The sequence below is a fragment of the Actinoplanes campanulatus genome (assembly GCF_014647795.1).
Classification (GTDB): Bacteria; Actinomycetota; Actinomycetes; order Mycobacteriales; family Micromonosporaceae; genus Actinoplanes; species Actinoplanes campanulatus.
The window spans coordinates 286,315-343,985 of the sequence record NZ_BMPW01000007.1 but is presented as its reverse complement, the minus strand read 5'-3'; the positions used below and the strand labels follow the sequence as shown (position 1 = coordinate 343,985).

50 protein-coding genes, 2 tRNA genes and 1 pseudogene (1 of these 53 running past the window's edge) are annotated in these 57,671 nt (G+C 70.3%); 24 read left to right on the top strand and 29 right to left on the bottom strand.

Going from position 1 to position 57,671, the window contains the following annotated elements:
* The 4 genes from IEZ13_RS16230 to IEZ13_RS16215 form a co-directional block, all read left to right on the top strand.
* Positions 1-766: the 3' portion of an ankyrin repeat domain-containing protein gene (locus tag IEZ13_RS16230; protein WP_183221736.1), read on the top strand. The gene continues 374 nt to the left of window position 1, outside the view; only the last 766 of its 1,140 coding nucleotides appear in the window; the start codon falls outside the window, past its left edge; the stop codon is at positions 764-766.
* A gap of 14 nt (positions 767-780) precedes the next feature.
* Positions 781-855, top strand: a tRNA-Cys gene (locus IEZ13_RS16225).
* A gap of 95 nt (positions 856-950) precedes the next feature.
* The gene (locus IEZ13_RS16220; RefSeq protein ID WP_183221738.1) at positions 951-1,880 is read left to right on the top strand and encodes an LLM class flavin-dependent oxidoreductase; all 930 of its coding nucleotides are present in this window, start codon (positions 951-953) and stop codon (positions 1,878-1,880) included.
* An 80-nt stretch (positions 1,881-1,960) separates the two neighbouring features.
* Positions 1,961-2,875, top strand: coding sequence for a DMT family transporter (locus tag IEZ13_RS16215; RefSeq protein WP_183221740.1), 915 nt, complete (start codon positions 1,961-1,963; stop codon positions 2,873-2,875).
* Between the two features lie 95 nt (positions 2,876-2,970).
* On the opposite strand, the gene IEZ13_RS16210 is transcribed toward IEZ13_RS16215, so the two are convergent.
* Positions 2,971-3,645: an enoyl-CoA hydratase-related protein gene (locus IEZ13_RS16210; protein ID WP_183221743.1), complete on the bottom strand. Its 675-nt coding sequence runs from the start codon at positions 3,643-3,645 to the stop codon at positions 2,971-2,973.
* Positions 3,646-3,763: 118 nt separating this feature from the next.
* Here IEZ13_RS16210 and cmk point away from each other — a divergent pair, with 118 nt between their 5' ends.
* The 3 genes from cmk to IEZ13_RS16195 all read left to right on the top strand — a co-directional run bounded on the left by cmk (position 3,764) and on the right by IEZ13_RS16195 (position 6,002).
* Positions 3,764-4,444, top strand: a complete 681-nt coding sequence (cmk, locus tag IEZ13_RS16205) for a (d)CMP kinase (protein ID WP_183221745.1) — start codon at positions 3,764-3,766, stop codon at positions 4,442-4,444.
* Complete coding sequence (gene der, locus IEZ13_RS16200) at positions 4,441-5,877, top strand: ribosome biogenesis GTPase Der (protein ID WP_183221747.1); 1,437 nt, start codon at positions 4,441-4,443, stop codon at positions 5,875-5,877. The genes cmk and der overlap by 4 nt, the downstream gene beginning before the upstream one ends.
* Positions 5,878-5,928: 51 nt before the next feature.
* A tRNA-Pro gene (locus IEZ13_RS16195) sits at positions 5,929-6,002 on the top strand.
* A 920-nt stretch (positions 6,003-6,922) separates the two neighbouring features.
* On the opposite strand, the gene IEZ13_RS16190 is transcribed toward IEZ13_RS16195, so the two are convergent.
* From IEZ13_RS16190 to IEZ13_RS16180, 3 genes are all read right to left on the bottom strand, one after another.
* Positions 6,923-7,315 (bottom strand): hypothetical protein, encoded by a 393-nt coding sequence (locus IEZ13_RS16190; protein WP_183221749.1) that lies wholly within the window; start codon positions 7,313-7,315, stop codon positions 6,923-6,925.
* Positions 7,312-7,629: a hypothetical protein gene (locus IEZ13_RS16185; RefSeq protein WP_183221751.1), complete on the bottom strand. Its 318-nt coding sequence runs from the start codon at positions 7,627-7,629 to the stop codon at positions 7,312-7,314. The genes IEZ13_RS16190 and IEZ13_RS16185 overlap by 4 nt, the downstream gene beginning before the upstream one ends.
* A 404-nt stretch (positions 7,630-8,033) precedes the next feature.
* Positions 8,034-8,564 (bottom strand): RNA polymerase sigma factor, encoded by a 531-nt coding sequence (locus tag IEZ13_RS16180; protein WP_183221753.1) that lies wholly within the window; start codon positions 8,562-8,564, stop codon positions 8,034-8,036.
* A 171-nt stretch (positions 8,565-8,735) separates the two neighbouring features.
* Here IEZ13_RS16180 and IEZ13_RS16175 point away from each other — a divergent pair, with 171 nt between their 5' ends.
* On the top strand, positions 8,736-10,082 hold the full coding sequence (locus tag IEZ13_RS16175) for a hypothetical protein (RefSeq protein WP_183221755.1): 1,347 nt from the start codon (positions 8,736-8,738) through the stop codon (positions 10,080-10,082).
* Positions 10,083-10,756: 674 nt separating this feature from the next.
* Here IEZ13_RS16175 and IEZ13_RS16170 read toward each other — a convergent pair.
* The 8 genes from IEZ13_RS16170 to IEZ13_RS16135 all read right to left on the bottom strand — a co-directional run bounded on the left by IEZ13_RS16170 (position 10,757) and on the right by IEZ13_RS16135 (position 17,678).
* Positions 10,757-11,875, bottom strand: a complete 1,119-nt coding sequence (locus IEZ13_RS16170; RefSeq protein WP_229794730.1) for a glycosyltransferase — start codon at positions 11,873-11,875, stop codon at positions 10,757-10,759.
* The gene (locus IEZ13_RS16165) at positions 11,872-13,014 is read right to left on the bottom strand and encodes a glycosyltransferase (RefSeq protein ID WP_183221757.1); all 1,143 of its coding nucleotides are present in this window, start codon (positions 13,012-13,014) and stop codon (positions 11,872-11,874) included. The genes IEZ13_RS16170 and IEZ13_RS16165 overlap by 4 nt, the downstream gene beginning before the upstream one ends.
* Positions 13,015-13,116: 102 nt before the next feature.
* Positions 13,117-14,130, bottom strand: coding sequence for a glycosyltransferase family 4 protein (locus IEZ13_RS16160; protein WP_183221759.1), 1,014 nt, complete (start codon positions 14,128-14,130; stop codon positions 13,117-13,119).
* Positions 14,127-14,300 carry a hypothetical protein gene (locus IEZ13_RS16155; RefSeq protein WP_183221761.1) on the bottom strand — a complete coding sequence of 58 codons (174 nt, stop codon included), beginning with the start codon at positions 14,298-14,300 and terminating at the stop codon, positions 14,127-14,129. The genes IEZ13_RS16160 and IEZ13_RS16155 overlap by 4 nt, the downstream gene beginning before the upstream one ends.
* Before the next feature lie 63 nt (positions 14,301-14,363).
* Positions 14,364-14,690, bottom strand: coding sequence for a hypothetical protein (locus IEZ13_RS16150; protein WP_183221762.1), 327 nt, complete (start codon positions 14,688-14,690; stop codon positions 14,364-14,366).
* 234 nt (positions 14,691-14,924) lie between these two features.
* Positions 14,925-15,395 (bottom strand): sensor histidine kinase, encoded by a 471-nt coding sequence (locus tag IEZ13_RS16145; RefSeq protein WP_183221763.1) that lies wholly within the window; start codon positions 15,393-15,395, stop codon positions 14,925-14,927.
* 134 nt (positions 15,396-15,529) lie between these two features.
* On the bottom strand, positions 15,530-16,549 hold the full coding sequence (locus IEZ13_RS47890; protein ID WP_372441942.1) for a GAF domain-containing protein: 1,020 nt from the start codon (positions 16,547-16,549) through the stop codon (positions 15,530-15,532).
* Between the two features lie 127 nt (positions 16,550-16,676).
* A complete protein-coding gene (locus tag IEZ13_RS16135; protein ID WP_183221765.1) occupies positions 16,677-17,678 on the bottom strand; it encodes an Acg family FMN-binding oxidoreductase in 1,002 nt (333 codons plus the stop codon).
* Between the two features lie 579 nt (positions 17,679-18,257).
* Here IEZ13_RS16135 and IEZ13_RS16130 point away from each other — a divergent pair.
* On the top strand, positions 18,258-19,340 hold the full coding sequence (locus IEZ13_RS16130; RefSeq protein WP_183221766.1) for a fatty acid desaturase family protein: 1,083 nt from the start codon (positions 18,258-18,260) through the stop codon (positions 19,338-19,340).
* 76 nt (positions 19,341-19,416) lie between these two features.
* Here the strand turns inward: IEZ13_RS16130 and IEZ13_RS16125 are convergent, their stop codons facing one another.
* The 5 genes from IEZ13_RS16125 to IEZ13_RS16105 all read right to left on the bottom strand — a co-directional run bounded on the left by IEZ13_RS16125 (position 19,417) and on the right by IEZ13_RS16105 (position 22,960).
* Positions 19,417-19,854: a hemerythrin domain-containing protein gene (locus IEZ13_RS16125; RefSeq protein ID WP_183221767.1), complete on the bottom strand. Its 438-nt coding sequence runs from the start codon at positions 19,852-19,854 to the stop codon at positions 19,417-19,419.
* Between the two features lie 212 nt (positions 19,855-20,066).
* On the bottom strand, positions 20,067-20,792 hold the full coding sequence (locus IEZ13_RS16120; RefSeq protein ID WP_183221768.1) for a GAF and ANTAR domain-containing protein: 726 nt from the start codon (positions 20,790-20,792) through the stop codon (positions 20,067-20,069).
* Positions 20,793-20,832: 40 nt separating this feature from the next.
* Entirely contained in the window at positions 20,833-21,537 is a 705-nt protein-coding gene (locus IEZ13_RS16115) for a GAF domain-containing protein (RefSeq protein WP_268240107.1), read from the bottom strand.
* A 10-nt stretch (positions 21,538-21,547) separates the two neighbouring features.
* A complete protein-coding gene (locus IEZ13_RS16110; protein ID WP_183221770.1) occupies positions 21,548-22,273 on the bottom strand; it encodes a nitroreductase in 726 nt (241 codons plus the stop codon).
* Positions 22,274-22,513: 240 nt separating this feature from the next.
* Positions 22,514-22,960: a DUF5994 family protein gene (locus tag IEZ13_RS16105; RefSeq protein ID WP_183221771.1), complete on the bottom strand. Its 447-nt coding sequence runs from the start codon at positions 22,958-22,960 to the stop codon at positions 22,514-22,516.
* A 391-nt stretch (positions 22,961-23,351) separates the two neighbouring features.
* Here IEZ13_RS16105 and IEZ13_RS16100 point away from each other — a divergent pair, with 391 nt between their 5' ends.
* Positions 23,352-23,606 (top strand): DUF5994 family protein, encoded by a 255-nt coding sequence (locus tag IEZ13_RS16100; RefSeq protein ID WP_183221772.1) that lies wholly within the window; start codon positions 23,352-23,354, stop codon positions 23,604-23,606.
* A gap of 2,154 nt (positions 23,607-25,760) precedes the next feature.
* On the opposite strand, the gene IEZ13_RS16095 is transcribed toward IEZ13_RS16100, so the two are convergent.
* The 5 genes from IEZ13_RS16095 to IEZ13_RS16075 all read right to left on the bottom strand — a co-directional run bounded on the left by IEZ13_RS16095 (position 25,761) and on the right by IEZ13_RS16075 (position 29,280).
* Complete coding sequence (locus IEZ13_RS16095; RefSeq protein ID WP_183221773.1) at positions 25,761-26,672, bottom strand: nitroreductase family protein; 912 nt, start codon at positions 26,670-26,672, stop codon at positions 25,761-25,763.
* Positions 26,669-27,025: a DUF5994 family protein gene (locus IEZ13_RS16090; RefSeq protein ID WP_183221774.1), complete on the bottom strand. Its 357-nt coding sequence runs from the start codon at positions 27,023-27,025 to the stop codon at positions 26,669-26,671. The genes IEZ13_RS16095 and IEZ13_RS16090 overlap by 4 nt, the downstream gene beginning before the upstream one ends.
* Before the next feature lie 592 nt (positions 27,026-27,617).
* Positions 27,618-28,619 carry a diacylglycerol/lipid kinase family protein gene (locus IEZ13_RS16085; protein ID WP_183221775.1) on the bottom strand — a complete coding sequence of 334 codons (1,002 nt, stop codon included), beginning with the start codon at positions 28,617-28,619 and terminating at the stop codon, positions 27,618-27,620.
* Between the two features lie 72 nt (positions 28,620-28,691).
* Complete coding sequence (locus IEZ13_RS16080; protein ID WP_183221776.1) at positions 28,692-28,865, bottom strand: hypothetical protein; 174 nt, start codon at positions 28,863-28,865, stop codon at positions 28,692-28,694.
* 241 nt (positions 28,866-29,106) lie between these two features.
* The gene (locus tag IEZ13_RS16075) at positions 29,107-29,280 is read right to left on the bottom strand and encodes a CsbD family protein (protein ID WP_183221777.1); all 174 of its coding nucleotides are present in this window, start codon (positions 29,278-29,280) and stop codon (positions 29,107-29,109) included.
* Between the two features lie 369 nt (positions 29,281-29,649).
* Here IEZ13_RS16075 and IEZ13_RS46525 point away from each other — a divergent pair.
* Both IEZ13_RS46525 and IEZ13_RS16065 read left to right on the top strand, forming a co-directional pair.
* Positions 29,650-29,931 (top strand): annotated as a pseudogene (locus IEZ13_RS46525) (PAS domain-containing protein); the annotation flags it as partial.
* Positions 29,932-30,635: 704 nt separating this feature from the next.
* Positions 30,636-32,327, top strand: a complete 1,692-nt coding sequence (locus tag IEZ13_RS16065; RefSeq protein WP_183221778.1) for a sensor histidine kinase — start codon at positions 30,636-30,638, stop codon at positions 32,325-32,327.
* Between the two features lie 40 nt (positions 32,328-32,367).
* On the opposite strand, the gene IEZ13_RS16060 is transcribed toward IEZ13_RS16065, so the two are convergent.
* Together IEZ13_RS16060 and IEZ13_RS16055 are read right to left on the bottom strand one after the other, a co-directional pair.
* Entirely contained in the window at positions 32,368-32,628 is a 261-nt protein-coding gene (locus IEZ13_RS16060) for a hypothetical protein (protein WP_183221779.1), read from the bottom strand.
* Between the two features lie 101 nt (positions 32,629-32,729).
* Complete coding sequence (locus IEZ13_RS16055; protein ID WP_183221780.1) at positions 32,730-33,785, bottom strand: fatty acid desaturase family protein; 1,056 nt, start codon at positions 33,783-33,785, stop codon at positions 32,730-32,732.
* Positions 33,786-33,900: 115 nt separating this feature from the next.
* Between IEZ13_RS16055 and IEZ13_RS16050 the strand changes: the two genes are divergently transcribed.
* Positions 33,901-35,166, top strand: coding sequence for a sensor histidine kinase (locus IEZ13_RS16050; protein WP_183222001.1), 1,266 nt, complete (start codon positions 33,901-33,903; stop codon positions 35,164-35,166).
* Positions 35,154-35,789, top strand: coding sequence for a LuxR C-terminal-related transcriptional regulator (locus IEZ13_RS16045; protein WP_183221781.1), 636 nt, complete (start codon positions 35,154-35,156; stop codon positions 35,787-35,789). The genes IEZ13_RS16050 and IEZ13_RS16045 overlap by 13 nt, the downstream gene beginning before the upstream one ends.
* Positions 35,790-35,804: 15 nt before the next feature.
* On the opposite strand, the gene IEZ13_RS16040 is transcribed toward IEZ13_RS16045, so the two are convergent.
* Positions 35,805-37,454 (bottom strand): Na+/H+ antiporter, encoded by a 1,650-nt coding sequence (locus IEZ13_RS16040; protein ID WP_183221782.1) that lies wholly within the window; start codon positions 37,452-37,454, stop codon positions 35,805-35,807.
* 282 nt (positions 37,455-37,736) lie between these two features.
* On the opposite strand from IEZ13_RS16040, the gene IEZ13_RS16035 reads away from it, so the two are divergent.
* Positions 37,737-37,940 (top strand): cold-shock protein, encoded by a 204-nt coding sequence (locus tag IEZ13_RS16035; protein ID WP_183221783.1) that lies wholly within the window; start codon positions 37,737-37,739, stop codon positions 37,938-37,940.
* Positions 37,941-38,254: 314 nt separating this feature from the next.
* On the opposite strand, the gene IEZ13_RS16030 is transcribed toward IEZ13_RS16035, so the two are convergent.
* Positions 38,255-38,419: a hypothetical protein gene (locus IEZ13_RS16030; protein WP_183221784.1), complete on the bottom strand. Its 165-nt coding sequence runs from the start codon at positions 38,417-38,419 to the stop codon at positions 38,255-38,257.
* 1,405 nt (positions 38,420-39,824) lie between these two features.
* Between IEZ13_RS16030 and IEZ13_RS16025 the strand changes: the two genes are divergently transcribed.
* From IEZ13_RS16025 to IEZ13_RS15995, 7 genes are all read left to right on the top strand, one after another.
* Entirely contained in the window at positions 39,825-40,526 is a 702-nt protein-coding gene (locus IEZ13_RS16025; protein WP_183221785.1) for a hypothetical protein, read from the top strand.
* 20 nt (positions 40,527-40,546) lie between these two features.
* Positions 40,547-42,208: a right-handed parallel beta-helix repeat-containing protein gene (locus IEZ13_RS16020; protein ID WP_183221786.1), complete on the top strand. Its 1,662-nt coding sequence runs from the start codon at positions 40,547-40,549 to the stop codon at positions 42,206-42,208.
* Between the two features lie 90 nt (positions 42,209-42,298).
* Positions 42,299-43,852, top strand: a complete 1,554-nt coding sequence (locus IEZ13_RS16015) for a glycosyltransferase family 39 protein (RefSeq protein WP_183221787.1) — start codon at positions 42,299-42,301, stop codon at positions 43,850-43,852.
* Positions 43,853-43,866: 14 nt separating this feature from the next.
* A complete protein-coding gene (locus tag IEZ13_RS16010; protein WP_183221788.1) occupies positions 43,867-45,561 on the top strand; it encodes a glycosyltransferase family 2 protein in 1,695 nt (564 codons plus the stop codon).
* Complete coding sequence (locus tag IEZ13_RS16005) at positions 45,558-46,571, top strand: glycoside hydrolase family 26 protein (RefSeq protein ID WP_183221789.1); 1,014 nt, start codon at positions 45,558-45,560, stop codon at positions 46,569-46,571. Before IEZ13_RS16010 ends, IEZ13_RS16005 begins: the two co-directional genes overlap by 4 nt.
* A 55-nt stretch (positions 46,572-46,626) precedes the next feature.
* Entirely contained in the window at positions 46,627-47,871 is a 1,245-nt protein-coding gene (locus tag IEZ13_RS16000; protein ID WP_229794728.1) for a type VII secretion protein EccE, read from the top strand.
* Positions 47,868-48,926 (top strand): hypothetical protein, encoded by a 1,059-nt coding sequence (locus IEZ13_RS15995; RefSeq protein WP_183221790.1) that lies wholly within the window; start codon positions 47,868-47,870, stop codon positions 48,924-48,926. Before IEZ13_RS16000 ends, IEZ13_RS15995 begins: the two co-directional genes overlap by 4 nt.
* 29 nt (positions 48,927-48,955) lie before the next feature.
* Here IEZ13_RS15995 and eccCa read toward each other — a convergent pair whose 3' ends face one another.
* Positions 48,956-52,918 carry a type VII secretion protein EccCa gene (gene eccCa / locus IEZ13_RS15990; protein WP_183221791.1) on the bottom strand — a complete coding sequence of 1,321 codons (3,963 nt, stop codon included), beginning with the start codon at positions 52,916-52,918 and terminating at the stop codon, positions 48,956-48,958.
* 161 nt (positions 52,919-53,079) lie between these two features.
* On the opposite strand from eccCa, the gene eccD reads away from it, so the two are divergent.
* A complete protein-coding gene (gene eccD / locus IEZ13_RS15985; protein ID WP_183221792.1) occupies positions 53,080-54,489 on the top strand; it encodes a type VII secretion integral membrane protein EccD in 1,410 nt (469 codons plus the stop codon).
* Between the two features lie 7 nt (positions 54,490-54,496).
* Positions 54,497-55,864, top strand: a complete 1,368-nt coding sequence (eccB, locus tag IEZ13_RS15980; protein ID WP_183221793.1) for a type VII secretion protein EccB — start codon at positions 54,497-54,499, stop codon at positions 55,862-55,864.
* Here eccB and IEZ13_RS15975 read toward each other — a convergent pair whose 3' ends face one another.
* Positions 55,865-57,109, bottom strand: a complete 1,245-nt coding sequence (locus IEZ13_RS15975) for a S8 family serine peptidase (RefSeq protein ID WP_183221794.1) — start codon at positions 57,107-57,109, stop codon at positions 55,865-55,867.
* A 20-nt stretch (positions 57,110-57,129) separates the two neighbouring features.
* Positions 57,130-57,657 (bottom strand): hypothetical protein, encoded by a 528-nt coding sequence (locus tag IEZ13_RS15970; protein WP_183221795.1) that lies wholly within the window; start codon positions 57,655-57,657, stop codon positions 57,130-57,132.
* Between the last annotated feature and the right edge of the window lie 14 nt (positions 57,658-57,671).

Below are 57,671 nucleotides of genomic sequence, written 5' to 3'. Positions count from 1 at the left end.
CGTCTACTGGCAGCAGGGACTCCCACCCGGATGGGAGCTGGAAACCGGTGACCACGCCGATGCGCTGGCGTCCGGGCTGACCGAGTTGTTCGGGCGGCTGGCCCTGGAGGAAGACCCGTGGAACGGCGGCGATTCCGGCCTCGAACTGCGCGACGCGATCGACGAACTGGGCGACGAATCACCGGACGTGGCCCAGAAACTGCGGGATCTGGCCCGGTCGACGATTCTCGACTGGCGTGCGGCGCTGGCACGGGGCGAGATCGCCGCACAGCCCCGGATGCGGCGCATCGGCCTCGACCGCGCCGCCGCGACCGGCGACATCGACCTGCTCGACCGCCTGGCCGCCGCCGGCTGCAACGTGGCCGAACCGGTCCGCAACGGCCTCACCCCGATCGACATCGCCCTCGCCAACCGGCATCTCCCGGCCGTCGAATGGCTGCTGACCCGCCAGGTCCCGGTGACGAACACGCTGCGCGTCGGCGCCCACGCGGCCGACGCCACCCTGGCCCGCCGCCTCGCCGCACAGGGCGCGCTGATCACCCCCGACGCGTTCGGCCACGTCGTCGAGAGCGAGGACATGGACCTGGTGACATTCCTGGCCGCGTCCCTGCAACCGTCGGAGGAGATGCGCCACCACGGCCCCCGGCTGCGGATGCAGGCCGCCCAGTGCCGGATCGCCGCCGACCAGACGGCCGACGAGACACTGCGCCACCGCTCAACCGTGCTCCGGGAACTCGCCGAACGCTTCGACCCCGGCGGCCGCTAGGCTGTCGCGCGAGTGGGGACCGTAGCGCAGAGGTCGTCGCGCCGCCCTGCACAGGCGGAGGACACCGGTTCGAATCCGGTCGGCCCTCACTCCCCTTCCGGCCAGCGCACGCGGTTTCGGCCCACCGTCTGCCGTCCGCATAATCGGGTTCCCGGGGGAGTGGCGCGCTGCCAGGCTCAACCGGGTGACGACCTTCGCGCTCCAGGCCGTACCCGAAGATGCCGCCTCCTGGCTCGCCCTGGCGAGACGGGCCGAGGCCGCCGGGTTCGACGCCCTCTACTCGCCCGACCATCCCGGATCCTGCGCCGCCCCGAGCGTGGCCCTCGCCGCCGCCGCGGCGGTCACCGAGCGGATCGGCCTCTGCGCCTACGTGTCCAATGCGGGCGTACGCGAGCCGATCCACCTGGCCGTCGACGCCGCCACCCTGGACGTGGTCTCCGGCGGCCGTGCGCGGCTCGGCCTCGGCGCCGGGCACACCCCGGCCGAATGGCAGGCGATCGGCCGGCAGCGACCGGGCGTCAACGACCGGGTGGACCGCTGCCTGGCCGTAGCCGCGGCCACCCGGGCCCTGCTCGCCGGCGACACCGTCACCGTCCACCAGGCCGGACTCGACATGCACGAGGCCCATCTCGCCAAGCCCCGCCCTGTGCAGGAACGCATCCCGCTGCTCCTCGGCACCGCCAACACCCGCATGCTGCGCTGGGCCGGCGAACACGCCGACATCGTGGGCCTCAGTGGCCTGGGCCGCACCCTCGAGGACGGCCACCGGCACGAGCCCCGCTGGCTCCCGGACCAGATCGACCACCAGATCGAGCAGGTCACGGCGGGTTCGGCCGGCCGCGACACCCCGCCCGCCCTGGAGGCTCTCGTCCAGATCGTGGCGGTCACCGACGACGCCGAGGCCGAAGCCGCACCCCACGCCGAACGCCTCGGCATGACGGTCGCCGACGTCCTGGCCGCGCCGTTCGTGCTGATCGGCACGCCCGCCGAGATCCGCGCCGCGATCGAACGCCACGAGAAGCGCTGGGGCATCACCCGCTACGCGGTCCGCAAAGACGCCTTCGACGCGATCCAGTCCCTCGGCCTCCTGACCGCGAGCCATGCATCATCCTGATCCGCCTGCCGCGGCGCCGCCCAACGCGATGTCCGAATCTCGCTAGCCGCGTGCCGCGCGCCACGCTTAGCTTGTCCCACGTGACCCCAGATTTCGTACGCCCGGAGCGTTCCGCCGTCGTAGCCGCAGCCGTAACGGTGGTGTTGTGGGCGTCCGCGTTCGTCGGAATCCGGGCCGCCGCCCCACATTTCGCCCCCGGCTCGCTGGCTCTGGGCCGCCTGCTGGCCGGCGCCCTCACCCTGCTGATCTTCCTGCTGATCAGCCGCCAGGGCCTGCCGCCGCGGGCCGCCTGGCCGGGAATCCTGATTTCCGGGGTGGTGTGGTTCGGCGGCTACATGGTCGCCCTCAACTGGGGCGAGGAGCTCGTCGACGCCGGCACCGCCGCCATGCTGGTCAACGTGGGCCCGGCCATCATGGCCCTGCTGGCCGGTTGGCTGCTGCACGAGGGTTTCCCGCCACGCCTGCTGGCCGGAATAGCGGTGTCCTTCGCCGGTACGGTCATCGTCGGCTACTCGATGTCCGGCGACGGCGGCTCCTCGGTGCTGGGCGTGGTTCTGTGCCTGGTGGCAGCGGTCACCTATGCGGCCGGAGTGGTAGCCCAGAAGCCCGCCTTGAAGCACGCGTCAGCGTTGCAGGCGACCACGTTCGGCTGTGTGATCGGCGCGATCGCCTGCCTTCCGTTCGCCGGCCAGCTCATCGCCGACGTCCGAGCGGCCCCCGTCGCGATCACCCTGAACGTCGTCTACCTGGGCGTCTTCCCCACCGCGATCGCGTTCACGACCTGGGCGTACGCACTGGCCCGCACCACCGCGGGAAAGATGGGCTCCACCACGTACGCGGTCCCGGCCGTGGTCGTCCTGATGTCCTGGCTGATCCTCGGCGAGGTGCCCGGCTGGCTGACCCTGGCCGGCGGCGCCCTGTGCCTGGCAGGCGTAGCCGTCTCCCGCAGCCGCCCCACCCGAGCCCGTCACGACGAGCCCGCCCGCAGCAGCTGACCGAATCCGCGGGGCGGGGCCGGCAGCCGCCACCGGCCTCCTGGGCGAGGGGAAGCCGGTGGCTTTGCGCTGGGCGGTGCGCTTTGGGCGTACGCCTAGAGCTGGGGTGAGCGCAACGCTTGCAGAACCTCGGGGTACAGGCGGGTTTTGATCGTGCCCAGCGCGTCGCTGGCCTTGCCCGCCAGCGACGCGGCGAGCGAGATCGCGGTCGGGAGGACCTCGTCGGCGGGGAGTGCCTGGTCGATGATGCGCAGCTCAGCGGCTTCGAGGCCGCCGTAGCGGCGGGCGGTGACCATCGCCTCGTGTGCGGTCTGCGGCGTGAGGCGGGCCTGGATGAGGGCGCTCATGCCGGGGGTGAAGGGCAGGTTGATGTCCGCTTCCGGCAGGCACCAGAAGCCGCGGTCGGCGCGCATGATGCGCAGGTCGTGGGCGAGGGAGAGCATGGCGCCTCCGGCGAAGACGTGGCCGGGCATCGCGGCCACGGTCACCATCGGGAGGGTCAGGATCCGGGCGAAGAGATCGTGTACGGAGATGACGTACGCCAGGCGCTCCTGGGGGTGCCCGGCCAGCCAGTCGAGGTCGAGCCCGAGGCTGTAGTGGCGGCCGCTCGCGGTGGTGACCAGGGCTACCGGGCGTGGCGCGTTCCGGATGTCCGCCTCGATCTCGTCGAGCAGTTTGTTGAGTGCGGTGAGCATGTCGGGATGGAGCCGGTTCTCGGTGTCGCCGAGGTCGAGGACGTAGACGTCGTCGTGGCGGTCAAGGGTCGGCATGTCGGGCCTCCTTAGTTACCTGTCGGTAACATAGCGGACCGGCCCCGGTTCGTCGATGGCTCCGAGCCCCGGCACAATGGGAGGGTTGGTTTGCCATGAGAACCCCTCAGGAGGAACGGTGGCGCTTTCGGAACGGCCGGAGAAGTGCGTGGTGGCCGTCGACGGCCCGTCCGGATCGGGCAAGTCCACCGTCTCCCGGCGACTGGCCAGCGCTGTCGACGGGGTCTACCTCGACACCGGCGCGATGTACCGGGCGATCACCTGGGCGGTCCTGCAGGGTGGCGCTGACCTGGTCGACCCCGACGCGATCGCCAAGATCGCGCTGGAGACCGAGCTGTCGATCGGCACCGACCCGACGGCCCCGCACTTCGCCGCCAACGGCATCAACGTCGACGAACCCATCCGCGGCTCCGAGGTGACCGGCGCGGTCTCCGCGGTCGCCGCCGTCCCCGCGGTCCGCAAGCACCTGGTCGCGCTCCAGCGGGCGATCATCGCGGCCCACCCGCGGATCATCGTCGAGGGCCGTGACATCGCCTCCGTGGTCGCCCCCGACGCCGACCTCAAGGTCTACCTGACCGCGTCGGCCGCCGCCCGCGCCGCCCGCCGCAGCGCCGAGAACGCCACCGACGTCGCCGCGACCGAGGCCGACCTGGCCCGCCGCGACAAGCTCGACTCCAGCCGTGCCGTCGACCCGCTCAAGCAGGCGTCCGACGCCATCGAGGTCGACACCACCGGTATGGGTATCGACGAGGTCGTCCAGCATCTTCTCGGTCTACTCAACAGCAAGGTAAGTAAGTGACTGAACTTCCCGCCGGCCTCGATCTCAACGACTTCGAGGGCGGGTTCGAGTTTTCCGATTCCTCCGCTGACTCCTCCTCCGAGGAATTCACCGGCCCGGTGCCCGTCGTCGCCGTCGTCGGGCGGCCCAACGTGGGCAAATCCACGCTGGTCAACCGGATCATCGGCCGTCGCCAGGCGGTCGTCGAGGACAAGCCCGGCGTGACCCGCGACCGGGTGCCCTACGACGCCCAGTGGAGCGGGCGGCGGTTCACCGTCGTCGACACCGGCGGCTGGGAGCCCGACGCCAAGGACCGTGCGGCGGCCATCGCCAACCAGGCCGAGATCGCGGTGCAGACCGCCGATGTGGTCGTGTTCGTGGTCGACGTGTCGGTCGGCGCCACGGATGTCGACGAGGCGGCCGTCAAGATGCTGCGCCGCAGCCACAAGCCGGTCATCCTGGTCGCCAACAAGGCGGACAACCAGAACCTCGAACTCGAGGCCGTCTCGCTGTGGTCACTGGGGCTCGGGGAGCCGTACCCTATCTCCGCCCTGCACGGCCGTGGCTCCGGCGACCTGCTGGACCAGATCCTGGAGTCGCTGCCGCCGACGCCGCCGGTCACCGAGGGTGGTCCCCGCGGTCCGCGCCGGGTGGCGCTGGTCGGCCGCCCGAACGTGGGCAAGTCGAGCCTGCTCAACCGGGTCGCCAAGGAGGAGCGGGCGGTCGTCGACTCGGTCGCCGGCACCACCGTCGACCCCGTCGACAGCCTGGTCGAGATGGACGGCGAGGTCTGGCAGTTCGTCGACACCGCCGGACTCCGCAAGCGGGTGCACCAGGCCTCCGGTACGGAGTACTACGCGTCCCTGCGCACCGCCGGCGCCGTCGAGGCCGCCGAGGTCGCGGTGGTGCTGCTGGACTCCGGCGAGGTGATCAGCGAGCAGGACCAGCGGGTGATCACCCAGGTCATCGAGTCCGGGCGTGCCCTGGTCATCGCCTTCAACAAGTGGGACCTGGTGGACGAGGACCGCCGGTTCTACCTGGACAAGGAGATCGACCGGGACCTGAAGCGGGTCACCTGGGCCGTCCGGGTGAACATCTCCGCGAAAACCGGCCGCGCCGTCGACAAGCTGGCCCCGGCGATCCGCCGCGCCCTGGCGTCGTGGGAGACCCGGATCCCGACCGGTGCCCTCAACCAGTGGCTGACCGCCCTGACGCAGGCCACGCCGCACCCCGTTCGTGGTGGTCGCGCGCCGCGCGTCCTCTTCGCGACGCAGGCCGGCGTGGCCCCGCCGCGGTTCGTGTTGTTCACGACCGGCCCGTTCGACGCCGGTTACCTGCGCTTCATCGAGCGCAAGCTGCGCGAGGAGTTCGGCTTCGAGGGCACGCCGGTGGAGATCTCGGTGAAGCCCCGCAAGAAGACAGGGCCGGGGGGTCGCGGAAAAGCCCACGGGTGAGGTTGGTAGTCTTTAGGAGATGTCGCGCGGGGCTGGGGTTCCGGGCGGGATCGGGCTGTAGCGCAGCTTGGTAGCGCACTTGACTGGGGGTCAAGGGGTCGCAGGTTCAAATCCTGTCAGCCCGACTTGTTAAAAGGCCAGCGTAGCTGGCCTTTTTCATTCGTCGATATTGATGCATTCGCGGTGGCGCGACACGTGTTTTTGCACGTACGCGCGTACGGTTTATGCCGGGATTCCGGCCGATCGTCGTTGCCTGCTTGTGCTCGACAGTCCTTACGGCTTCAACCTGAATCGAAATCGCCTTCTGGAACCTCGGCTGAGCAGGTCATCCAGGGCGTGACCAGTCAGATCTTGGCGTGTCGGGCCTTCTTGTCCGCGATGCCAAACGTCGATGCATACCTACCTCCTATGTGGATGATCACGACACTTCGCTGACACGAACGCCCGTACGGTGATCTTTGCTTGGTTCGCCGGCTTTTTGCGGACCGGTGAATCCATGATCGTGGTTGGTGGCGGGCGCGGAAGTTGGCTGCGGTTGTCCCAGGTTGTCCGCGGCAGTCCCGGCGGTCGACTGATGTGCCCGTGGCGGGCTGGCGCCGGCCCTGACAACAGGCCCGGGGCTGCATCGGCGAGTGTATGGGGGGGTCAGTATTGGACTGGGGGCGTCAACATCGTGTAGCAGCGTCTTGCCGCTCCCGAGCGTCCGGCTGAGGCTGATTTCATGAATACTGTTTCCGTCGTTCCGGGATGGCCGTCATGACGCTCGCTGATCTGTTTCCGTCGTTGCGTGCCTCGGTGCGCCCGCACCTGGATCCCGCGGTCTGGTCGGTGACGGCCCTCGGGGCCGCCTACGGTGATCTATTCGTCGGCGGAGTCGCGGCGACCGCGCTGGTGCGCTCGTACGGGCCGGTGGTTCGTTTGCTGGCCGAGTCGGACATCCCGCCTGCTGCGTCGAGTACGTGCGGGTGGTTGGGTTCGTGCTCTCCGATCTGCTGGCGATGTCGGCGGGTTCGCCGGCTGCATGGCTGAGCGCTGGCGGGCTTTGTCAGTTGTGATGGCGGGTGTGTTCACCGGATGCCGGCGCGGACGGAGTCGGGCCGTGCTGGGCGGGGCTGTCGTTGCCGGGCCGCAGCGCGGGACCGATGACCAGCGTAGACACGGCGAACATGGCGGCGAACACGGTCACCGCGATGCCCGGCGCCCACCAACTGTCGAAGCGGCGGCGTAGGCGCAGCAGCATGGGAAGCATCGCGGCCAGGCCGAGCAGAGCGAACAGTGCGGCGCCGCCGATTCCTGCCAGCAGCGCCGTGCCGGCGAGCAGGCCGACATGGTGCAGCAGGTGCGGGGCCAAGCCCATGACGCCGCCGAGGATCGCGCCGAGGCTCCAGCGTCCGTAGCGGCGTGCCGGCTTCTTGCCGGTGGCGGGTGCGCAGGTCATCGGGACGCAGCCGCAGTGGCAGCAGTACCGGCCGGCCGGTAGAGGCGGACGAGGCGGGGTTCGTCGTCACCGCGGCTGTTGCGGTAGGTGTCGTAGCGGATCTGGTCGTCGCGGCGTAGCCCGGCGGCAGCGCCGATCGCGTCGACGTGTTGCGGTGACCAGGCGAAGAACGCCAACCCGGGCCCGGTGGGCAGGCCCGGGTTGGCGCGCATGACGTTCCGGCCGGCGGGACTCGGCCAGGACACAGGATGCCGTAGCTGCTGTGCGATGAGTTCCCGGGTGCCGAAGTTGAGGCAGCCGAGGGCGAGGATCACGTCGATGGAGCCGGCTTGGATCGGGGCCTCGAGCAGATCGCAGACCAGGTCGGCGGCCGGATTGACCAGGTCGATCCCGATCAGGTTGGCGATCTTGCCCTTGAACAGGTTGTGCCCTCAACGCCGACACCGCTTACGGTCCCGCGTTCTTTGCCACCGCCCTGACCGCCACGTTACTGCTCATCGTGTCCGCGATCGTCCTCGGCACCGCGATCGCCCGCACCGACCGGCGACTGCGCTGGCACGGCATCGCCTACGCCGCCCTGCTGCCCGCCTTCGCCATCACCGGATTCGTCCTGTAACCCGTACAGTCGTGGACCGGCTTCGCCCTCGCCGCAACCACCGCCGCCCTGGCCGTGCGACTTCGCCGAACCAGCCGGTGACCCACCGCCCGAAGGCGCCCATCAGGCTGTCAGCCGAATGCGCAGTTGCCGCCGGGCCTGATGGAGCCGGGACTTCACCGTCCCTTCCGGAACGTGGTGCAGGACGGCGATCTCTGCGCAGCTGAGCCCCACCACGTCCCGCAACGCCAGCGCCTCGGCCAGTTCCGGCCGTAGCTGCTTCAGTGCCTCGAGCAGGTCCACCCGGGTCATGGCGACCACGCTGGTTCGCCGCAGTTCCGAGATGTCAGCGAGTCCGTCGTCGCGGCCGGTGCGGGCGTCCGCCCGGTTCCGGCGGCACGCCGAGCGAGCCCGGTTGGTGGCGATCCGGAACATCCAGGTCCGGAAGGCGCTGCGGCCTTCGAAGCGGGGCAGGCCCCGAGCCACGGCCAGCAGGGTGTCCTGGCATGCCTCCTCGGCGTCCTCGCGATTGGTCAGCAGGCGGCTGCACACCCGGAGAACCTCCGGACGGACCGTCACGAGGAGCACGTTAAGCGCCGCCAGATCGCCGGCGGACGCGATCCGGGCGAGGCTCTCCACATCGTGACCAGACATAGCGCGTCCTTTCCGCGCTCAGTATGCGTCCGCGCGAGGCCATGGAAGACGCTTCACCAGTGCCACGTTCCGTAGCGGTGCGGGAACTGTCGGGTGGGCGACAGTGGTGAACCGCAGCGGGGCAGCGGTGGACGAACTAGTTGACCGTCCCACCAAGAAGCGGAGTTTCACATGCGTTCAGTAGCACCACAGACCCGCGACCGTGCCGCCACCGCCGCCCATCTCACCGTCGCCGTAGCGCTCTCCGGGGCGCTGCTCGCCACCGGGATGCCGCCCGCCTGGGCTGGCGCCACGGCCGCCCGTCCGGCGCTCGTCTCCACCGACAAGTCCCCGCCGCAGGTGCGAGACGTCAAGTTCTCTCGGGCCTTCGTCGCGGTCCGCGGTCTCGCCGTCGTGCCCGTACGGGTGTCCATGCGGGTCACCGACCCGTCGGGGGTACGGGACGACCCGCACGAGATGAACCCGTCCCCGCAGCTCGTGCTCGGGCCGGTCCCGGGCCATCAGTCGAAGCTGCGGCCGGTGCTGACCCGGACCTCCGGGACCGCCACGGACGGCATCTGGAGCGCCACCGTCAACGTGCCGTCCACCTGGAACGGAACGGTCCGAATCGTCTCGGTCGGCGCGATGGACAAGGCCGGCAACGAACTGTCCACCGCCCTCTCCGGCGCCCGATCACCGAAACTGCGGGTCCGGGGCACCCACCGGCCCGCGCTGACGTTCCAATACTCGATGCTGGCCGGGGGCGGCTTCCGGATCCACGGCCGGGCCTCTTTCACCGACACCGGCCGGCCGCTCTCCCGCCAGAGGCTGGCTACCGCGCTCGACAGCGGCTGCGACTTCGACGGCGGCGCGAAGAACAACATCGTCACCGACGCCCGCGGCAACTATGAGAAGCGGTTCCGCGCCGGCGGCCCGGGCGACGCGGGTTGTGTCGCGCTGATCGGGGGGGCCGCACACAACCAGCGACCGGCGATCCTCGCTTACCGCATCGCGTCCGCGCCGGCGTACTCCGTCCCCGCGGCGGCAATGCTGCAGGCCGCGGACCTGAACGGGACCGCCACGACGCCGGTCACCGACAACTCCTGGGTGGCGCTGCGGCCGCCGCAGCCGTGCGGGCCGTACGCGTCGGCCAAGCTGCGCCGCGCGGATCGGGCCGTCCAGGCCATGATCGGCGTGAACGACCGCCCGACGGTCATCGTGAATGACGTGGCCATTTATGCCTCCGACGGCGCCCAGCGGTATCTGCGTGACGTGCGCCGGGCCGTAGCCACCTGTGGCCATGGCTGGTCCATTCGCGCCAGTGGCGTGGCCGGCGACGAGTCCGTGCTACTGCGGCATCGGGAGTACATCGACTACGCACAGACGAACAAGGACACCTACATCGTGGTCGCCCGGACCGGACGCGCCGTGGTGGTCGTGGCCGACACCGGCTGGGAGACCGCGGATGGGCACGAGGCCCTGGTCCGCAGCCTGAGCGTGGCGGCAGTGCGACGCGCCGCCGTGGTGAACGGGCGGTAGTGCGCAGGGCGCCGCGATCCGTGACTTCTAGACGATCGCGCAATGAGGTCCGTCTGTGGGGGCCGGGCCGGTACTTCCGATGAACGTGGCCGCGGCGGTTATCCCTGTCGCGGTCACTGTCGCGTCCGGCCGTCCGCGACGGCCCGGCTCCGCCGCCGCAGGCGCCGGGACGCCAGTCGGGCGGCGCCGGAGCCGGACCCGGCCCGTACGGCACCAGCCGGCTCTACCCCCTGCGGGGGGCAAGGGGCCGCAGGTTGAAATCCTGTCAACCTGACTTAACAAAAGGCCAGCTTAGCTGGCCTTTTGCATTGGTTGGCACAGATGTATTCGTGAAGGCGCGACACGTTTTTCCTGCACGTACGCGCGTACGGTTTGCACTGGGATTCCGGCGGATCTTCGTAGCCGGCCTCGTACTGAACAGCTCTTGAGCCTTCCACCTGCGTCGACCTCGCTTTCGGGGACCTTGGTTGTGCAGGGCGTTCATGGCTTGAGTGATCGGATCTCGACGTGACGAGCCCCCTGCCGGCGATCCCGAATGTCGAAGCGCCGCTGCCTCCTACATGGACGATCGCGACACCTCGATGACACGAAAGCCCATACGGTGATCTTCGCCTGTTGTCCGAGGACTCGGGGGCGCTGCACGGCAGACACGGTGATGACCGGCTCGTCGTGCTCTACGGTCGCGGAGTCGCCGCAGTGGAGGTGGCGCCCCGCGGTGCTGTTCTGTGACCGAGACGCGCTCGCGGGTTCTGACCCTCGCTCGGGGTGTGGTGCTGGAGGGTGGAGATGAGGGCGAGGGTGGACTCGGCGCCCTGGTTGAGGTTCGGTCCGTGCAGCGTCAGTCCGTCGTAGCCGCCGCCGGTCGCCGGGTCCCACATGGCCTGGCCGACGTCGTTGTCACCGAGGAACCAGGCGATGGACCGGTGCACCCCCGTGTGCCAGTTCCGGCCGCCGGTGACGGCGGCGGCGGTGGCGCAGGCGTCCGCCAGCGCCGCCACCTCGATCGGTTGCTGGTCGTGGTGCAGCCGGGGGCCGCCGCGCTGCCACCCCGCGGACGGCAGGACCGACAGATGGCCGCCGTTGACCTGGATCGTCAGCAACCACGTCAACATCCGCAGGCCGGCGGCGAGGGCCGGTGGGTCGTCGAGGAGGTCACCGGCGGCGATGAGGACTTCGGCGAGGGCGGCATTGGCGTAGGCGAGCTTCTCCTCCGGCCACGGCCAGTGCGGGTCGGGACCGAGCGTCCCGATGGCGATCGTGGCGTCGGCAAGAAGCTCGGCGGCCGGCCCGTTGCCGGGATCGGCCCGGAGAAGTTCGGCGGCCCCGAGCGCGGCGAAGGCCATCGCCCGCGGGTCGGGGGATCGGCAGCAGGCTCCCAGGGTGAAGGCGAGGAGCGCTTCCTGGCGGATCCACCGGGCCGGCGAGCGTGCGGCGGCTGTTCCCAGGCCCCAGAGGGCGCGGCCCCACCAGTCGCCGACGCCTGGCTGATCGGTCCAGGTCCGGTTGAAGTTCAGCCGGTTGTGGAAGGCGCCGTCGGTGCCCTGGGCATGGGTGAGGAACGCCAGATACCGCTCAGCGAGCCGGAGGACGTCAGTGGACGGGTCCGTCTCGCGGCTGGTCACGACGAGACCCCGGGCGACGTCATCGGTGCAGTAACCGTGCTCGCGGCGGACAGTGGCGTGCCGGGCATGTTCGAACAGGCCGGTGTCGTCGGTGAGCCGCATCAGGTGGGTGAAGGGCGCAGCGGGAACGAGCAGTGCGGACCCCGGCGTGGTGATCGCGCCCTCGGTCATACGCCGGCCGCCGTGACCGGGCGGACGCCGGCGCCGATGAGTGTCGAGGCGAGTTGCTGGTAGCGCAGGGCGACTGCGGGCCACCGTACTGCCGGTTCGGCGTGGCCGCTGCGCTTTCGTAGTTCGGCCGCCAGGGCGGGCTTGGTGAGGATCTTCCGGACCGCGGTCGCCAGGGCCGCCGGGTTTCGGTGCGGCACGAGCAGGCCGGGCCCGTCGGTGAGCAGCTCCACCGCGTGCGGGAAGGCGGTCGCGACGACCGGAATCCGGGCTGCCACCGCCTCGACGAGGACGCCTGAGGTGACCTGTTCGGTGGAGTCGTACGGCAACACGACCACGTCGGCGGAGCGGATCAGGTCGCCGAGTGCCGCGTCGTCGAGGTAAGCCGACTCGTAGTTCACGTCATGCGCGACGCCGAGAGACGCCCCGAGCCGGTGCAGGCTCGCCCGGTACGCCTCGCCGTGCTGTTCGACGACCTTGGGGTGGGTTCGGCCGGCCACGGTGTAGACCGGTGCCGGATCGAGGTTCTGCAGGCGGGCCAAGGCACGCAGGGCCCACTCGATGCCCTTTCCCGGGCCCAGCAGGCCCCAGGTGAGCAGATGCGGCCGGTTGTCGTGGCGGCGGGCCGGTTCCCCGGTGTAGTCGAAGGCGCCGTGCGGGATGACGCAGACCTTCGCCGCATCCACGGCATAGCCGAGAAGGAGCCGGTCGTGCGCCGCCTCGGTGATGGTCACGACCGCGCCGGCGGCCGCGGCGATCTGCTCGAGCAGCGATTTCTGCCTCGGGGTGGGATGGGTCAGCACGGTGTGCAGGACGACGATGCTCGGCACGGTGAGCCGGCGCAGTACGGACAGGACTTCTCCGCCGTCGCGGCCGGGGTAGATGCCGTACTCGTGTTGGACGACGGCGACGTCGAAGGTGTTCAGCACCTCGGCGCTGTCACGCCAGCCGGACGGCGTGGTGTCCATCCAGGTGTGTGCCACACCGGGTGAGGGCCTGATGTCGTCGCTGTTCGCGGCGACCCGGACGATGCCGCTCGGCCCGGCGACCTCGCTGAGGTGATTGAAGAGCGCGGAGTTGAAGGTCGCCAGGCCGCACCGGGTGGGCGGATGGGTGCTGAGGAATCCGTACTTGATGGTCATGGTGGTGCCTTCCTGTAGCCGGTCTCGGTGGCGGTCGGCCCACGACCGCATACGAGACACGTGCCCGTGGTGTGCGGGCCGGTGGTGGGATTCGCGGGCTGGTCAGCCGCGGCCGCTGCCGATGAGCTGCTCGTAGACGGCCAGATAGTCGGCGACCATGCGGTGCGCGTCGAAGCGTTTGCGGGCCTGTTCCCGGCAACCGGCCCGGTCGATGGTGCGGACAGCGCCGACAGTGGCGACGGCCTGGTCGATGCCGCGTACGAGAAAGCCGGTGACGCCGTCGTCGACGATCTCGGGCATGGAGCCTCGCGGGTAGGCGATGACCGGTGTGCCGCAGACCATGGACTCCACGACCGACAGGCCGAACGGCTCGTCGAAGTCGATCGGGTGCAGAAGCGCCTCTGCCCGGCCGAGGATCTCACCGCGGCGTTGTGGCCCGACCGCGCCGAGGAAGATGACGTGTTCGCCGTCGATGTGGGGTGCCACTCGTTCGGTGAAATACCGCTCATCCTGAACGATGCCGCAGATGGTGAGTGTACGCCCGGCGCGGCGGGCGATCTCGATCGCCGTGTGGGTGCCCTTGTCCGGGTGGATTCTGCCGAAGCTCACCAGCCCGGGTGCGCCGGCCGGTGAGAACGGGAGCCCGCCCGCGTCCACGCCGTGATGGACCGTCGCGACATAGTCGAGGTCGGGGTGCCGGTCGGCATCGGAGATCGACACGAACGAGGAGCGGCTCGACCGGTAGGCCGGCAGGATCGTGGGGCCGGAGAATCCGTGCACGGTGGTGACCAGCGGGGCACGGCAGTGATCCGCGAAGGCGAGCGGGAGCCAGTCGAGGTGGTTGTGGACGATGTCGAAATCACCGGCGCGGGCCAGGGCGTACGAGACATGCATGGCCTCGGCGACTCGGCCGTCCGCCGACGCATCGTCTGCGTACCCCCGCGGGCACACACCGTCGAGCCGCGCCGCTGTGATCGAGTCCAGCGTCGCGAAGAGCGTCACCTCAACGCCGGTTTCCACCAGACCGTCCGCCAGTAACCCTGTGACCTGTTCCCAAGGCCCATATGCGTACGGCGGGGTGCGCCAGGCCACCGGCCCCAGGATGCCGACCCTCACAGGGGTGTCCCTCGGGACGATGTCGCCGGCTCGAGATGGAGCACGGCCAGCAACCCGCCATGTTCGGAGGTGTCGATGCGCTCGGGAAGCTCCCGTTCGACGAAGGCAGCTCTGACGTGCTGCCCGCGCTCACGGAGAACAGTGACGACGACTGTCTTGAAGATGATCATTGTCGGCTCTCTCGGATCACTCGTCGGCGGTGGACGGAGCCGCCGGAGTCTGGAGCGACACCGTCAGCCTACGCCTGCCACGGCTGGCCGCAGCGCGCTCGCGGCACGCCGTGCGGCCAGCCACAGCGGCATGCTGGCGGCATCAGGGTCACCGAGGTCGTACAGGTCGGCGATGATGCCCGCCGGTGGTTCGGCCAGACACCTTCCGATCGCTGCGGACACGTCGGCGCCGAGGCACCGTGACCAGCGGCCGTGCACGCCGATCTCCACCAGGGAGGTGTCGGAATCCGCGGTCACCGTCACCAGGGGGCCGATGCGCGGCCCCGGCGTGGTGAAAAGGTGCGGAGGCTGGGCGTGCGCGCCGGAGGCATCACGGTCGATGACGCTCATCGGACGGCAGCGACCGCGCTGCAGGCGCCGGTACCGGGTGCGAAAGACGGCACCACACGGGCGTGTTGAAGGTCGATGATCAAGGCGGCTCCCAGGTACACAGCGGCAAGAGGGCGCACTGCCGGGGTCCTGAGCAGCTGGCGGCGGCGCATGACAGCGTCACCGCTGGCATCGATGATAGAGGTAGCGGCGCCCGGCCGCCGGATACGGCTCGGCGAGAAGAGAACCGCCGGGTCACTTGTCGGGCCGTTCCGTGGGGAGCCGGACGGTGATCGTTGTGCCGGGTGGTTCGTCGCCGGTGCCGGCGGTGATGGTTCCGCCGTGCTGTTCGACGATGACGCGGGCCAGAGAGAGTCCCAGACCGGCTCCGGGGATGGCGTGGCTGATGGCGCTCGGGGTACGGAAGAAGCGCTGGAAGAGTCGTTCGCGTTCGGCTGCGGGAATGACGGGGCCGGTGTTGGACACGGTGAGCTGGGCGGCGGGCCCGTCGGTGGAGACGGTCACGATGATGCGGGTGCCGTCGTCGGCCCAGTCGAGGTCGTTGGCGAGTAGTTCGTCGGTGACCTGGGCGAGCCGTCTCGAGTCTCCCCACAGAATCGTCTCGTCGGGTACGTCGATGTCGAAGGTGACGTCCCGGCCGGCAGACCGGTTGCGGATGGTGGCGACCGTGGCCCGCCACCGCCGAGCGCAACATGCCCCAGTCAAGGGTTTGCGCGCATGAACCGGCGTCGGTGTTCAGGGTTTCTCGCCCAGACCGTCTCGAGGTCTGCCAGGCTCGCCCGGGCATGCCCTCTCCCTGGCCGTGCCGGTCCGGTGACCCGGAAGGCAACAGGTTCCGCTCATCGGTCCAGCACAGACGTCGGCGCAGGACGTTGCCGACCTCGTCGATGGCCCAGAACTCGGTGGCCGCCCAATCGAGCATCTGCCCGACGGTGGTGATGACGTCGCGCAGCAGCCCGTCGGCGGGGCTGGTGTCGGAGCCGGAGAGCAGGCGCCGGATCGTCGGCTCGCAGTCCTTCAGCACGGCTGCGCTGTGCTGTTGGGTCACATCCTGCAGGGTGACCACGGCGCCCAGCGAGGCGCCGTCGGCGTTGATGATGGGCTGTGCGTCGGCGAGCAGCGTCGAAGGTCGCTGCCGCGGGCGTCCGACCATGATTTCGATGTCGTGCAGGCGCTCGCCGGCGAGGGCCCGCAGGAGCGGTCCAAGGGCGGGAGGCAACGTCGGGGGCCGAGGCCAACCGCTGCCGGGTCCATGCCCGCAGGTCGACGTCCTCGGGTAACTCGCCGTGGAGGTCCTGGTTCGCCTTGTTCGAGAAGACCAGTCGCCCAGCGGTGTCGCACGCGGCCACACCGGTCTGCAAGCTCTCCATCAGAGCGACCAGCAGCCTCCGCGCCTCATCCGCCCGTACGGCGGAGCGTTGTTCGATCACGAGAACCGCGCACGCCTTCGCCCCGTGGGCCACCGCGGTCAGATGCTCCGGCTGCCACGGCCGGGGCCGATGGTCCAGCACCGCGCACACCCCCGTGACCGCCCCATCGGCGTCACGGATCGGGTATCCCAGGTAGGCGCGTTCACCCATCACCGATTCCGGTGCCTCAGCCGGGACCTGAGCGTCAGCAGTGACGTCGCTGATCACCACGGGTGATCCCCTCGCGATCACCAACGCGCTCAGCGTCGACGATACGGATGCCGGAGGTGTGCTCGCCCACTGCGATGGCAGACCGTACCCGCCGACCAGACGCAGCTGTTCGCCGTCCAGCAGGTGAACCATCGCCGCGGGCGCTTGCGTCGCCTGCGCCATCAGTGTCATCAGATGATCGGCTGCGGCCCGCCGCAGACCTCCGGACCGCGGATCCATCCGGTCCGGCTCAACCCCTCGTTCGTCGGCGATAGCCATGGGGAACCTCAGCGATGTCAGGGGCGGCCGGTAGCGAGTCGCAGGCCAGGCGGTGAGACCGCGATCCGCATCACCGGCCCGACGGTTGTCACGCCCGGTCGATGGTCTGCTCGGCGTGCAGCCGCGGCGCATGCGGCGCGGGGTCCGCGGCCGGGTCGGTGCGGCCGAGCCGCAGCAACAGGTGGGGGTACCCGACGCTGGAGATCATCGCCCGAATCGCCTGACGGCTTGCAATGACCTCGATCGGTGCGCTGTACGGCAACACGGCGGCCCCGCGCATGGTGGCGGTCAGCCAGCCGGCGGACAGCGCCTCACCGGCGCGCAGCCAGTCGATTGGGTCGTCGCCGGGGCCGTAGAGCGTGACGAACACCGCTGACTCGTCGTGTGCGGCGCTCACCGGCAGATCACCGTAATGGCCGAAGTCGCGGCCCGGCACCGTGGTCTGCGTGGCCCGGTTCGGGATCGCCGCGTCCGGAACACCCGATCCGGACGGCCGCGTGCCGCCCGCCCACACAGCGAGTTCCGCCTGCCATGCGGGATCTCCGGCCTCGCTGCGCTGCGCGTGGTCGACGGCGGCGGCAAGCTCCAGAATCTGATCGGGCCGCAGAGTATGCAATCGGGTGCCCTGGGCCTGCACCGCTGCGGTGACCGCGGCCAGATCGGCCGCATCGACCGGTGATCCGGTGACCGGACGCCGGTCGGTGTGCCGCGACGGGATGGTCCGGAGATACTCCACCGCCGCAGGGTCGGCGGGCGCCCGGCCGCCGACCCGGATCCGGGCGAGTACGGCCGTCGCGCCGTCGCGTGGTAGGCGGGTCACCGTGGCGTCCCAGCCCTGCGCCCGCAACGCCACGTGTGCATGATGCAGGGCCGCGCCGCAACTCAGTGTTGCCAGACGCGCTTCCGGGTCGGTGACCCGCATGATCCGCTCCGAGGCGAGGCACAGTTCGAGGGTGTCGGCGGTGAGCCGCCACCGCCACGGTTGTGTGTTGCAGATCGACGGGGCGTACCCGCCGATGGTGGCCGCCTCGGCGAGGGCGTGGGTGCTGACCGGGGTGTCCGTCGGATGGGTGATGGCATCACTGAACATCACGAAAGTCCTTTATGGGCAGGTGACGGTCACCCGGACATCCCCCGGCCGCCCTGGGAGGACATGGACGGGCCCGAATGGCCGCAGCTCTGGGACCATCAGTTTCCGCCTGGCGGAACAGACGGCTACGGAACGCCGACTCGGTCGAGGTGGCGGATGTCCGGTCGTACCCGCGGGGTCCAGGCGGCAGAAACCAGTGTCAGCGGATGACTCCGGCCGACGCGGTCACACGTACACGAAATCACCACAAGATTACGCCGATCCGGCACCCGTCGTGCGGCGATCACCGGCCAGGGCGGCAGCGCCGCATCGCAGTGCAAGAGCGGAGGTTTCGACGATGGTGGCGACCCGTCACGATCGGGGAACCGTCAGCCACCGGGATCTCAAGCGACACGGTGAACGTACGCTTGCTCGACTGCCGGCTCTCGAGCGTTTACCGGATCTGCAGCCGGGGTACAACCACGCTGTCACCGGTTCTTCGGTGGCGACCGGCCGTCCAGACTCCGCGGCCTCAACACCGGTTCACGCCCCATGGCTTCTTCTGCATGGCGGGCGGTGGCACCAAAGGAGTCGTTGCATATGAGCGAAACCGGCACCCAGCGGCCCCGCGTTGCCGGTAGTGACTTTGCCGCGCTGAACCGCCAGATCACCGAGGCGGGTCTTCTCGAGCGGCGGCCGGCCTATTACGCGATACGGATGAGCGTGGTGGCGGCCATGCTCGGTGGTGTCTGTGCCGCCTTCGTCCTGGTCGGCTCGTCGTGGGGGACCCTGCTGGTCGCCGCGGTCCTCGGGATGGTGTTCGCCCAGGCGGCTCTGCTGGCGCATGATGTGGCGCACCGTCAGGTCTTCCGTACCCGAAAATCCAGTGACGTGGTCGGCCGGATCGCCGGCAACGTCGTCGTGGGGATGAGTTACGGCTGGTGGACGGAGAAGCACACCCGTCATCACAACAACCCGAATCACGACGACCTCGATCCGGATGTGCAGCCGGAGGTTCTGATCTGGGCCACCGAGTCTGCCTGGGGCAGGCGTGGGCTCAAAGGATTCATCACCCGTCACCAGGCGGGTCTGTTCTTTCCGCTGCTCACCCTGCTCAGCCTCGATCTGCGTATCTCGAGCATCAAGGCGTTGCGGCACCCCGGCATGCGCCGCCGCGGCCTGGAAACGTCTCTCCTGGCCGTACACCTGGTCGCCTACACCGTTGTCCTGTTCGCCGTGCTGTCGCCGTTACAGGCCCTCGCCTTCTTCGCCGTGCATCATGCGGTGTTCGGTGTCTACCTCGGCATGACGTTCGCCCCGAACCACAAGGGCATGCCGCATCCGACCGGCGACGAGGATTACCTGCGCAAGCAGGTGCTGACCTCCCGCAACGTCACCGGGGGCAGGCTGACGGACATGGCCCTGGGCGGGTTGAACTATCAGATCGAGCATCACCTGTTCCCCGCGATGCCGACACCCAACTTGCGCCGGGCGCAACCTCTCGTCAAGGCGTACTGCGCGCGGATCGGCGTCTCCTACGAGGAGACCAGCCTGCTCCAGTCGTATCGCCAGGCGCTGTGGCATCTGCACGCCGTCGGAGCGCCGCTGCGCGAGGCCCGGACCGAACGGCCCCGCAGCTCAGCCCTCGCCGACGCCGGCCGAGCGGCGGCCGGAGATCAGTAACAGGTCCGAGCTTTTCTCGAGTAGAGGAATCCTGTGGGCCGCCGAGGGGGCCGGCGGCCCACAGGATTTCGTGTAGTCAGGCGGCATCCATGACCTGGACGTCGTGCAACTCGCCCGCCATCATATGCAACCGCTGGACCGGCACCTGGACGCGCAGGATCGGGAATTCGTCCAGTTCCTCCCGGGTGGCGTGGTCCAGGATCGCCCGGTACAGGGCTGCGAACCCGTTCTCGAAATCCAGGTGGCCGGTGCCGAGGTCGTGCAATGTCGTGACGGACCGCTCGATGGCCTCTCCCTCCAGCATGCGTGCCACGCCGACCGCGCTGCCGGTGCCGTTACGGGTCGCTGGATGCACAACCGTCCTTGCGCCGCGCTCGTGCAGGTGGACCAGCCGGGCAAGCTCCGCGAACCGCTGTGCTCTTTCCGGTCCTCGGGAGCGCTCGACGCCGGCACACAGCCGGCGGATCTCGTCATGCTGCTCCATCAGCAGGTCGATGACGTCGGAGTAGCTCATCAGGGCCACCGGGCCACGTGACGCGGATGGGTGGTGGCGTGCGAGGAGGTGCGGATCGAGAATCTCATGACTAACCCTCGGATCTTGAATCACACGGTGAACGCCGGGGTCCTGAGCGTGGTGGGCTGACATCTCTACGGTACTCCGTATCCCTTACAGCATTCCGCTGCGCCGTGTAGGCGTTCCGCCCGACCGCTGAGGGAACTGAACGGTCAGTCAAGCTCCGGTGGGGTGGTGCGGTCGTTGACGAGAGCCTGTGCCACGTCGGTCAGTTTGCGGTTGTGGTTGCGGGCGTAGTTCCGGATCCGTGTGAACGCCTCGTCGACGCTGACCCCATTGGCGTAGGCGACAGCGCCCTTGGCCTGTTCGATGACGATCCGGCTGTTGAGTGCGCCCTGAAGTTGCTCGGTCAATGCTTCGCCGCGGCGTAGGGCACGTTCTTGTAGCAGGGCGATGGCGGCCATGTCCGCGAGGGACTGCACGATCGGTACGTCGGCGCCGCTGAAGTCGCCGCCCTTGGTGTCACCGAAGACGTTCAATGCTCCGATGACCTGGCTGCGCAGCCGCAGGGGGAAGGCGTGCACGGACTGGAACCCGGAGGCGGTCGCGCGCGGCGCGAACCGCGGCCACCGGGCGGTTGCGGCGCTCAGGTCGACGTTGATGACCGCCTGCCCGGTGCGATAGGCCTCGAGGCACGGGCCCTCCCTGGTCTGGAGTTGGAACAGCTCCAGCAGCTTGACGTTCTCGTCCGATCCGGCCATGAACTCGAGATTGCCGCGGCCGTCGGCGAGCATGAGCCCGACCGCGGCCGCGCCGACCAGGTCCGCGGTGCGGTCGGTGAGCATGTGCAGGAAGTCGATCAGGTCGAACTCTTCGACAAGGGTGTCGGCGACCTCGACGAATATCGACGCCAACCGTTGCGCGGAAACGGTGGTCATCGTTGCCTCCTGGCTGCTGGGCGGTGCGGCGGCACGGTCATCAGTGGTCCGCTGCGAAGCGCAGATCGCCCGCGACGATATCGTGGGCGACCTGGCCGAGGCTGCGGTTCTCGACGTAGGCGTACGCTCGGATGCGGGCCGCAGCGTCGGTGATGCTGCCCTGGATCTGAACCATGACCATGCCTTGGGCCTGGAACAACTCCGCCCGGTGCGCGACCGCTTCGGTCACACCGTCGTGTGCCGGCCCGCCCGGCGCTTCGGCGGCGTCTCTCTGCCGGTCGAGCAGGGCCTCGACCGCGATGTCGGCGAAGCAGAGGGCATCGGCCAGATGTTGGTCGGACAGGCGGCCGGGGTGGTCGCGGAACACGTCGAAGACACCGAGCCGGGCCGCGCCGATCTGCAATGGAAACGCGAAGACGGCGCGGACACCGCGGTCATGGGCCTCCGGTGCGTATCCCGGCCATCGGGTCATCGCCTCGTCGGCGAGATTGGCGATCAGCACCGGCCGGCGGCGATCGAAGGCCTCCAGGCACGGGCCCTCACCGAGAAGGAACTGGAGTTCCTCCACCTGCTCGCTGAGCGGGTCGGAAGCGGCATACACGCTGCGGCTCCCGTCGTCGGCCAGCACGCTGATGCCCGTCCCGGAGGCCGACAACGCTCCCACCGCGGCCTGGCAGACACACCGCAGGTGATCGACGACTCCACCGGCGCGCGCCGGCTGAGCGGCGATGAGACCTCGAATCATGGTCGCCCGGTCATTCATGGTGAGCTCCGGAAGCAGGCCGGGCTCGCGGACGGCGCCACGAACTGGTGGGATCAAGCGGCCGATCGCCACCGACCGCCGGGTATCTGCCCAGCCGGACCAGCTGATAAGGGACGCCGATCTCGGGCATCACCCCGCGCAGGCGTTGCCGGGCGCCGGCGTACTCGATCGGTGCGCTCAACGGCAGCACCGAAACCCCGAAACCGGTGGCCACGAGGAAGCCCGTGGACAGGGCCTCGCCGGCGTGCAGCCAGTCGACGCCTTGATCACCGGGTCCGTGCAGGACCGCGAAGGTCGCAGTCCGATCATGATCGCCGCGCGCGATGGGCAGCCGCAGGTTGCCGGTATCTCCGGCGATCCGGCCGGCGCAGGTCCACAACGCGAGCTCCGCATGCCATTGCACCTCGGCCGAACCGGGCTCCCGAACCTGAGCGGACGCCATCGTGAGGCCGAAGATCTGATCCGGGCGCAGCACCGCGAGGCGAACGTGCTGAGACGCGAACGCAGTGCCGACGATCCGCAGGACAGGCGGCTCGATCAGGCCGCCGACGACCGGCCGTATGCCGATGGGCCGTAACCGGATGCAGCGGGCCAGGCCGGCGGTGGCCGGGCCCACCGGGGCCGGGCCGTCGATGTGCAGGCGCGCCAGCAGAGCCGGTTCGCCCGCGTCGGGCAGCCGGGCCACCGTCACCCGCCAGCCACGCGCCGTGAGCGTCACCCGGGCGTGATGCGGGGCCGGCGCCACAGCTGATCATGGTGAACCGGCCGCCCGGGTCAGGCAGCCCCGACATCCGGGCTCGGTCGGCGAACAACTCCAGCACACCGGTGCCCACATGCCATCGCCAGGGCCGCCGGTCGTGCGCCGACGGCGCCCGGTCGGCCGCGGCGACGGCCCGGTAGATAGCCTCGTTGACGAGGCGAGGACTGACCGGGCGCGGCACGCCGGCCCGGACCGGGGTCATCGAACCGCTCGCAGGCGCGGCAGACCGAGGCCGCCGCCCTCGGTCTCCCATGCCTCCGCGTCCGGTCCCGCTGCCGAGCCGTCCGAGGCTGTGGGACTCGGGCCGGGCGGGACCACGCGCATCGTGAAGGTACCCCCGTCGACACAGACGACTGTCATCGTCCACGGCGACTGGCCGGGCGAATAGTCGACGTCGACCGTACGCAGGTCCAGCACGACCCGGTCCGGGCCGGCTGCCCAATCTCTGGCGCTCAGCACCAACTGTCGCACCGGTCCACGGACGTGATCGAGCATGGGCAGCAGAACGGGCAGCTCACTGTCGAGATCGGGCGAATCCGGCCACCAGCTGCCATCGAACGAAATGTGATCGAGCTGTCTCAGCTCTCGCGCCCAAAGGCGCTCGGCAGGCGACAGAAACTCAGGGTGACGGAGGAAAATAGCCATGACAAGATCCATCGTCCAGGACCGACGCAGGCGCGCGGCCCAACCTGGAGACAACAGGCGAGGACGAGGTCCACCGAGTCCGGTGAAAGGCGCGGCATCCGGCAGGCGGGGCGCGCACCGGCCGAGGCCGGCACCGATGACGGAGCCATCGGTCATCCCCAAGTGTACGCACCGCCGTCGTCGGACGCGCGTACGGTGGAAAGGCGCCAGCCACTCGACCTCCCCGGCGAGCCGGTGCCGCACCCGCCGAGCGAGGGACGTGGAAGCCGTCCACGGAGAGGCGCTGTCATGCACCAGAGCACCCGGCCCCAGCCGCCCGAGCACCCGATGATGCCGTACGCCGGCGATCGGCCCCGCATCCCGGCCGCACCACCATCCTCGACGGATCCTGGTGGCCCCGATCGACGAACGCACCTTCCGCAACGCCCGCCGGGCCGGCACCGGCCGCCGGGCAGTGCGGCTCGGCTGGTACACGTCCCAGCCACCCGGTGTGGTCACCGTGATCAGTGACTTCGGGGCAGACCGGTTCGATCTTCTGATCGTCCCGCCCGGCGCGAGCCAGGCCTCGGCCGACACCGCCGCAGCGGACCCCACCGACAGACGCCACACCCCGGAACTGATCGCCGAGATCGCACACGCCGACTGATCACCACACCACAGCGTCATCACCGACCGGCCCGGCGCCGCGCTACGCCGGGCGTGAGGATTCGATCAAGCGAACACAGCGGTGCGGTAGTCCATGAGAATGCGCGGCACCGGACCCGCGAACCAGCAGGTCGCTCCAGACCCCGACGGCAGCTCGACACCAGCCTGGAGCACCCATGCGAACCTTCGCCCGCAAAGCAGCCAACCCAATGACACCAACCACGATTCCGCCCAGCGCTGATCCCACCGCGGAGACTCCTCGAGTCGGCGGCGATGGAGGCGATCTCTCGCGGCAGCCACCAGGCGTTCGCCGGGCTCGTCGACCGCACGGCCAAGATCCTCGCCGCCGACCTCACGGCACGTCTTACGGAGCCCCGGCAGCGGATCGCGATTCTCGCCGCCACCTACGTTGAGGTGTGGTGGCTCGCCGGCTGCCGCAGCGACGCGGATGCCGACGTCGCCCAGTGGATCAGTCGCATCCTGGAGTGGAGGATCGCGGACTCGTGCCGGTTTACCACGGACCAGGCTCACCACGAGCCGGGGCACTCCCGCGCGGAACACGAACTGGCCGCCTGCTGGACCGGCCGATCGACGACCACTGGCCGGTCTGAATTGTGCCGTCGCCCCCGTGCTCCTGCGTCACCGAGTACCCGGCCACGCGACACCGGCAGCCTCAGCGGCTGCACGAATACATCAATCAGGGCCGGGCCGAAGCCGACCGTCCCGCAGTCTCGCCCCGCCGCCTGACGAGCTACCTGCTGACCCATCCCGATCCCCGCAGCCAGCGGCAACAGGAGATATTCGAAATCCTTAACGACCGCCTGCTCTGAGATGACGGCTCTCACCAGCCTCGGGCACTCCTTCGCCGCCTTGCTGACGCCCGCCGACGGCAACGCCGACCGGTTTCCGGATGGATCACCGCCGCCCGGCAGGAAGAACTAACCTGCACGCCTTCACCCGCGGGCTCGAGCGGGACCGCCTCGCCGTCGATGCCTGGGGGTAGCCGGAGACCGACCGCCGGACGTGGTCGCCCGCCCGGAAATGACGGGAAGGGCGCACGCGAACTGCGTCATGGGACCCCGGGGCCCAGCGGGCCGACGCATCGTTCGTGACGGACAGAAACCCTGGTTGAGCAGGCCATTCATGGCCTGAGCGATCCGATCTCGACGTGACGGGCCCCCTCGTCGGCAATGCCGAACATCGATGCGCAGCTCCCTCCGAAATGGACGATTTCGACACTTCGGTGACACGAACGACCGTACGGTGATCTTCGCCTGGTTCGCCTGTCCGGGCCGGTAAGTCCATGATCGTGGTTGGTGGCGGGGCGCGGAAGTTGGCTGCGGTTGTCCTGGGGCGTCCGCGGTTGTCCCGGCAATCGGGTGGTGTGCCCCGGTGGGCGGCGGCGCAGACGGCGATCGGACAAGGACTCAGTAGATTCCTGCTGTACCGCCAGCACCGCTCGTCGCAGCCGGGCCCACGACAACCTGGGCCGCTGAGGCACTCACTACGTTGGCCTTGCTGGTCATGATCCATAGCGGATGCGGCGACATCGTCGGCGTCGCCTGGTGGAAGCGGCAGGCATCAGATGTTCGTCATGGGCGCCAGTGAGGAGGCAGGAGCTCGAAATCGTCTCGCATATGCTGCTCAAGAACGGGAACCAGTGCGCGGCGAGGAGACGGCTGCGTGTGAAGCCGCCGAAAAGTCGCGGACTGCGCGGGTTGCAACATGATCGGTCAAGTTCGAACAACTCGCCGGGCGGTTGGCTGGGGATCCGGTGTCGCGCGGCGACTGTTCATCGACCGGACGGAGGATATGGCGCCGTGAGCGAACCTCGATATCTGGGCGAATACCACACATGGACAGGGTTCACGAGCCGTTGCGATCTGTCGCCTTCATACCCGTCAGCGGTGTCGTGTCCCTCGGCGGTCGGTTGAGGTGCACTCTCTGCTCGAGCAGCTCGGGGGTGTGGCGTACCTGGGCGGTGTCCATCGCGGCGGCGGAGACGGTGTCCGCCGACTCTCTGCTGGCGTCCGGCGGGACGAGGTAACGGGCACGACGAAATCCGTACCCGTGAGGAACTGGACGAGTTCCCGCTACTGCGGCGCCGTGTGCCGGTTCAGCGGCTGCATGCGAAGACCGGCGAGCTGAACGACGTTCAGCTGATGGCCGCGGCCTGATCCGTTTGCCGGACCGCCTCGGTGGCGTGGTGGCCCAGACGCGCCATCAGGTATGGATGGCCGAGATCGGGGACCGCGTCCAGCAGGATGTCGCGGGCGCGGTCGTGCTCGATCGGTGCGCTGAAGGACAGGGTGGACACTCCGAGTCCGGCGGCGACCAGCGAACCGACGGAGAGGGCTTCGCCGGCATGGAGCCAGTCCAGACTCTGATCACCCGGACCGTGCAGGACCGCGAACGTCGCGGCCCGGTCGTGCCCGTCGCGGGCGCGGGGAAGATCGAGACGGTGGCGTGCGCCGACGATGCGGTCGCCACCGGCCCACAGTGCCAGCTCCGACTGCCATTGTCTGCCGGCCGGTTCAAGGCCGCCGGTGTGGGCCGTCGCCACGGCGAGATCGAGGATCTGGTCCGGTCGCAACACGGTGAGGTGGGCATACTGAGATTCGAACGCGGCGCGGATGGTGCTCAGGCGGTCGGCTGTGATCGGGAGACCGGTGACGGGGCGGCGGTCGGTGTGGCGCAGTTCGATGACGCGCGCCAGGTCGGCGGTGGAGGGGCTCACCGGTCCGGGGCCGTCGATGTGCAGTCGCGCGAGATGGGTCGGTTCGTTGGGGTCGGGCAGGCGGGTCGCGGTCACCCGCCAGCCGTCTGCGGCCAGGGTCAGGCGGGCGTGGTGCAGCGCGGCACCGCAGCCGATCGTGGCGAGTCGCCTGTCAGGCACGGGGAGTTCGGTTGAGGGCTCGGTGTGCAGGAACAGGTCCAGAACATCGTTGGTGACCTGCCATCGCCACGGCCGGGCGTCGTGAGCCGAGGGGGCCTGCCGGGCAGCGACGACGGCTCGATTGAGGGCTTCGTCGGTGATTCGCCGTCCGACCGGACGTACGGGTGTCATCGGGCCTCCTCTTCTCGTAGCGCGCCGCAACCACCGCGTCCGGCTTCCCAGGTGGCCTTGTCCCACGCCGTCTCTCCAGGACCCGGTGCCGGGCCCTGCGGGGCCAGGCACACGCTGAAGGAGCCTCCGTCGCCGCAGATCACGGTGATCAACGTCGTGGGCCGACGGGTCCGGTAGCCGATGGTGACCATACGGCCGCCCATGACGATCCGGTGTGGCTCGGTCGTCCAGGTACCGACTGCCAGCAGCAGCCGTGTCACCGGGCCACGAACCTGGTCGAGGGCTCGCACCAGATGCCACAGCTCGGTGGCGAGGTCGGGGGAGCTGGGCCACCAGGTTCCGTCGACCGACAAATCCGGGGAGTACGGGACGAGCTGTGTCTCAGGTGGTTCGGCAAGGGCGGGTGATCCAGCCCGTTGAGCGGGTGTTCTCATGGCGTTCCCGTCGTCCGGGACCAACGCAGGCGCGGGTCCGGCCCTGATGAAGCGGGCGAGACGAGGTCCACCGAGGTCGGTGAAGAGGCGCGGCCTCCGGCGGAGTGCCTGGCCACGCACGCCGACCGGGGTCAGCGCCCGACAGTGAGGCCGCCGGTCGCCTTCAAGCGTACGCGCTGTGGCTGAGTGGCTCCTGGTTCGTCACCGCCGGCCATCTCTCCATTGATTCCCTTCCGTTGACGGCTGCGGGATCGTCAGGCGACCGGAGGGGAGGCGGCTCCCCTCTCCCGGAAGTGGTGGTTCTGCAACAGCAACGGACGCCGCCGTCCCGTCTTCGAGGGTGGACCCGTGTCGTGCGGTTGATCGTCCGGCCGGCCGATCGCGGGCGGCGTACCGGGTTCCGGTTGCTTCCGGCGCGGCAAGGGTGTCGCGGAGGTCGGAACGTCGCTTCCCAGCGGCCCGGAGACTTCGGGGGCCTGCGCGTCGGTGTTTTCGGCAGGTTGACGAGGACTCACGCTGAACACCTGGTCTCCGCCGATTCGGGCGGCCCGTTCGCGTGATCGGTGGCGGCGTCCGCATCGACGCTGAGGTCGGGGTGGCCGGCCGGCTCGGGCACGCACAGCCAGAGCGCATGCGGCAGGACTCCGACGGCCAGCCGGTCACTGCTGCGGATGAGATCGCCGTCGAGTTGACGAGGCTGGGGCCGGTTGCTGATCACCTCGATCCGGCTGCCGCGAAAGACCTCGAGAGCGGGTACCCGCTCGCTGCGCCGGATCAGCCCCCACGCCAGGGCCACCCACGTGCGCAACGTGTTCGGCGTCAGGACGGCGATGTCGAGGACGCCGTCGTCCGGGTGTGCCTCGCTCAGCAGTCTCAGGCCGCCCTGCAACCGGCCGACGTTGGCGACGAGCACCGAGCGGGCGCGCCGGCGCATCGGTGTGCCGCCGTCGATGCGCAGGGTGACCCGCATCGGGCGGTCCTTGAGGTGTTTCACCGCGCCGAGCACGTACGCGGGCCAGCCTATGTGCTTCTTGGCGGTGTCCGAGGTGGCGTCGAGCATGTGGGCGTCGAAGCCCATGCCCGCCATCACGGCGAAGTGCCGGCCGTCGAGAGTGCCGACGTCTATGCGCCGCAGACCGCCGTCCACCGCGACTGCGAGACCGGTTGCCAGATCGGTGGACAGCCCCAGGTTCGCCGCGAGGAGATTGCCGGTGCCGGCGGGGAGGACGGCCATCGACACGTCCGTGTTGGTCAGCGCGGACACCGCGGACATCACCGTCCCGTCACCCCCGCAGACGAACACCACCTGCGCACCCGACGCGACCGCGGCGCGGGTCTGGCCGAGACCGGGGTCGTCCTCGGTCGTCTCGAACCATCGTGGCGCCGGCCAGCCGGCCTCTTCCAGCGTGTCGTCGACGGTGCGGCGCAGTTCGGCGAGATCGTCGATCTTCGCCGGGTTGACGACGACTGCAGATCGGGGCGCCGGGTCGGTGCGGGTGGTGGTTACCGTCATCGAGCTGGCTCGCTTTCCTTGAGGGTGGCTCCGGTCGGCTCGAGGGTGCCTGCCTGCTGCGAGCGATGGGCGTCATTCGGACGGGTCGTCCGTCAATGTCGCTGGGTCGAGGCGGAGCATGGCAAGCAATCCTCCGTGCCGGTCCAGGTCGATGCGTTCCGGTAGCTCACGGTCGACGAAATCGGCTCGGTCGTACTGGCCGCGTTCTCGCAGAGCGGCGAGCACGGCCGCTTTCGCAATGATCATTTCTGCTCCCCGGATCACTGGTCGGCCATAGGTGAGGTCACTCCAATCCGGAGCGCCGATCAGACGGTCGCCCAACCGAAATGGCTACCTGCCCAGGCCCGGAAGACACCAAATCGAAGATCTTTATTGGGTACGAGGAGCGAGCGACGCCCTCGCGGGTGCTTCGGCACCTCACCCGACGAAGCCAGCGGCCGAGGCCGGCGCCCTCAGCGGATGCCGGCCTCGTTGGAGCGTGCGATGATCACTTCTTGAAGGCGTCCTTGATCTTCTCGCCGGCTTGCTTGAGGTTCGAGGACCTCTGGTCGCCCTTGCCCTCAGCCTGAAGATCCTTGTCGTCGGTGGCCTCACCGACGTTCTGCTTCGCCTTGCCGGCGGCTTCCTGCGTCTTGTTCTCGATCTTGTCGTCGAGTCCCATGACGCTCCTCTCCCGCGCCCGAACACGGACCTCGTCGGCTGACGACATCTCGCTGAGCCACGGTGCAGTACCCGGCATGCCCCCGTCCGGCGATACGAAACACTTAGCCGGCCTTCGATCGGCCGGCCCCGCCGGAGCTGGGTACCGGCCCGATTGTGCCCTCATCGCATCGGTGACGTGCGGCCTCCCGTGGGAGACTCGGTGGGTGAAGCAACCGATGTGTCAGGCCGCTGATCAGGCCGGCGCCTAGTGCGGCCACTGCCTCGCCGGTCACGTCGTGGGCGCCCGCCTGTGAACCGCCTGGTGCGGGTCTCGTTCCCGGCCCTGCTGGATGACGATCTCGACGACCTCTAAGACAACGCGCCGTGTGGTTTCGTCTCCACTCTGCCGGACGGCACGATCGTCAAGGTCAACGCCACCCTGCTCACTTGGTTGGGATACGGCAGCGTCGATCTGGTCGGCCGGCGGCGCTTCGCCGATCTGCTCACTCCCGGCAGTCGTCTCTACCACGAGACGCACTGTGTGCCACTGCTGCGGCTGCGTAACCAGGTCAAGGGAATCGCGGCGGAGATGCGTGCCGGCGACGGCGCCGTGTTCCCGGTCCTGGTCACCTCTGTCGTCAAGACCGGCGCGACGGCGTACCCCTGTTGATACGAACCACCGTTTTCGACGCCCGAGAGCGTCGTGCGTACGAGAACGAGTTGCTCGAAGCCCGGCGGACCGCCGATCGGGAACGTGATGTATGTGGTGCGTACCGGTCTGGCTGCCCACTACGTCTGCCACGTCGGCCGTTCCTACTCGCCGCAGTCGTCGATCGCGATCCGCGACGACAGCGTCGAGGAGGCTGTCTGGACCGCGGTAAGCGCGCTGCGGGAGAAGATGATGATCATCGAGGAGTTGGTGGAGCAGTCGCCGCGGCGAGGTCGCGATACCCGGCCCGCCGATCGAGGCTGCCGGCCGCCTCGTCTCGCGAGTCCTGCAGGAACTCATGCCGATCCGCGCAAGCCTCCCGTGCCTCCACGCTACCCAGCCGGCCCTGCAGTTCGATCTCCCGCTGGTCGGCATCGGCGTCTCTGCTGTCGGCCGCCGTCTCGCGGGGCGCTGACACGGTGCTCGCTCATCCAGGGTCCGGCTGCGCTCCTGTCCTTCGGCGCCGTTCCCCACATCCTCGCTCATGGCGTCACCGTATGCCGGAGCACGCGTCATTCCGAGGCGCGGACGCCGCCCGGAGCACCGGTCGCCGTTCCTCCGTGCTCTGCCCCATTCCGGCCGGTTCACGACATATGCTGGATCGGGACCGGAGCACGACCGCCTGGTGAAAACGCCGTGTTGCCGTGCAGAGGGGCGGGCACATCGTGACCGACGCGGCGGAGCCTGAGGCACTGGCCTCGGTGTTCCCCGATGACCCCCATGAACCTGCGGCCACCGGATCCGGCAACCTCGGCTCATCAGGGCACATGGTCACCGCGGGTTCGGTATCCGTCGACCAGGGCCAGGCGTTGCGGGCGGTTCTCGACAGCCTCGACGTGGCGGTGCTCGGTTACGACCGCAACGGCCGGGTGATCTTGATGAATCCGGCTGCTCGAGCCCTTGTCGAAGAAGTGGGGGAGCCGACCGGAGATGACGCCGTGCCCACCGGGATGTTGCTCTTCGACACCTCGGGCCGGCAGATGGGCGGCGAGCGGCATCCTGTCTCCCTGGCGTTGCGCGGGGAATCCGTGCGCCACGTCGAGGTGTGCGTGCGGGCGGCCGACAGCCCGGCCCGGATGTATCTGGCCCAGGGCGGTCCGGTGACCGGAGCGGGGCGGCTCGCCGCGGTCCTGGCCTTTCACGACGTCACGCTGCAGAGCAGGGCGAAACAGCTGAATGATTGTGTGGCCCGGGTGTCGGCGATCCTTGGCGAGCCCGGACCTGCGGGACTGATCATCGCGACCGCCGTGAGAACCGTCGGGGTCATGCTCGGCTGGGCCGCCAGCGAGTTCTGGTCCGTCGACCGGGTGAGCCAGGTCATCCAGCGGCGTAACCGCTGGCAGGCGGACGACAGCCACTCGACCGGCCTCGATCGCGTCGGTGATCTCCTCAACGGCGTGGGTCTAGCCGGTCGCGCATGGCAGAGCAGAACGCCGGTGTGGGTCACCGACCTCGTCACCGATCCGCTCACCGCCGCTCAGACCGACTGGGGTCCGTTGCGTGCCGCGCTGGCCGTTCCCATCCCCAGCGGCTCGTCGGTTCTCGGCGTCCTCATCTGCTACAGCGACCAGGACGAGACACCCGACGACATGCGTACGGCGATCCACGGCAGCATCGCCGTACACCTCGGGGAATTCCTCGAACGACGCCGGGCCGACGATTCCTCCACCGCACTGGAACACAGCCGCGACGAGTACATCACCCTGGTCGGCCACGAACTGCGCACTCCCTTGACCAGCATCCAGGCCAACGCTGAGATGCTGCGCGCCGAACCCGACATGCCGGCCGACGAACGACAGCAGATGCTCGAGGTGATCCACCGGCGGGCCGAGGAACTCAACCGGCTCGTCGCGACCCTACTCGACGTTGCCGGCACCAGAGCCGGACATATGTCGCTGCATTGCCGGCGCATCGACCTCGCTGAGGTCGTCCGGGCCGCTGTCGGCCGGAACGACACGGCTGCCGCCATCGACCTCGGGGCCCCGGTAGCCCTGCCCGTCAACGCCGATCCGGACCGGATCCGCGTCGCCGTCGAGGAACTGCTGCGCAACGCCCGAACCTGGGCGCCGCCGGACAGCCGCATCAGCGTCACCGTTCGCGGAGAACAGCGCGCCGCCGTGGTCACGGTGTCCAACAGTGGTCCGCCGATCCCCGCCGACCAGCACGCTCGTGTCTTCGAGCTGTTCTACCGCGGCGACGAGCTGCGCCACGGGGGCGTCCCGGGCTGCGGCCTCGGTCTCACGCTCGCCCGGGCGATCGTCGAACAGCACGGGGGCACCCTGACCCTGAGCGAACCCGATGAGATCACGACGACCTTCACCATCCGCCTGCCGCGCCCCAACGGCCAAGAACCGTGACGACTACCGCGTCGTCAATGTCCGGGGCCGGCTCGCGTCACTACAGGTATTGGCCACTCGTTGCGCTGTCCCGGCGTGCCACCCGTACTGATACGACGTTGGCCAGGTTGATCAGTACGGCGTTCTCGTCCGCCTCCCGGTTGTACCTGGCACGAGTGAGGATCAGGCTACGACGCTCGTCCAGCGCCCGGGCGATCGCCTCCACCGCCTCGTCCGGTCCCGGGAAGTCGCTGGTCATCACGGCCACGTCCTCGCCGCCCACCGGATGGAACCTGATGATCATTTCAGTGTTGTCAGCCATGGCCGTCTCCTCACGACGTGACCTGCATACCCGATGCCACTGGCGAAATGCCGGAGTAGCCCCATTGCCGGATGCCTCGTCCGGCGAGGCCCGGCCGTCCATCACCGGCCGGCGCGGGCCTCATGCTCGGCACGGGCCGGTGCACCGACCTCGTGCAGGTATCGCAGTGCCTGCCGGTAGGACGTGACGAGGCTGGTCTGCTCGTACGGCACGCCGATCTGTGCGCAGTAGGCCTCGACGATGGGCTGGGCCTTGCGGAGGTTGGGCGCTGGCATGCCGGGGAACAGGTGGTGCTCGATCTGGTAGTTCAGGCCGCCCAGGGCCGCGTCGGTGAATCGGCCACCCCGCACGTTGCGGGAGGTCAGCACCTGCTTGCGCAGGAAGTCCTCGTCACCGGCCGGGTGCGGCATGCCCTTGTGGTTGGGTGCGAAGGTCATACCGAGGTAGAGGCCGAACAACGCCTGGTGAAGCAGGAGGAAACCGAGGGCGGGCAATGGCGGCAGGACGATCAGCAGTACGGAGAGGTAGCCGACGCCATGCAGGAGCAGCAGTGTGCTCTCCAAGCGTGGGCGTTTCACGACTCCGTTGCGCAGGGCCTTGATGCTGGAGATCTTCAGATCGACGGCGAGCAGGGTCAGCAGTGGGAAGAAGAGCGCGGCCTGGTGCCTGGTGACGAAGCCTTTCAGCCCGCGTCGTCCGAGTGCTGATTCGGTGGCCCAGATGAGCACCTCGGGGGCCACATCGGGGTCGAGGTCGTCGTGATTGGGGTTGTTGTGGTGCCGGGTGTGCTTCTCCATCCACCAGCCGTAGCTCATCCCGATGCCGACGTTGCCGGCGATGCGGCCGGCGATCTCTCCCGGTCGCTTCGTGCGGAAGACCTGCCGGTGAGCGAGGTCGTGGGCCAGCAGTCCCACCTGGGTGAAGGTGATAGCCAGGAACGCCGCCGTCACGATCTGCCACCAGGACGAGCCGATCAGGAAGAACGCGGTCCATCCGCCGAGGAACATGAGGGTGACGACGCTGATCCGGGCGACGTAGTAGGCGGCCCGGCGCTGCATCAGGCCTTCCGCGTTGATGCGGCGAGCCAGGACGGCGAAGTCGCTGCCGGCCGTTGCCGCCCGTGGCGCCGTACTGGTCGCCGATGTCAGAGTTGTCATGTGTCCATCGAACCGCTCGGGACGCGATTCGTCAGGAGCGCTAGGACCCTCGTCCTGGTGGTGCTAGCACCACCAGGACAGCCTTACCGGCGGGAGGACACTGAAGTTCGTGAGAATGCGCGTGGATGGGACGGGCCTGGGTAGTGGCGCCCGGCGGGGCGTGCGCGGTGTGCTGGGCGGCATGGCGGCGATCGGCTTGGCGATCACCAACATTCCGCTGCTGGCCGTCGCGGTCGTGGCGTTGGTGCTGACGCCCGTGCCGTACCTCGGGCTGGCCCTGGTCCCGTGGACCATGACGCTGGTCCGCAAGCGCACCGACCTGGAGCGCCGGCGTGCGTCCCGGGCGGGCGTGCTGGTCAACCGCCCGTACCATCCGCTGCCGGAACGTGCCGTCGCCGACGGGTGGGAACGGTTCCGGTGGACCGTGACGGATCCGGCCACGTGGCGGGACCTGGCCTGGCTGGCACCCGGAGCCGTCGTCGGGCTGACCCTCGGGGCGATCGGCGTGCTGGTGCCGTTGTACGGGCTTCTGGGCCTGACATTGACGCCGTCGTGGATCTGGCTCGGCACAGGCTGGTACGGCTACGGCGCGGTCTGGTCCATCGACGCGTTCCTTGCCGGTCTGGTGTCGGTGCCGCAGGGCGTGATCATCCTCGCCGCCGGGCTGTGGGTGGCGCCGTGGCTGCGCCGTGTCGACGCGCTGTTCGCCCGGCTCCTGCTCGCGCCCACCAGGTCGGCCGAGCTTCGTCTGCGGGTCACCCAGCTGACCGTCACGCGTGCCGGGACGGTGGACGCCCAGGCGGCGGAGCTGCGCCGCATCGAACGCGATTTGCACGACGGTGCGCAGGCCCGTCTCGCGTCGCTGAGCATGATGATCGGCCTGGCCGACAACCTCATCGACCGTGACCCGGCCGAGGCCCACAAGCTGCTCGCCGAGGCCCGGGCATCCAGTCGGGCCGCGCTGGCCGAGTTGCGTGACCTGGTGCGCGGAATTCACCCGCCGGTGTTGGCCGAACGCGGGCTCGACGGCGCGGTCCGGGCGCTGGCGCTCAGCCTGCCGATCCCGATCACCGTCGACGTCGACCTGCCCGGACGGCCCGACCTGCCGCTGGAGTCCGCCGCCTACTTCGCCGTCGCCGAAGCGCTGAGCAACGTCATCCGGCACAGCCGCGCTCACCGCGGGTCGGTGTTCTCCCGGTACGCTGCCGGTCTGCTGACGATGGTCGTCACCGATGACGGCAGGGGCGGCGCGAACCCGGCTGCCGGCACCGGGCTGCGCGGTATCAAACGCCGCCTGGCGGCGTTCGACGGCACGATCATGCTGTCGAGCCCGCCCGGGGGCCCGACCGTCATCACCATGGAGTTGCCGTGCGCGTTGTGATCGCCGAGGACCACGCCCTGCTCCGGGACGGCCTGACCCGGCTGCTGGGCGCCTTCGACTTCGACGTCGTCGCGGTGGTCGACAACGGCCCCGCGCTGCTGCCCGCACTACTCCAGCACCGGCCCGACGTGGCAGTCCTGGACGTACGCCTGCCACCCACCTTCACCGACGAAGGTCTGCAAGCGGCCATCGCCGCCCGGACCCGGCTGCCGGGCCTTCCGGTTCTCATGCTCTCCCAGCACGTGGAGCCGCTGTACGCACGGGAACTGCTCAGCACCCCGTACGGCGGCATCGGATACCTGCTCAAAGACCGGGTCGCCGATGTCAGCGACTTCGTCGACGCCGTCCACCGGGTGGCCGACGGCGGCACCGCCATGGACCCCGAGGTGATCTCACGACTGGTCGCCCGCCGGGAACCGCTGGCGGTGCTCACCACCCGGGAACGTGAAGTGCTCGGCGAGATGGCTCAGGGCCGGTCCAACGCCGCGATCGCCACCAACCTTGGTATCACGGAGAAGGCCGTGAGCAAGCACATCAACAACATGCTGACCAAGCTCGACCTGCCTCCCTCCGACGACGACAACCGCCGGGTGCTGGCCGTGCTGGCATACCTGAACGCGTGACGGCGCGCGCCGGATTCACCGGCGGGCCGGACGGTCCGGCAGCAGCCGCTCCTCGAGATCCAGTTCACGTTCCAGCACCCGCAGGCCCTCGTCGGACAACCGGCCGGCATCACGCCAGCGCAGGCACTCCTCCCGCTGTGCATCGATGGCCACCCGGCGCACGTGCAGGGCGGCCTCATACTCCGGGGAGATCGGCGGACCCGCCGAGTCGTTGTCGCGCAACAGGGAGAGCCGGTCCCGATAACGGCTCAGCCGGGCCCGCAACTGCTCGCGCATCGTCTCGATCACCTGGCCGCTGATGTCCTCGTGCTCCTGCTCCTCCAGCTCGTCGAGCGCGGTGAGGGCGGCCTTGACCGATGCTGCCCGCGCCTCGTTGCGCAGAAGGGCCTGGTCGTTGTCGTCCGCGCGCAGCCCCAGTGCCCGCACCATCGGCGCGAACGTCAGGCCCTGCCCGACCAGGGTGACGAGCACGACCACGACGGTGCAGAACAGCAGCAGATCCCGAGCGGGGAACCGGTCCCCGGTCTCGGTGACCAGCGGCAGAGTGAAGATCGCCGCTAGACTGATCACGCCTCGCGTGCCGGCCCAACTGAGAACCACGACCTCCCGGCCGGTCCACCACCTCACGGACGCCCTCGCGTCCGCTCCGCCCCGGCTCCAACGGGTGTGCAGTGCTCTGGGCACCAGCAGGGTGAGAACCAGCCACAATGGCCGTAGCAGCAGTGTGACGCCCACAGTGATCGCGACCGCGACGACAACGGTGGCGGCGTCGTATCCCGCCAGCCCTCTGATGACCTCGGGCAATTGCTGGCCGATCAACAGGAATATGAAGCCCTCGAGCAGGAAGTCGACCAGTCGCCAGACCGCATTGGTCTGCAGCCGGCCCGCCCCCGAAGCAGAGCGTGGCGTGTGGTGTCCCACGATCAGCCCGGCCACCACCACGGCCAGCACACCGGAGACGTGTATCACCTCACCGAGTAGGTAGGCGCCGAACGGTATGGCCAGCGACACGGCGTTCGCGAGCATCGGATCGCCGCTGAGCGGTCTGGACAGCAGACGGACGGCGAAAGCGACCAGTGCGCCCACGGCCACTCCGCCCGCGGCGGCGAGCAGGAACTGACCGACGGCGGCCGGCGCCGAGAACCCGTCTCCGGTGGCCGCGGCGACCGCGACGCTCAGGATGGTGAGCGCGGTGGCGTCGTTGAGCAGCCCCTCACCCTGGATCAGGGTGATGATCCGGGGTGGAAGCCCCACCTTGCGGCCGACGGCGAGCGCGGCGACCGGGTCGGGTGGCGCGACCGCCGCGCCGACCGCGATGCCGGCGGCCAGGGTCGCACCGGTGACGAACCACGCGAAGCCCAGGCCGATCAGCAGCGCGGTGAGCAGAACCAGCACCACCGACAGGCTGACCACGGTACGCAGATTGCGGCGGATCGCGATCATCGACGAGTCCAGGGCGGCGCTGTACAGCAGTGGCGGCAGTACGACTGCCAGGACTATGTCCGGGTCCAGGGGAATGTTGGGCCCTGGCAGGAGGGCGTACCCGATACCGATGAGTGGCAACAGCGCGGCGGCGGGCAGCCCGGTCCGGCCGGCGACCCACCGCACCACCGCGACCACCGCGACAGCGGCGAGGACAAAGATCAGAATCGGCTCGACATGCACCGTCCCATCCTTGCGGGCCGGCCTACGCCGGCCGCAGAAATCGGTACCGGGTATCGCCCCGGCCGGAAACCGGCGGCCAGGATTCGGGTCGGCAGCCGAATTTCTGTGCTACGGTCGTCCCGTTGCAGTTTTGATTTCCGTAGACGTTTTCGGCGCCTGATGGGTTATCTGAAACCCTCCAGGCGCTTCTTCGTTTTCCGCGTCGATGCGACGCGAGTGATCAACGCGGCGGCGTGAGAGTCCGCACAGTGCGGATTCCGACAGCTTGCTAAGGAAAAAGACATGGTTACAGGTACCGTGAAGTGGTTCAACGGCGACAAGGGCTTTGGCTTCATCAACCAGGACGAGGGCGGCCCCGACGTGTTCGCCCACTTCTCGGCGATCTCGGCGAGCGGCTTCCGCAGTCTCGACGAGAACCAGCGGGTGGAGTTCGACATCACGCAGGGCCAGAAGGGCCCGCAGGCCGAGAACATCCGCGTTATCTGATCTTGCGTCATTACCGACGGCGGCTCGACTGGTTCAGCGAGCCGCCGTCGGCATTTTCCGCATCTGTAAATTGCGGCCCGGCTTCGATGAGACGTGCCGTTCGAGAAAGGCCCTTATGGCGACGATCACCAATGTGCCGTACCCGCCCGTTTCCCGCTCCCTTTCCGCTCTCTCGCGTTTCCGTCGCCCGGCTCCTGGCACCCCCATCGGAGGCCTGACACCGTTCCTGGCTTCATCCGCCACCGAGGATTCGACGCTCGTGGTTCGTGTCTCCGACCGTGGTCAGCAGGCGATGCATCGGCTTCGCCATCCGTTCACCTCACCGTAGACACGGTTACCGGCCGGCCATGCGATGACAGCCGATCGGCGGTCCATCGCAGGTAGACGGCGGTGTCGTCGTTGTGGCGTCCGGCGTCGGCATGCCGGATCTCGGCCAGCAGGGCATCGACGCTGGTGTCGGGTTCCTCGATGGTGGCCAAACGTGTGGCGAGTGGACCGCGACCACCGCACGAGTGTCGCGGAAAGTGTCGTCAACTCGCCCAGCGACGACAACCCCTTGCGGAAGCGCAGGCTTCGAGCGCCGGCGACGGACCCCGCCAACATCGTCTGCTGCGCGCGGCCTCCGACCGATGCGAGCAGGTCGCTCGCCCGGTCCATCCGGAAACCATCTGTCGGAATACTGCGCGCCGCGCGATGGCCGGTGACTTCATGATCGTGGTTGGTGGCGGTAGTGCGGAAGTTGGCTTCGGTTGTCCTGGGTTGTCCGCGGTAGTCCCGGCGGTCGATAGGAGGCCAGCGCCGCGGGGCTGTCGCATCGCTGAGAGTTCCCATCGCGCTGCTGACTGTTCAAAGGGCTCACCAGATCTCTCGCCCCTTGAGGCCCTCCGACCGTTTCATCAGGGCCATCGCCGAGGATCGAGATCGGCGCCGTCGCCCGTCACCTCGTAGAACTTTGTGGGAGCTCCCACTGTCCTCGGGAGTTCGACATACGTCGTTCAGGGCGGGCATCCGGGGCACCTTTCGGCAGAGGGGGAACGCCGACGAACATAGCGAGGGGGTACGACATCGCCGGCTCGCGTGCCCGGCGTGCGGTGCTGCTGGGCGGCTCGGCCGACGCGTTCGGTGTGGACCGCGCCCACGGCGACCAGGGGGAGGGCTTCGTCGAGGTGGGCGGGCCGGTACCCATTACACTCCTTGATCGCGCTCATCCTCCAGGTCACCGTGTCCGGGCGGGGCGACGCGAGGCTGGAGACGGAGAGGCACATGCGGACCGCCGGGCAGTACCGTTTGCAGCAAGCGCTGAGCACCTGCGAGGTCGGTGACGTCTGGTCGGGCGTCGGGGCGCGCGGAGAAGCCGTCACCGTGGCCGTTCTCAACGAGCGGGCCTCGGCCGACGACCGCTGGCGCAAAGCGTTCGGGGCCGCGGCGGACGCGCTCGCCAACGCCACCGCCGACCGTCTCCCGATCGTCGGCAGGGACTACCAGGGCCCGCGGCCGTGGGTGGCCTGCGCGCCGGAGCAGGGCAGCGGCGCCGGGCAGGTCTTCGAGGTGCTCGGACAGCGCCTGGTTCCGGTCGCAGTCCCGGAATTGGCGCCTACGCCCGCACCCGCGCCTACGCCCGCACCCGCGCCTACGCCCGCACCCGCGCCTACGCCCGCACCCGCGCCTACGCCCGCACCCGCGCCTACGCCCGCACCTGCACCGGTGCCTACGCCTGCACCCGCGCCCGGGCCCGCACCAACGCCTGCACCCGCGCCTACACACGGGCCAAAACCCGCGCCGAGGCCGGTGGAAGCCGATGTGCCCACACCGGTGGACGACCCGGTGGTCGCACGGGTCGGACCGTCGCCCCACGCTGAGCGAAACGACCGGCCCGTACCCCCGTTGCGGTTTCCGCCCAGGCCGCCCGTCAAGCGGCGGCGTGCCGGCCTGGTCGTCGCCCTGGCGGCCCTCGCCGGGCTGGTCGCCGGCGCCGGTGGCACGGCGGCCGGGATGTCGCTGCGTGACGAACCGGCCCCGGCTCCCCGGCCCAGCGCCACGCCGGCGCCGACCGACGAGCAGTTGCTGCTGGGCGATCCCACCGCGCCGGGGGTGGAGCCGCCGGTCGGCGGCGGCTGGCCGTCGTCCTGGCCGACCTTCGTGTCCACCGAGCCGACGAAGCCCATCAAAGGGCTGGACGGCGTCGGCTTCGACTTCCGCGTCCCGCCGGCGTGGAACTGTGAGCAGGTGGCCACGGCGGCGGCCGCGGCGCACTACCGGTGCGGCGGCGGGGACGCGGGCGGTGGCGACCTGATCGTGCGGACCTGCGAGACGCCGTGCACCGAGGAGCGGCGCACGGCTCTGCGGCAGCGCGAGGAGGCGTGGGGCCTGCAGTGGACCCGCAGCGGCCCGTTCGCCACCTGGGCCGAGACCACCCAGATCGACGGCAAGCGAATGTACGGTCTGGTCTACGTCGCGTTCTGGCGGTCCACCCCGGAGGGCCAGATCGATCGTCAGCTGGTGGTGCGCCTGACCGCGCCGCTCGCCACCAGTGATCACCTGAAGAAGGTCGTCAACTCGATCCGTGACGAGACGTTCACCCTCTGATGACCCTCTAAGGAGTGCTTGTGGCCACGACCCTGGCGGTACCCGGGGCCTATCCGACCATCGCCGACGCTCTCGAGGTGGCGCCCGACGGAGCGGTCATCTCCCTCGCGCCCGGCACGTACACCGAGCGGTTGCGGGTCGCCGGGCGCCGGCTCACGGTGCGAGCCGCCGGCGAGGCCGGTTCGGCGGTGATCGAGGCGACCGCGCTGGACGGCCCGGCGCTCGCCGTCGTGTCCGGTGAGGTCACGGTCGAGGGCGTGGTGTTCACGAGCGGCGACTACCCGGCGGTCACCGCCACCGGCGGCCGGCTGCGGCTGCGCCGGTGCGAGCTGTCCGCCGGCTACGGCGCCGGCCTGCAGGCCGACGACGGCGCGACCGTCGAGGCCAGCGAGGTACGCGTGCTGCGCGGCCAGCACGGTCTCGTCTTCTCCGACGCGGGCGGAACGGTGGAGTCCTGCGAGGTGCGGGGCGTCACCGACGACGGCATCATCGTGCGCCTCGGCGCCGACCCGGTGGTGCGGAGCACGACCGTGGCGGACTGCGGTCACCGGGGCGTCTACGTCTACCAGTCCGGGCGGCCGACGATCGAACGGTGCGACATCTCGGGCACCGGTGACGCGGGCATCGTCGTGGCGAACGGCGGCGCGCCGACGATCGTGGAGAGCTGGATCCACGACACCCGGGGCGTCGGTATCGCCTTCGGCCCGGGCTGCGGTGGTGTCGTCGACCGGTGCCGGGTCGAGGCGACCGCGGCGCCGGGTGTCGACGTGGACCCGACGGCGAACCCGGCGGTCACCCTGGACGAGGGCACGGCGCCGAAGGCCGGCGTGGGCGTCACCGACGGCGCCGCCGACCGGAACGAGGCCGAGGTCGAGCAGTTGCTGGCCGAGCTGGATTCCATGATCGGTCTGGCCGGGGTGAAGAACGAGGTCCGGGCCCTGATCGACGAGATCCAGGTGAACGAGTGGCGGCGCGGCGCGGGCCTGTCGGTGGGCGCCGCCAGTCACCACCTGATCTTCACGGGCGCTCCCGGCACCGGCAAGACGACCGTCGCGCGTATCTACGGCAAGCTGCTCAAGGCGCTGGGCGTGCTGCCCAACGGTGAGTTCCGTGAGGTGTCCCGGCGTGACCTCGTCGGGCAGTACATCGGGCACACCGCGGAGAAGACCACCAAGGTGTTCGAGGACGCGATGGGCGGCGTGCTGTTCATCGACGAGGCGTACACGCTGGCCCGCGCCGGCGGGGCGGCCGCCGACTTCGGTCAGGAGGCGATCGACACCCTGGTGAAGCTGATGGAGGACCACCGGGACCAGGTCGCGGTGATCGTCGCCGGCTACACCAAGGAGATGTCCGACTTCCTGGACGCCAACTCCGGTCTGGCGTCCCGGTTCGCCAAGACCCTGGAGTTCGAGAACTACGGGCCGGACGAACTCGTGCGGATCGCCGACCGGATCGCCCGCAACGACGACTACGTCTTCGCGCCGGGCCTGAGTGACGCACTCCACGAGTACTTCTCCCAACTGGAGCGCGACCGCAACTTCGGCAACGCCCGAGAAGCCCGCAAGCTGCTGGAAGGCATGCGGAAAGCGCAATCCGGACGGTTGCGGGCGCTCGGCCGGATGCCCAGCCGCGAGGATCTGTGCGCGTTCGTCCTCGATGATCTGCTCACCGCGATCCGCTGATTGCCGGTACGCTGGCCGATCCGAGAGACCGAGCTTCATGATCATCTAACCGGGCAGTGACAACCACGAATGTCAGGACGCTTACCGACCATGCGGGCCACGAGCACTGATCAGACGGCGATCATCGTCCGGGTGCCCCACCAGCGGACGGATCCGGCCGACGGTGAACCGGCGGACTGGCCGCCGTCGCCGGAGGACCGCCCGGACGAGCCGGAGCCGCTCACCAATCCGCGGCTGACCGTCCTGTCCTGGTTGGTCCCGTTCCTCGTCGCCGGTGGCCTGGGCTGGTGGAACCTGGCCAGGCCCGGGCTCAGCGAGGACGAGCTGGCCACCTGGGGCATGGTCACGATCGGCTGGGCCGAGTTCCGCGGTGTGCTGGAGAACGTGGACGCCAGCGTCGGCGCCTACTACGTCCTGTTGCGCCTGTGGGCCGCCGTCGCCGGCGACACCGACCTGCTCCTGCGACTGCCGTCGGTGCTGTTCGGAGCGGCTGCCGCGGCGGTGGTCGCGGGCATCGGGATCCGGCTGGCCGGGCGCCGTGCCGGGCTGACCGCCGGCCTGGTCTTCGCGCTGCTGCCCGGCTTCTCCCGCTACGCTCAGGACGCCCGCCCGTACGCGCTGGTCATGCTCGCCGCCGCGGTGTCGACCTACATCCTGATCGGCCTGGTCGATCGTCCCCGCGCCCGCGCCTACGTGGGGTATTCGTTCTCCGTGCTGATCCTGGGCCTGTCGCACGTGGTGGCGCTGCTGCTGCTCGTCGCCCACCTGCTGCTGGTCGTCCGGGTGCGCCGTTCCTGGCGGCCGTTCCTCGCCTGGGCCTGCGCCGTACTGGTGGGTGTCTCTCCGGCCCTGCCGGTGCTCTATCTGGGCCAGGTGCAGAGCGGCGGCCAGATCGGCTGGATCCCGCCGCTGACCTGGGACCGCCTCGCCGAGACGCCGGAGCGCCTGTTCGGCGCCACGATCATCGCGGGTGCGGTGATCGCGCTCGCCCTGACCGCCCTGTCGCTGCGCACGAGCGCGCACGCGCTGACCCTGTGGGCGCTGGCCCCGGTGGCCGCCCTGGCGGCTGTCGCCCAGCTCACCCCGCTGTGGGTGCCGCGCTACCTGCTGTTCGTCCTGCCTGCCTGGGCGCTGCTGGCCGGGCTGGCGCTGTGCCGGCTGAGCGTGCTGCGCGGCCTGGTGGCGGTGCTCGGGATCGGCCTGCTGGCGATCCCGGCGCAGGCTGACATCCGTACGGTGTACGGCCACGATTACGCCAGCCGCGACATCGCCGAAGTGATCAAGGCGAACCAGGCGGCGGGCGACGCGGTGCTGTTCGGGCCGTTCGCCGACGGCGACCAGCGCACCAGCCGCGACGCGTTCATGCGCTACATGCCGGCGCAGCGGCCCGCCGACAAGCTCATGGTCCGTGCTCCGCGGACCGGGGGCACCCTCGGCGCCCAGGAGTGCCCGGACGCGGAGATCCCGTCCTGTTTCGGCAAGCCGTCCCGGGTGTGGGTGGTCCGCAAGGGCGGCTGGACCAACATCGTGCAGAACATCGGGGACGCCAAGGAGGCGCTGCTGCGCCAGGACTTCGTGCAGTCGGAGATCTGGCCGCTCAAGGGCTTCACCGTGGCGCTCTACATCCGTAAGCCGGCCGGCTGACGAGGCGAGGACGGATGACGGCGACCCAACCCGACGACACGGTGATCATCGAGATACCGACGGCCCTTCTCCCGGTGATCGGGGATCGCGGCCGGCCGCGGACGCTGTCCGACCTCATCCCGCAGCAGCGCCGGCCGCTGGTGCGGGCGGTGGGCGTGGCGTCGCGCGACCGGGCGGCCGCCCCGCTGCTGTCACCGCCGTCCGAGGAGGAGACCGGCCTATACGGCAAGCGTCGGCTGTGGGTGCTCACCGGCTTCTCGCTGATCAGCTTCGGGTCGCTGCTGGTCAGCCAGGTGTTGTTCCTGCGGATGTCACCGTGGCTGTACCTGCTGGTGCCGGCGCTCGGGTTCACCGTCCTCTACTACCTCATCTCGCTGGCGGTGAACGTCGGTACGCCCGGGTTCGACCTGCGCCGGCACCGCGAGCTGGTGGCGAGCTGGAAACCGGAGCAGTACCCGTCGGTCGACGTCTTCCTGCCGGTCTGCGGCGAAGCCCTCGACGTGCTGCGCAACACCTGGCAGCACGTGGACAGGATGGCCGACCACTACCCCGGCCGGGTCTGTGTGTACGTGCTCGACGACTCTGCCTCCTCCGAACGGCAGGAGATGGCGCTCGACTTCGGCTTCGTCTACCAGCGGCGGCCCAACCGCGGGTGGTTCAAGAAGGCCGGGAACATGCGGTACGCGTACCACCGCACGCTGGGTGACATGGTCCTGGTGCTCGACGCCGACTTCACGCCCCGTGCGGACATGCTCGACCAGATGCTGCCGTACCTGGACGCCTATCCCGACCTGGGTATCCTCCAGTCGCCGCAGTACTTCCGGGTGGACGGCGGCCAGGGCTGGCTGGAGCGCGGCGCGGCAGCCGTGCAGGAGCTGTTCTACCGCTCGGTGCAGGTCTCCCGGCAACACCACGAGGCCGCCATCTGTGTCGGCAGCTGCGCGATCTACCGCCGCGCCGCGCTCGACGACATCGGCGGGTCCACGCTGATCGAGCACTCGGAGGACGTGCACACCGGCTTCGACATGCGCCGCAAGGGGTGGCTGCTGCGGTACGTCCCGGTGCCGCTGGCGGCCGGCCTGTGCCCGGCCGACCTGAACTCCTTCTACACCCAGCAGTACCGCTGGTGCGCCGGCTCGATGAGCTTGCTCGGCTCGACGAAGTTCTGGAACCTGCGGATGCGGCTGCGCCAGCGCCTGTCGTACTTCTCCGGATTCTGTTACTACGCGCACACGGCTCTGTTCACGTTCGTCGGCCCGATGGTGCCGATCGTGATGCTCTTCTTCTTCCCACAGTTCGTGAAGCTGCACCACTACCTGCTGATCGTGCCGAGCGTCCTCTACAACTTCGTGGTCTTCCCGCTCTGGCACCGCACGTCCTACCGGTTCGAGACGTGGACGGTGAAGCTGGTCTACGGCTGGGCGCACGCCTTCGCCATCTGGGACCTGCTGCGGGGGCAGCCGATGGGCTGGCAGCCGACCGGCAGCACGGCGAAGAAGTCGCGCACCCGCCGGCTGCGCACCGGCATCACGCTGTGGAGTCTCGGCACCGCGCTGGTCTGGACCCTGACCGCGGCGGCCCGGATGACCACCATGGATCTGGCCACGTTCACTCCCGCGTTCCTGGCCGGGACGGTCTACCTCGCCACGGTGCTGCAGGCGCTGCTGGTCGACCCGGTACGCGACGTCCCCCGGAGGCAGGAATCATGAGGACACCGCACCTGCTCATCGCGATGTCGGTCTTCGTCGCGGGCGTGTTCGGCTACGCGGCGCTGGCTCCGTCGCCGGAGGCGGACCGGGCCGCGCAGACCGTCGCGGAAGGCACCACGGTCCCGCCGAGCGCCGGCGCGAGCGCCTCTGCGGCGCCCACCGTCTACGACGTCGGTCACCTGGTCAATCCGAGCCGCGACTACTTCGGCACCGCCATCTCGGGTGCGCCGCAGGACATGAGCCGGGTGGACGCCTTCGCCAAGCGGGTCGGCAAGAAGCCCAACATGATCACGATCTACGAGAGCTTCGACGACGACTTCGCGGCCTCCGAGGTGCGTGACATCTACCAGTACGGCGCGCTGCCCATCGTCCGTTGGGAACCGTTCAAACAGGGGCTCGGCGACATCGCGGCCGGTCGCTTCGACGAGTACCTGACCGAGTTCGCCACCGCGGTGCGCACGCTGAACGTGCCGATCGCGCTCACCGTAGCCCACGAGATGAACGGCCACTGGTATCCGTGGGGCACCCGCAAGAACCAGCCCCGCGACTTCGTCAACGCCTGGCGGCACATCCACCAGATCTTCGAGCGGGCCGGGGCCACCAACGTGATCTGGACCTGGACGCCGAACGTCGTCAACTACCTGCCCGGGGTCGCGCTCAAGCCGTACTGGCCGGGGGACCGGTACGTGGACTGGGTCGGCGTGGACGGCTACTTCACCCAGTCCGGCGTCAAGCACTTCACCGAGCTGTTCCGGCCCACGCTCAACGAGATCAAACGGTTCACCGCCAAGCCGGTGCTGATCGTGGAGACCGGGTCCGAGCCCGGCTCGATGCGCGCCACCGCGGTGAAGGAGCTGCTCACCGAGGTCGCGAAGAGCAAGGAGATCATCGGGTTCGTCTACTTCAACGCGCGCGGCTCCGGCGACTGGGTCCTCGACAACGATCCGAAGGCGCTCCGCGTGTTCCGTACCCACCCGGACCGCGACGACTTCTCCTTCGCCGTAAAGTGATCGTTCTCGCCGCTGTGCACCGTGGGTTGCCGGCGGTCCGGTGGAAAGGAGCGCGGTGATCGAGGGCAACGGCCATCCGGGACAAACCATGATCAACGCCACGCCGGCCGGCCCGTCACCGTCGGATGCCGCCGAGGTGCGTCCGGTACGCCGCAGCGGATACCTGGGCCCCGTCAACGTCGGCCAGATCATCGTCGCCGAGGCCGCGCTGCTCGGCGCGGGCGCGGCCGCGTCTCAGGGCCTCACCGCGGGCCTGGCCGCCGGCGCCGGCGCCGCCGCGCTGCTGGGAGTGGTCTTCGCCCGCCGGCACGGCCGGTGGTGGCTCGAGAACCGCACGATCGCGTGGCGGCACCGCCGCCGGCGCGGCACCACCGGCGGCGTGGGCGGGCCGCTGCGGGCGCTGCACGCGGTCGCCGCGGGACTGGTGGTCCGCGACGTGTCCGCACCCGACGGAGCCCGGGTGGGTGTCGCCCGTGACGACGCCGGCTGGTACAGCGTCGTCGCGCTGAACCCCACGGCGCCCGTGCATCAGGAGGCCGGCCCGGTGCCGCTGGACACCCTGACCGACGTGCTGGCCGCCACCGGTCAGCCCGGGCTGGTGGTGCAGATGGTCACCCACACCGTTCCGGCCGCCGGACTGGACGTGCATCCCTCGTCGCCGGCCGGCTCGTCGTACCGTCAGCTCACCGGCTCGCTCAGCCCGGTGCCGGTGCCCGCCCACCACGAGTCCGCGGTGGTGGTCCGGATCGACGCGCGTACGCTCGCCGGGGCCCTGCTGGACCACACCGCCGACCCGGAGGCCGCGGCGGCGCTGGTCGCCAGCCTGGGCCGCAAGGTCGCCACCAGCCTGCGCCGCTTCGGCATCGGCTGCCGGGTGCTCGACGCCGCGGAGGTGACCGCCGCGCTGCTCCGCTCCTGTGACGTCGACCCGGCCACCGCCGAGGCCGTCCAGGTGCGCGAGGAGTGGGCGCGATGGCACTCGGCGCGGCTGAGCCACCGCACGTTCTGGCTCAAGACCTGGCCGGGCACCACCGCCGCGATCACCGATCTGCTCACCTGGGTCTCCACGGTGCCGGCCGCGCAGACCAGCGTGTCGCTCGTGCTGGACCCGTCGGACGGCACCGATGTCACGGTCCGCTGCCTGATCCGGCTGGCCGCCCGGCACGAGGACGACCCACAAGCTCTGGAAAGGCACCTCGTCGAAGGTGTCAGACGATTCGGCGGGGAGGTGGAACCGCTCGACGGCGAGCAGGGACCGGCCGCCTACGCCACAGCGCCGACGGGTGGTGGTGCGGGATGACCTATCCGGATCGGGACGGGGCCTGGCGGCCACGACCGGCGCAGCGGTCCGAGGAGGAGACGACCCAGCCGTTCCAGGCCCTTCCACCGCCGCCGTCGATCTTCGCGCCGCCGCCGGTGGCCGTGCCGCGCCCGGAGGTCCCGGTCGCGCCGGTGGTCGCCGAGCCGGTCGCGCCGGCGCCGCAGGAGACAGAGACGGCCGACCCGGTGGCGCGGCGGCTGGCGGCGCCCGCGGTGACCAGCGCACCGCTGGCCGCGCCGAGCGCGCTGGCCGCCGTCGGCGTGCCATCGGTCACCGACCGGCCGGACAGCGGCGGGCCGCCGCCGGAGGGCGGCGCCGAGGCGGCGGCCGATGCCCGGGTCCGTCCCTCCGGGCGGATGCACCGGCTGCACGCCGGCCGGCACACCATCTCCCGGGCCACGCTCAAGAAGATCACCGTGGCGCCCTCGACCGGCGCCGGCCTGATCATTGGCCGCGACCGGCAGCACGCCGCGGTCCCGTTGCGCCTGTTCACCCCCGAGCCGGTACGCGTGACGCTGGTCGGCGGCGTCTGGGCCGCCCAGCTGGTGGTCTTCCGGGCGTTCTCGATGGGCGCCCGGGTGACCGTGGTGACCGACGAGCCGCACGCGTGGGCCGGGTTCGGTGAGCGGGCGACCGGCCGGCACAACCGGCTGCGCGTGCTCAACGGCCCGCCGGGACCGGCCGGGCCGGGCACCGCGCAGACGCCGATGCTCACCGTCTACGACCTCGGGATGACCGGGCCGGCGGCGACCACACCGCTCGGCCCGTGGCGCAGCCAGCTCACCGTCCTGCGCCAACTGGACCGGTCCGGTGTGCCGGCCTTGCAGGACGCCCAGGTCGTCCTGCTGCAGCGCCTCGGCGGCGACGAGGCGGCGCTGGTCTCCTCGGCGCTGCGGCTGCGCCCGCACAGCAGCCAGTTCCTGCAATTCATGGCGGACGACATGATGGCCCTGATCGACGAGGGGACGGACCGCTACCTGTTCCTCGCGCAGACCGAGGCCGAGCACCGGGAGGTCGGCGCCCCGCGGCGCTGATTCGGCGCCGCGGGCCGTCCGCCCGCACGTCAGCGGGCGGGCGGCGTCCAGGCCAGCTGAACCAGCCGGGACCCCTGTTTACGGGTGACCATCCAGGCTCGGCCGGGCGGCAGGATCTGCGGCTTGATCGTGCCGAACAGCGGACCCTCCTCGCGCGGCCCGGACATCATGAGGCCCGGCGTGGCGAGCTCGCGGAGCCGGCCGATCACCGGGTCGAACATGGCCCGGGCGGCGCCGCCGATGCGGCGCGTGAGGATCAGGTGCAGCCCGATGTCGCGGGCCTGCGGCAGGAACTCCAGCAGCGGCAGCAGCGGGTTGGTGGCCGCCCCGGCGACCAGGTCGTAGTCGTCGACCAGCACGTACAGCTGTGGACCCTTCCACCAGCTGCGGTCGTTGAGCATCTCCGGGGTGACGTCCGGTCCGGGCAGCCGCTCGCGCATCGCCACCGCCACCTGGTTGATCAGGTCGGCGGTGACCTGGTGCGAGGTGCCGTAGCCGATGGTGTGCCCGGCGTCCACACAGCCGAGCAGGCTACGGCGCAGGTCGACCAGCAGCAGCCGGGCCTGCGACGGGTCGTTGGCGGCCGCGATGGACCGGGCCAGACTTCGCAGGAAGGAGCTCTTGCCGCTCTCCACGTCGCCGAAGAGCAGCGCGTGCGGTTCGGCGTCGAAGTCCAGGTGGACCGGTTGTAGGTCGGACTCGGCGATGCCGATCGGCACCAGGGCGCCCTCGGCCGGCGGCAGCGCCTCGAACGGCAGCTGGGGCGGCAGCAGGCGCACCGGTGGGGCGGGCGGGCCGGACCAGTGCTCGGTGGCCGTCTTCACGTACTCGCTGACGGCGTCGGACAGGTCCTCGACGCGCTGCTCCCGGTCCACCCGCGGCAGCGCGGCGAGGAAGTGGTAGCCGTCCGGGGTGAGGCCGCGGCCGGGCGCCTGCTCCGGCACGTTGACCGCCTCCCGCCGGTTGATCACCGAGTCCGCGGGCTCGCCGAGGCGTAGCTCGACGCGGGTGCCGAAGACGTCGCGGATCTGCGGCCGGATGTCCATCCACCGGTTCGCGGCGGCGATCACGTGGATGCCGAACCCGAGGCCCCTGTTGGCGAGTTCGTTGACCGTCGGCTCCAGGTCCTCGAACTCGGCGCGCATCGTCGCCCAGCCGTCCACCACCAGGAACACGTCGCCGAACGCGTCCTCGGCGAACCGGCCCTGCGTCCTGGCCCGGCGGTAGGCGGCCACGCCCTCCACGTTGTGCGCGGCGAACAGTTCCTCGCGGGCCCGCATCAGACCGTGCACCTCGGCGATGGTGCGGCGGACCCGGTCCACGTCGCGCCGGGTCGCCACCCCGCCGACGTGCGGCAGGTCGGCGAGCCCGCTGAGCGGGCCGCCGCCGAAGTCGAGCCCGTAGAACTGCACCTCGCGGGGGGTGTGCGTGAGCGCCAGGCTGACCACCAGGGTGCGCAGCAGGTTGGACTTGCCGGACTGGGCCGCGCCCACCACCACGAGGTTGCCGGCCGCTCCGGCGAGGTCCAGCCACATCGGGTCACGGCGCTGTTCGAACGGCTTGTCGACGATGCCGACCAGTGCGTGCAGCGTGCCGAACCGGTCGGCCGCGTCGGCCACCAGCCCGCGCACGGGGTCGGTGACGAGCGGCGGGAGCAGCTGGCCCAGGGTGGGTGCGGTCTCCAGCGGTGGCAGCCACACCTCGTGCGCCGGGGTGCCCCTGCCCTCCATCTGCCGGACCAGGACCTCCAGCAGGGTGTCGCCGACGACGCGCTCCTCGGCGGCGTCGGCGGCGGCCTGGGTGTCGACCTCCGGCTGCTCGTCGCGCAGCGGAGCGGCGTAGAAGGTGGAGAAGTCGCGGATCGGGTCGCCCAGCTTGACCCCGGCCGCCGCGGCGGCGTTCTCCTGCCGGACCGCTCCGGAGACGTACGCCGCCTTCAGCCGCACCAGGCCCTCGGTTCCGGTACGCAGGTAGCCGTGGCCGGGGGAACGGGGCAGTTCGTAGGCGTCCGGCGCGCCGAGCACGGCCCGGCTCTCCATCGACGAGAAGGTGCGCAACCCGATCCGGTACGACAGGTGCGACTCGAGCCCGCGCAGCCGCCCCTCCTCGAGTTTCTGCGAGGCCAGCAGCAGGTGGATGCCGAGTGACCGGCCGACCCGCCCGATCTGGACGAACATGTCGATGAAGTCGGGCCGGTGGGTGAGCAGTTCGGAGAACTCGTCGACGATGAACAGCAGGCTGGGCAGCGGGGCCAGCGGCACGCCGGCCGAGCGGGCCCGCTCGTAGTCGCGCTGGGACGCGTAGTTGCCGGCCTTGCGCAGCAGCTCCTGCCGCCGGGTCAGCTCGCCCTGGATGGCGCCGAGCATCCGGTCGACGAGCGTGAGCTCGTCCTCCAGGTTGGTGATCATCGCACTGGTGTGCGGCAACCGGTCCAGGGAGGCGAAGGTGGCGCCGCCCTTGAAGTCGACCAGCACGAAGTTGAGGATCTCCGGGCTGTGCGTGAGCGCCAGTGCGAGCACCAGGGTGCGCAGCAGCTCGGACTTGCCGGAGCCGGTGGCGCCGACGAGCAGGCCGTGCGGGCCCATGCCGTCCTGCGCGGACTCCTTCAGGTCCAGCTCGATCGGCCGCCCGTCGAGACCGACCCCGATCGGGACGCGCAGCCGGTCCCGGTTGGGGCGGCTCGCCCACAGCTCGTCGAGGTCCACCTGGTAGGGGTCGTCCTGCCCGAGCAGCTCGGCCAGGCCGAGATCATGCAGGACCGCGGCCTGGTCCCGGTGCGACGCCACGGACAGGCGCAGCGGGGCCAACTCCCGGGCCAGCACCTCGGCCTGATGCGTGCCGAGCGCGTCAGCGCGGCCGACCTGGGTGCTGCCGTCCATGGTGGTGCCGGTGACCGTGCCGTCGGCGGCGATCTCCAGGACCACCGAGCTGTCGTCGAGCAGCCGGGGCGGCGGCACCGACAGGTCGAGGATCGTGACGCCGGCGACGCCGCCCTCGGTCATCAGATGGTCGGAGCCGGCCGTCGAACCGCCGTCGATCACCACCACCATGTGCGGGCCGTTGAACGGCGGCCCGTTCGGGTCGAACCGGGGCCGGTTGACCAGCACGTCGTCGACGATGGCCTCGAGCGCGGGCACGCTCGGCGCCACCAGCCGCACCGAGCCGACAGCGTCGGTCTTGCCGGGGTGCTGGGCGTGCGGCAGCCACTTCACCCACTCCCACCGCGACCGCTGGTGGTCCGGCACGCACACGCCGATCCGCAGGTCGTCCGGGGCGTGGAAGGTGGACAGCTGGGCGATCAGCGCACGGGTCAGGTCGAGCACCGCGTCGTCGCCGCCGCGCAGGTAGATGTGTGAGAAGTCGCGCAGCGCGACCGCCACCGGCAGGTCCGGCACCACCGAGTAGGTGCTGACGAACTTGCGCAGCGCCATCGCGCACAGCGGCTCCAGCTCGTCGACCGGCCGGGTCTGCGGCGGCACCAGACGGGTCGCCACCTCCTGAGCGCCGAGGCCCACCCGGATCACGGTGAAGTCCGCGTCGCCCTGCCGTCGCTCCCAGAGCCGGCCGCCGCCGGTCAGCGTCCACAGCGTGTCCGGGTCGGGATTGCGGTAGTACATCGCCTCCCGCTGCTGCCGGATGGCGTTGCGGACCTGGGCCCGCAGCTGGGACAGATGGCGCAGGTACTGCCGCCGGGCCTCGATCATCTCGCGCTTGCCGGGACCGGTGGTGTTGGTCACCATCATGGCGATCATGCCGAGGATGGACACGCCGTACATCGCGCCGGCCACATAGGCGATCGCACCGCTGCGCTGCGTGCCCATCATCAGGCCCATGGCCGCGGCGCCGGCGCCCATCGGCAGGACCATCAGCATCCGCGTCCAGCCCTTGCCGCCCGCGGGCGGCACCTCGGGCGGCGGGTCCAGCAGCACCTCACCGGAGGGCATCAGGGGCGCCGGACGGCGCGGAGGGCGCTTGACGATGGTGACTGTCACGCTGGCGTTCCTCCTCGGCGGCTGGTCGGCGCCCCATCCTAGTCATCGGCACCGGAGCCGGCTCAGCCCCATCGGCACGGGCGAATCCCAGGTCACCCGCTCATCGGCCGCGCCTGCTAGGTTGTGGCGCGAAGATCGGCGTCCAAGCTGGAGGTGATCGCTTGAACACACCGGGTGGCCCTAATCTGGCCCGGGTCACGATCGCGGCTCCGGAGCGCCGGATGGACGTCGCGCTGCCGGACAACATGCTCGTCGCCGAGCTGCTGCCGCACCTGCTGCGGCACGCCGAGGGCGGCCTGGGCGAGACCGGTGACCTGGGCGGTGGCTGGGTGCTGCGCCGTGCCACCGGCGCGGCGCTGGAGCCCCATCGCAACCTCACCGCGCAGGGCATCCGCGACGGTGAGCTGCTGCATCTCAAGCCCGTCCGGGAGGACTGGCCGGAGCTGGCCTACGACGATGTCGTCGAGGTGATCGCGAGCGGCTCCCGGCGGGCCGGGCGGGCCTGGGCCGGTGCCGCCACCCGTGACACCGGGCTGGCGATCACCGCTGTCGCGCTGCTGATGGGCCTCGCCGGTCTGGCGTTCACCGGGCCGCAGTGGCGCACCCCGGGCGTCATCGCGATCGGCGTCGCCCTCGCCCTGACCGTCGGTGGCGTGCTGCTGTCACGCGCGTTCCGCGATGCCGGCGCCGGTGCCGTCGTCGCCGCCGCCGGCCTGCCGTACGCGTTCTTCGGCGGCGCCTGGCTGATCATGCCGGGCGACGCGGGCTTCCTCGACACCGGCGCTCCCGGCCTGCTGCTGGGCTCGGCGGCGCTCCTGGTGCTGAGCCTGCTCGGGCACACCGGCGTCGCCGGCCTGCCGCGGCTGTTCGTCGCGGGCATCGCCGCCTCGCTCACCGGTCTGCTGGCCGCGCTGCTGAGCATCGCTGGCATCACCGCGGCCGGTGCGGCGGCGGTCGCGCTGACCACCGCCATCGGTCTGCTGCCGGCCTACCCAGTGCTGGCCGGCTGGCTGGGCCGGCTGCCGTTCCCCGAGCTGCCGAGCCGGGCGGAGGAGATCCTGGCGGACAAGCCGACGCCGCGCCGCTCCGACGTGTTCGCCGCGGTGGTGCGTGCCAGCGAGGTGCTGACCGGGCTGCTGCTGTCCACCGCGATCTGCAGCGTCGTGTCGATCGTCTACCTCACCGCGCAGCGGCCGGACATCTCCGGTGTCCTGCTGATCGTGGCCGCGGTCGCCGCGCTGCTGCTGCGCGCCCGGCTCCTGCCGATGCCCCGGCAACGGGTGCCGTTGCTGGTGGCGGGCCTGACCGGGCTCGCGGTGCTGGGGCTCGGCGCCGCGTACCACGCCGATGGCCGGTCGCCGGGGATGCTGCTGCTGGCCGGCGCTGGCGTAGCCGCGGTGATCGCCCTGTCCACGGCGCTCGTGTTCAGCCGCCGGCAGCCGTCGCCGTACCTGGGACGGGCCGCGGACGTGTTCGACGTCGTCGCGATCATGGCGCTGATCCCGCTGGCGTGTGCGGTCATTGGCATCTTCGGGTCGATCCGGGGGCTCTTCGCCTCGTTCGGCGGGTGACCCCGCGATGGCCTCCCGTCGTGATCAGCTGCACTCGTACCAGTTCATGAACCAGCGAGTGGTCTCCGCGTTCGTCATGCGCGAGACCGACCCCGCCCAGTCGCCGCTGCGCCGCGGCATCGGAGCGCTGTTCGGTGGCCTGATGGTGGCCGTGCTGGTCGGCGCGGTGTACGGCATCATCGGCCTGCTCACCAAGGTGGGCACCGACACCTGGAAGAGCGACGGCTCCGTGGTGGTGGAACGCGAGTCCGGCGCCAGCTTCGTCTACCTGAACGGCAGGCTGAACCCGGCGCTCAACCTCGCCTCGGCCAAGCTCGCCGCCGGCCGGCCGAACCCCACGGTGTTCCGGGTGGCGGCGAAGTCCCTGACGGAGGCGCCACGGGGTACGACGATCGGCATCCCCGGCGCGCCGGCGTCGCTGCCCGAGCCGGACCGGCGGTCCGGTCTGCCGTGGACCATGTGCGCGCTCGCCGGTGACAAGCCGTGGTCGGTGCTGCTGGCCGGGTCCGGCGCTCCCGCGGCCAGTGAGCTCGGCGACCGCGGGATGCTCGTCAAGGACGCCGCCAAGGGCATGAACTATCTGGTGTGGCACGGCCGCAAATACCAGTTCCAGGACTCGCGTACGACGATCCCGGCGCTGTTCGGAGCGGTTTCGGCGACGCCGGTCGGCACCGCCTGGCTCGACGCGATGCCGTCCGGTGTCGACATCGCCGCCATCGCCGTGCCCGACCGGGGCGCGCCCTCCGGCAAGGTGCCCGGCCGGCGCAACGGCGAGGTGCTGGTCGCCGGCACCGGCAGCGGCGAGCAGTCGTACCTGGTCTTCGACGACGGTCTGGCCCCGATCACCGCGCTGCAGCGGGCCGTGCTCGACGCCCGGTTCCCCGGCGCGCCGGTCGAGACCACGGTCAACGCGGTCGGCCAGGTGCCGGTCAGCAACCGGCTCGACGGCCAGGACCCGGCGACGCAGCCGCCGGCCGCACCACCCGAACTGGCGTCGGTGAACGACGGCGAGACGCTGTGCGCGCAGACACGCGACCCGGCCGAGCCGCCGGTGGTGTCCGCGGGGGGCCCGGCGGCCGCACTGGCCGGGGCCGTGCCGACGACCGCCACCACCGAAACCGGTCGTGCCCTGGCCGACGCGATCCTGGTCCCGGCGGGGCGCTACCAGTTGGTCAAGGTGCCCGGCTCGGGCGGCTACACGCTGGTCACCGATCTCGGCGTGCGCTACCCGATCCCCGGCGCCGACGTGCTGGCCCTGCTGGGATACCCGGCCTCGTCGGCGATCGAGGTGCCCACCGCGCTGGTGAACCGGATCCCGGCCGGGGTGACACTCGACCCTGCCGCCGCGATCCTCCCGGCCGCGCCGGCCGGCTGATCAGCTCTGGCGCGAGTCGGCCAGGTCGTCGAGCAACATCACCGGCGGGCCGGGCTCGACGGGCTCCTCGGGGCGCGGCAGCGGGGCCGCCAGACCCGGCCGCCAGCTGCGGCGGCGCAACGCCGCGGTGGCGAGCAGCACGCCCACGACCAGGATCAGCACCAGACCGGCGCCGAGAAGCGCCAGGTCGCGGCGGCGCCGCTCGGCCGCGGTCTCCGGCGGGGAAGCCGGCTGGACCGCAGGCAGAGCGCGGTGGCTCGGCGCCACGACCTGCGCGGTCAGGGCCGCGTACGGGTTCACCACGCCGGCGCCGTACTGCGGGCCGGCCGGTGTGGGGCTGGCCGCGGCGATCAGCGTCTGGGTGATCTCCGAAGTGAGTAGATTGCCCCGTTTGGCGCGGGCGAGCGCCACCGTTCCGGCGACGAACCCGGCGGCGACCGCGGTGCCGTCCACCTGCACGAGACCGGTTCCGCGCTGCAGGGTGGGCACGGCGACACCCGGGGCCACCAGGTCGACGAAGTCGCCGCCCGGCGAGTTCTTCCAGATGCCGCCGTCGGGGCCGATCGCGCCCACGCCGAGCACGTCCGGGTAGGCCGCCGGGAACGAGGGGACGGCCCGGCCGCCGCTGGCCTCCAGGTCCCCGGCCGCCGCGACCACCACGATCCCGCGGGCCACCGCGGCGGCGACGGCCCGGCTCAGGCTCGCGTCGCCCGTGTGGAGCGGCGTCGCCACGACGATCACGTCGGCGCCGTTGTCGGTGGCCCAGGTGATGCCGCGGGTCAGGGCGGCCGGCTGGGCGACCGCGCCGAACGGGATGTCCGGGACCACGCGTACCGGTTGGATCCGGGTGTCCGGGGCCACGCCGACGACGCCGTTGCCGGTCGAGCCCTGGGCCGCGATCACCCCGGCGACCTGGGTGCCGGTGCCGGTGCAGTCGGTGTCGGCCGGGCCGCGGCCGGAAACCGCGTCGAAGCCCGGCAGGACCCGCCCGTGTAGCTGCGGGTGCGCCGCGTGGACTCCGGTGGACAGCAGCGCGACCGTGGTGCCGCCGCCGCGGGTGAACGGCCGCACCGCGTCGAGCGCGAGCATCGAACGTGGCCACGGCGCTTCGGCCGGGACGTCCTCCGGCCGGGCACAGCGGTCCACCGGGGCGGCGGCGGCCGGTACGGCGGACACGGGCACGACCGGAAGGGTCACCAGCGCGGCCAGGACCGCGCCGAGGAGTCGGTGGCTCGTCGATAGCACCGGAGAATGATATTCGCCGGTCAGGTTCGGCTGCCGAGCGCGGCCCGCCGGGCTTCCAGATCGGAGCGCCGGAAGCGGTTCGGCGCCCGGTCGCGCAGGGCCCGCCCGGGGACGCTCCAGAACGCGTCGCCGGGCACCGCGGCCGCTCCGGACGGCACGAACTTGAGTGCCTCGCCGAGACAGGCCGCCGCCGTGGCCAGCCACTCCCGTGCCTCCTCGGCCGTGATGTCGGGCAACTCGGCGGCCAGGGCCATCATGTCCGCGATCTCGACCCACTCTCCCGGGTCGAAGAGCACCGACGTCTCCTCGTCCGCGCCGAACGTGACCGTGGCGCCGGCGCGCGGCGGCGTCGGGCGCCGCGGCAGGGCGAAGACGAATCGCCGCTCCCGGCCGCATCCGTCACACCGGCCGTGATAGCTGCGTGCCGGCACACCGTCCTCCTCCACCAGGGACTCGGACCAGGGCACCTCCACCGCCATACAGTCGGGACAGCCGTGCAGGTCCATGTAGAGATGGGCTTCATCGCGGGTGCGGGCGGCGGGCAACACGCATCGAATGATAG

Excerpts from the sequence above, each read along its gene's own strand:
- IEZ13_RS16085 (WP_183221775.1), bottom strand. The coding sequence starts at position 28,619 with ATGACGGTAACCACCACCCGCACCGACCCGGCGCCCCGATCTGCAGTC.
- IEZ13_RS16010 (WP_183221788.1), top strand. The coding sequence starts at position 43,867 with ATGACGGCGACCCAACCCGACGACACGGTGATCATCGAGATACCGACG.
- IEZ13_RS16170 (WP_229794730.1), bottom strand. The coding sequence starts at position 11,875 with ATGACCGAGGGCGCGATCACCACGCCGGGGTCCGCACTGCTCGTTCCC.
- IEZ13_RS16005 (WP_183221789.1), top strand. The coding sequence starts at position 45,558 with ATGAGGACACCGCACCTGCTCATCGCGATGTCGGTCTTCGTCGCGGGC.
- IEZ13_RS16015 (WP_183221787.1), top strand. The coding sequence starts at position 42,299 with ATGCGGGCCACGAGCACTGATCAGACGGCGATCATCGTCCGGGTGCCC.
- IEZ13_RS16150 (WP_183221762.1), bottom strand. The coding sequence starts at position 14,690 with ATGAGCGTCATCGACCGTGATGCCTCCGGCGCGCACGCCCAGCCTCCG.
- eccB (WP_183221793.1), top strand. The coding sequence starts at position 54,497 with ATGGCCTCCCGTCGTGATCAGCTGCACTCGTACCAGTTCATGAACCAG.
- IEZ13_RS16180 (WP_183221753.1), bottom strand. The coding sequence starts at position 8,564 with ATGTCTGGTCACGATGTGGAGAGCCTCGCCCGGATCGCGTCCGCCGGC.
- IEZ13_RS16210 (WP_183221743.1), bottom strand. The coding sequence starts at position 3,645 with ATGCCGACCCTTGACCGCCACGACGACGTCTACGTCCTCGACCTCGGC.
- IEZ13_RS16105 (WP_183221771.1), bottom strand. The coding sequence starts at position 22,960 with ATGGCTATTTTCCTCCGTCACCCTGAGTTTCTGTCGCCTGCCGAGCGC.
- IEZ13_RS16155 (WP_183221761.1), bottom strand. The coding sequence starts at position 14,300 with ATGATCATCTTCAAGACAGTCGTCGTCACTGTTCTCCGTGAGCGCGGG.
- IEZ13_RS16125 (WP_183221767.1), bottom strand. The coding sequence starts at position 19,854 with ATGAGCTACTCCGACGTCATCGACCTGCTGATGGAGCAGCATGACGAG.
- IEZ13_RS16115 (WP_268240107.1), bottom strand. The coding sequence starts at position 21,537 with ATGATTCGAGGTCTCATCGCCGCTCAGCCGGCGCGCGCCGGTGGAGTC.
- IEZ13_RS15995 (WP_183221790.1), top strand. The coding sequence starts at position 47,868 with ATGACCTATCCGGATCGGGACGGGGCCTGGCGGCCACGACCGGCGCAG.
- IEZ13_RS16075 (WP_183221777.1), bottom strand. The coding sequence starts at position 29,280 with ATGGGACTCGACGACAAGATCGAGAACAAGACGCAGGAAGCCGCCGGC.
- IEZ13_RS16060 (WP_183221779.1), bottom strand. The coding sequence starts at position 32,628 with ATGGCTGACAACACTGAAATGATCATCAGGTTCCATCCGGTGGGCGGC.
- IEZ13_RS16130 (WP_183221766.1), top strand. The coding sequence starts at position 18,258 with ATGAGCGAAACCGGCACCCAGCGGCCCCGCGTTGCCGGTAGTGACTTT.
- IEZ13_RS16050 (WP_183222001.1), top strand. The coding sequence starts at position 33,901 with ATGCGCGTGGATGGGACGGGCCTGGGTAGTGGCGCCCGGCGGGGCGTG.
- IEZ13_RS16175 (WP_183221755.1), top strand. The coding sequence starts at position 8,736 with ATGCGTTCAGTAGCACCACAGACCCGCGACCGTGCCGCCACCGCCGCC.
- IEZ13_RS16055 (WP_183221780.1), bottom strand. The coding sequence starts at position 33,785 with ATGACAACTCTGACATCGGCGACCAGTACGGCGCCACGGGCGGCAACG.
- IEZ13_RS16135 (WP_183221765.1), bottom strand. The coding sequence starts at position 17,678 with ATGTTCAGTGATGCCATCACCCATCCGACGGACACCCCGGTCAGCACC.
- IEZ13_RS47890 (WP_372441942.1), bottom strand. The coding sequence starts at position 16,549 with ATGGATCCGCGGTCCGGAGGTCTGCGGCGGGCCGCAGCCGATCATCTG.
- IEZ13_RS16120 (WP_183221768.1), bottom strand. The coding sequence starts at position 20,792 with ATGACCACCGTTTCCGCGCAACGGTTGGCGTCGATATTCGTCGAGGTC.
- IEZ13_RS16095 (WP_183221773.1), bottom strand. The coding sequence starts at position 26,672 with ATGACACCCGTACGTCCGGTCGGACGGCGAATCACCGACGAAGCCCTC.
- IEZ13_RS16190 (WP_183221749.1), bottom strand. The coding sequence starts at position 7,315 with ATGACCTGCGCACCCGCCACCGGCAAGAAGCCGGCACGCCGCTACGGA.
- IEZ13_RS16165 (WP_183221757.1), bottom strand. The coding sequence starts at position 13,014 with ATGACCATCAAGTACGGATTCCTCAGCACCCATCCGCCCACCCGGTGC.
- IEZ13_RS16080 (WP_183221776.1), bottom strand. The coding sequence starts at position 28,865 with ATGATCATTGCGAAAGCGGCCGTGCTCGCCGCTCTGCGAGAACGCGGC.
- IEZ13_RS16035 (WP_183221783.1), top strand. The coding sequence starts at position 37,737 with ATGGTTACAGGTACCGTGAAGTGGTTCAACGGCGACAAGGGCTTTGGC.